Raw genomic sequence first — 57,671 nt, 5'->3', positions numbered from 1 at the left:
GTTTTTTCAGTTTTTTCTTCTGTTGTTCGCGTTCTCGTTTTAACTCTTCACGAGTGCGTCTTTTCTCAGTCAAAATAATCTCCTCGCTTTAACAATCTATTATTCTTCGTTTGTAATCAGTTTTTGTATTGCGGTTAAGTAATCGATTCGCGGATTATATCCTGGACGAATCTCGATAGTTTTTGTTTCGAATATTGATAATGGTATAGATTTCCTGCCACCCTTTTCCATATCTCGCCAAGCATCATCGAGTATAGTAAATGGAACAACGAAATATCGATCTAAAGAAGAAAATTTTACGATCGTAAAGGCAATTCCTTTTTGATTTGTCACATCCCTCATGTGCAGGATTTGATGTTGATGGACATTTTTTAAAGGAAACGACGTTTTACTCTCGGTCTCCTTCGCTTCAAAATCTATATAATATCCGTTCCAAACACCGTTATAGTCTGTCGTAGATGGCGTTCGAAAGTAAGCCTCTCGAATAACTGCTGCACTTCGTGACGGGTACTCTACTTTGACGATTTGAACCGGAACAGGTTTCTTATGAATGATTGCGATTTGTTGATTTAAATAGTAAGTATTCGTTTCATTAATCTCATCTTCAAGAGTTTTTCCGCGATTACTAAAAGAAAGCTCCTTTTTTTTAGCAGGTTTTTTCGTTTTCGAAAGGGGTTCGCTCGGCTGATATAGTTTGCCATTAGGGTAATGTATCACGAAAAGCACTCCTTTTTGAAAGATCATTTCTACCAACAAGTTTAACATAAATTTATGAATGTTCCGCTAAAGTATCTCTTCTTTTAGCATAGACTATCGAACGTAACTATAATCAATATATGACTAGACTTTTTCTATTATATGAAATAGTTTATGGAGAAATATGCAACAAATTATTTTTGATGAAGTTTATAAGAAACTTCATTATCGAAAAATATGTTGTTTTAGCAACCTATGTCTAGTTTTGACAAGTGGAAAGGGTTTTGAATACATGTAATGAATTCTATTTGTCAAAGGAGGAATGACAATGAATAGAATTCAAATACTCATTTCGCAAATTGACTGCATCGATCAAATGATGACAGCAAAGATTGAAAATGAACGGGCGCACATTCATAACCAATTTTTCTCTCTACTAGGGAGCACTTATCAAAAAGTAAGCTTAGCAGAAAAGCATTATCATGTAAAGAATGCTTGTTCCCCTATTACTAGAGAATTAGCTTAGTTTTTGGTACACTTAAGAAACAATATAAGAATCTTAAGAGGGTACTAAAAATGGAATTAATCGAACAATCGAAACAGTTAATACAAGAGTGTGATGCGTCAATTAACCGTTTTTATAAACAGCGTGAACTTGACGCAACACCCCAATTTTTTGAAGAAGTAAAGCCTTATGCGGATAACATACAATCTTTATTAATAGAGTGGCAGCAAAACGCATTAAATTGGATTAAAGAAAACAGACCGAAATATATGCATGAATCGCAAATTCAAAACGTTGTCGATGCGATGAATCAATTTGTCGTACAATCTTTTTATAAAGAAACGAGTAAAAAACGATTTATTCAGTCTGTACAATCCGTCCATTACACGTTATCTTTCTTTTTACGTTATTTAGAGGGGAAGAGTGAAAAGGATGTTTAGTAAAAGACGTACGATTGATGATTTATTAGTCGAATGGCAATATGACGAAGCGTTAAAACAAAATATTGTCCATTGGCAAACAATTGAAGCAACTCCGGCACGTTATTCCCAATTTCCGAACGAACTACATCCATCAATAACGAAAGCATTAACTAAAAGGGGAATAGAGCAATTATATACCCATCAGCGGGAAGCCTTTGATTATGCGATAAACGGGAAATCCTTTACCGCTGTTACACCGACCGCCTCCGGAAAATCACTATGTTACCATTTACCAGTATTGCAAAAAATTTTAGAAGATCAATCGAGTAGGGCCATTTATTTGTTTCCTACGAAGGCATTAGCACAAGACCAAAAAGCCGATTTAAATGATTTAATCGAAGATATGGAAGAAGAAATATTGAGTTATACGTACGATGGAGATACTGCACCTGCGATTCGACAAAAAATTAGAAAAGCTGGTCATATCGTCATGACGAACCCCGATATGTTACATTCGGGTATATTACCTCACCATACGAAGTGGGTCTCTCTATTTGAAAATTTAAAGTATATTGTCATTGATGAGTTACATACATATAAAGGGGTATTTGGAAGTCATGTAGCCCATGTCATTCGACGTTTAAAACGAATTTGCGCTTTTTATGGTAGTAATCCGATTTTTATTTGTACATCAGCTACTATTAAAAATCCAAAACAACTTGCTGAAAAGTTAACGAATACAAGCCATGAGCTAATCGCTAAATCTGGTGCACCGGTTGGTAAAAAAACATTTTTATTTTATAATCCACCAATTGTACATCCGACTTTTGGGGTTAGAAGAAGCAGTGTGTTAGAAGTTCGCGATTTGGCAACTCGTTTATTTGAAGCGGGAATTCAAACAATTGTCTTTGCTAAATCTCGCGTTCGAGTCGAGATGCTCGTTACTTATTTAAAAAGTTTAACGAAAAATAAAATTCAAGATGAGTCCATTCGTGGCTATCGAGGTGGATATTTACCAACGGAACGTCGAGCAATTGAAAAGGGATTAAGGGATGGAACCATTCAAATTGTAGTGAGTACGAATGCTTTAGAATTAGGGGTAGATATCGGCCAATTACAAGCATGTATTATGACAGGTTATCCTGGTAACATCGCTAGTGCGTGGCAACAGGCTGGACGGGCAGGGCGTAGACAAGACTCAGCTTTAATTATTTATGTGGCAAATTCGACTGCTCTAGATCAATATGTTGTAAACAATCCTACTTATCTATTAGGTAGTTCTCCCGAAGAGGCATTAATTAATCCAGATAATATTCTCATATTAATGGATCATTTAAAATGTGCCGCTTTTGAATTACCATTTTCTGTAACAGATAATTATGGTGAGTTTGAAGTACAAGAATTACTCGAGTTTTTACAAGATGAAGGTGTATTAGTGAAAACTAGTTCAAACTGGTATTGGATGAGTGAACGTTTCCCAGCCCATGAAATTAGTTTGCGTTCTGCTTCACAAGAGAATGTTGTCATTATTGATCAAACGGTGCCGGCAGGAACAAAGGTTATCGGCGAAATGGATACTTACAGCGCCATGACCCTTCTACATGAAGAAGCCATTTATCTTCATCAAGGAACCCAGTTCCAAGTAGAAATGCTCGATTGGGAAGAGAAAAAAGCCTATGTCCGTGAAGTAGATGTGGATTACTTTACTGATGCCAATTTAGCCGTGGAGTTAAAAGTTTTAAATGAAGATAAAACAAGTCAATATAAAACGGCTTCGGTTAGTTATGGAGATATTAGTTTACTCGCCATTCCGACAATATTTAAGAAAATTCGTTTCCAAACCCACGAAAATATTGGCTCAGGTAAAATTCATATTCCACCCTTGGAGATGCATACAAATGCTACGTGGCTGTCCTTTAACTTACCTGAAAACTGGTCAGAGGAAATGTTAACGGATGCTTTAACGGGCGCCAGTTATGCAATTGGATCATTTATCCCTCTATATATTCAGTGTGACCGAAATGATTTAACAGTTGTACCCCAAGTGAAATCCGTTCACAATGATAAGCCAACACTATTTATTTATGATAGTTATCCAGGAGGCATTGGTCTCAGTGAAAGGGTATATGATATTTTAGTACCAATTATTGAGCAAACGATAAACCATGTGAAAAGTTGTCCTTGTCAAAACGGGTGTCCTTCTTGTATTGGCGCACAAGATAGTTTCAATGAAAGTAAACAAAAAGTCATTAAAATACTAACAATTTTATTAAATGAAATAGGATGAGCCCCATGTCATACGAAAATAAAATGATGCAGTTAAAGCAAATGCTTGGGAAAAAGAAAGAGCAACCTAAAGAGAAACCTACTTTTCAAAAACCGGAGAAACCATCGTATATTAATGAATGGCAAAATGCTGGTCTAACGTTAGTAGAAAATGATTTTGGTGTTCTATTTAAAAGGGAAGTTACGTATCCCCTTACGTTTCAACACGGTTTTTATCAATTAGGATTATTTTACGATGCCCTTGAAAAATGGCAGCAAGCTAATGTTGAACACCCCTACGCCATCAAAATAGATGAACCCATCATTTTTTTTGATACCGAAACGACTGGTTTAAAAGGTGTAGGGACAAATATTTTTCTATTAGGGATATTAAGCGCTGATGAGGATCAATTTGTCCTTACCCAATATGTATTAGCAGACCCTGCAAATGAAGCAGCGTTTTTGTTTGAATCTAAATTTTGGCAGCAACCGAAAACCGTGGTTTCTTATAATGGGAAAAGTTTTGATTGGCCCCAATTGGAAACAAGATGGACATTGAATCAAAACGTATTACCCAAATTACGAAATCCTCGACAAATTGATTTACTACACAGTTCAAAGCGAATATGGAAAAATAATTTGGAAAGAATGAAATTAACAAAAGTCGAGGAGGAAAAACTCGGTTTTAGGCGAAATGGTGATATTCCAGGGTTTTTAGCTCCGATTATTTATACAGATGCTGTGAAGAGTGGAAATGCTTCTGCTTTAATGAAAGTACTTTATCACAATGAATGGGATTTGTTGTCCTTAGTGACACTTTATATTCATTCAACAAACTTGTTACTTGATAGGAAGTGGGAAGAATCTGCAACAACCTATACAAATATAGGGAAATGGTATGGGGATTTAAAACAACCGCTTCAAAGTGAACAAGTATTAACGACCGTTACGACGAATTATGAGACAGAAGAGGCTGGTCTTGCCCACTATTACTTAGCTTTCCAGCAAAAACGAAATGGAATGGTTGAAGAGGCAATTGCTTCTTTTCAAAATGCCCTTTCATTTGTGAATAATAAAGAAAAGCTTAAGGTATTAGAGCAACTCGCCATCTTATGTGAACATCGATTAAAAGAATATGAACGGGCATTACATTATACAAATGAAGGATTGCAACTTATTGAGAGCCAAACTTTTTTAAAGAAAGATCAACAACAGAAGTATGTCATCAATTGGACAAATAGATTGCAAAGGATTGAAAAGAAACTAAAAAAATGAATATCCGATTGTTTAAAATGTCTTAAGGCAGTGTCACATACTCGATGTACAAGCTATTATTTTTCAGGATGCGCGATAATTTCCTGAATATTTTAAAAATAATTTCCCGGGTAAGCGCATAATTTGACATTTTTATCTTAAGTATACGATTTAAAAATTACTTGTAATTTTGTTAAAACAGTTTCTTTAAATCCCTTTTATTATTTTCATATGATATAATTGAAATATGACCGTATCGGATGGAAGGGCGATGTGAATGGAAATTAAACTAAATTCAAAAATAATATTAGAAAAAGAATTTAAAAAGGTGATGAAAGGTTATAGTATTGACCAAGTAGATCAATTTTTAGATCAAATTATGGAAGATTACGACGTATTTGAAAAAGTTGTAGAAGAATTAGAAGAATTGCGTGCCGAAAATAAACGTTTAAAAGAAGAACTTGAGAACAGTGCAGCTCGCCGTCCACAAGTTCAACAACCAGTAGGCAATACGAATTTTGATATTTTAAAACGACTTTCGAATTTAGAAAAGCATGTGTTTGGAAGTAAGTTGTACGAATAATTTTACCAAACATCTTGCTTTTGTGATAATTTTTTAGTATAATACTTTTATCATAGTCAAATTCGAGTAATCGCTGCAATTTTAGATTGTAGAGGAAAGTCCATGCTCACACGGTTCTGAGATGGCCGTAGTGTTCGTGCTTACTGAAAAAATAAGGTAAGGCAAGCTTTAGCTTGACGGCGGAAGGAAAACCTAAGTCTTTATGATATGGTTGACACTTCCTGAAAGTGCCACAGTGACGTAGCTTTATTGGAAACAATAAAGGTGGAACGAGGTAAACCCCACGAGTGAGAAACCCAAATTATGGTAGGGGCACTCTCCTGAAGGAAATGAACAGATGGAGGGACGAAAGACATTCTTTCGTAGATAGATGATTACTACCCGATTCGTACGAGGCTTCGGCTGCTTGAGTACCCGGGAACAAAACATGGCTTATGAATTTCTATGATATTGATAATTTAAACTAAATGTTAAAATGAAATTCACTGTAATACTTGTTCAAAATCATTTGGTAATGGATGATTTGAACAAGTATTCATTATGTAATTTAGAGATTTTACTCATATAAGAGGCTCTCCATCCTATTGGAGAGCTTTTCTTTTAGTGTATGGGAGAGTTAAAATTAGGGTAATATGCTAATGGTATCGTTTAAATACATAAAATGGTATTCCCTAATTTTAATGAACTGTTAAAAGAACGAATTCCCTAGTATAGGAATAACGTTGTATTCTTAAGATGGGGTTGTAATATAAATAAAGTTGAATTAGTTTATTCACAACTGTAATTTGTACACCAAGGAGATATTGTATAATGACAAAATTTCAATTAGTAGCGACAGCAGCAATGGGACTTGAATCAATTGTTGCCCAAGAAGTTCAAGATTTAGGGTATGAAACCCGCGTGGACAATGGGAAGGTTTATTTTGAAGGTGATGAAACAGCAATTGCGCGATGCAATCTTTGGTTACGTGTAGCTGACCGTGTAAAAATCGTTGTAGCAGAATTTCCGGCCCACACATTCGATCAATTATTTGAGAATACAAAAGCGATTGAATGGGAGAAATTTTTACCTGTCGATGCGGCATTCCCTGTATCGGGTAAATCGGTTAAATCCAAATTATTTAGCGTTCCAGATTGCCAATCCATCGTGAAAAAAGCAATTGTGGAACGAATGAAGTTTCATTATAAACGATTGGGCTTTTTAGATGAGTCAGGGGCAACATTTAAAATTGAAATTTCGATTTTGAAAGATGTAGCCACTTTAACGATTGATACATCTGGAGCTGGTCTACATAAACGGGGTTATAGACAAACCCAAGGGGAGGCGCCATTAAAAGAAACATTAGCTGCTGCCCTTGTGAAAATTTCAAGATGGAGTCCAAGTAGACCTTTTGTTGATTTGTTTTGTGGTTCGGGTACAATTCCTTTGGAAGCAGCGATGATAGGACAAAACATTGCACCGGGTTATAATCGTGAGTTTATTTCAGAACAATGGAATTGGATGAAGGAAAAAATATGGGAAGACGCGCGAAATGAAGCGGATGATTTAGCAAAATATGACCAACCTCTTGAAATTATAGGGTCTGATATCGATCATCGAATGGTAACAATTGCTCAAAGTAATGCGTTAGAAGCTGGTTTCGGTGATTTAATTGTATTTAAACAAATGCAAGCGACAGATTTTACGACGAAATCAATGGATGGTGTGATCATTTCAAACCCTCCTTATGGAGAACGTATTGGAGAGAAGGAAGAAATCGAAAATGTCATTCGTACAATAGGACAATTAATGAATAACTATCCGACGTGGTCCGTATATATGCTTTCTTCAATGGAAAATTTTGAAGAGCTTTATGGTAAAAAGGCAACAAAGAAACGTAAATTATTCAATGGATTTATTCGTACAGATTTATATCAATATTGGGGTCAAAAATCAAAACGTGATAATAATTAAAGTAAATTAAATTGGAAATTTAACGGAAGGAGGAATACTCCTTCCGTTTCAATGTCTATTATAATAGACATGAGTATGAAGGAGATTAAAGAATGAGACAGTCTTTACCGTTTGAATTATCGAAAGATCGTTCCTTTTTCGACTCCCTTGGTGATTGGATGGGAGATGTATTATATGATGAGTTACCAGAAAAAGGATTCGAATGCCGTGATGAGCAAATTTTTATGGCATACCAAATTGAACAGGCACTAAAAGAAAAAAATGTACTATTCGCAGAAGCGGGTGTTGGTACAGGTAAAACGATTGCTTATCTGTTACCAGCAATTTCTTATGCTAGATATACAGGTCGTCCAGCATTAATAGCTTGCGCGGATGAGACGTTAATTGACCAGCTCGTTAAAGAGGGTGGGGATATTTATAAACTAACAGAACACCTTGGTTTAACGATAGACGTTCGTTTAGCAAAATCTCGTAATCAATATTTATGTTTAAAAAGATTTGAAGAAACTGAAAAAGTAGTGACAGAGGAATGGATTGATGACATTGCTATGTCTATACCGGACGGTGTTTATGCTCAAGGTTCCATGTTAACAGTTAGTCCTTTTGGGGCGAGAAGCGATTATCCATCTGTCAGTGATGAAGATTGGCAAAAGGTCAATTATAATGCAATCATGCAATGTTCAGTTTGTGATATGAGAAACCGGTGCGGTCAAACTTTACACCGTGCCCATTATCGTGAGTCAAGTGATTTAATTATTTGTTCACAAGATTTCTTAATGGAGCATTTAGCGACGAAAGAGTCACGGGAACGGGAAGGACAATTACCGTTGTTGCCGGAAGTATCTATGATTGTATTAGACGAAGGACATTTATTAGAATATGCTGCCCAAAATGCGATGACGGTTAAAGTACAAAGTTATACGATTGTGAATTTATTGGAACGTCTTATGGTAGATGGCGTTCGTGAAAAGACTTTATATGCAATGGAAAAACTGCAAGATGATCATGAATTATTTTTTGATCAATTACGTGATGATGTTGTTCCATCAGAGGAGGATCGAAAATCGATTCGTAAATCGGAACGATTACTTCAAATCGGTAAACAATTAATCATGGATGTTGAGAAATTGTTAGAAGAGTTTGTGTTCGAATCTGAATTATATATGATTCCAGAATACGAATTAAATATGGCTGAAGAATTCTTGGAGCAGTATGAAGCGGCAATTCGTATTTTCATTGCCCAAGGAGATGCGGTAGATTGGTTAGAGGAAACGGATGGGGAAGAAACATTGGTCATCATGCCTCGATTAATAACGGATGTCCTTGAAGAGAAATTGTTCTCAAAAAAAATTCCGATTGTTTTCTCTTCAGCTACTTTATCTGTAAATAAAGATTTCTCTTATATCGCTTACAGTCTAGGGATTAAAAAATATCAATCCTTTAGTGTTCCATCACCATTTGACTATGAAGAGGTAATGAAAGTTTATTTACATGACCTAAAGCAAGGGGAAAAGGTATCGAAAGTAGAAAAATTATTACAAGATGGCCAAAAGACATTAATTTTATTTAAATCCAAACAATCTATGTTAACCTTTAAGTCTAAATTATCCATGATGTCAAAATTAACGATTGCCTTTGAAGGGGATCGGGAATTATCGGCAATTATTCGTGATTTCCAAGAGGGTACAGTGAAAACGTTATGTTCTTATCACTTATGGGAAGGCTTAGATTTGCCAGAAGAAGCTTTAACCCGCGTTATTATATATGATTTACCTTTCCCACCGCACGATCCATTGTTTGATGCAAAACGTGCTTTTGCCGAAAATCCTTTTGAAGAGGTGGAATTGCCATTTATGCAATTAAGACTTCAACAAGGGATTGGAAGACTGATTCGTACATCGAATGATTATGGTGATATTCATCTATTATTAAACGAAGAGGAAAGTAAATATCGTTCAGAATTCATGAACATTTTACCTGTAACGCCTATATAATCGAAAAAAGCAAAAGTTCCTTTTTGGGACTTTTGCTTTTTTGATTTACACGGTTTAATTTTCTATTATGTTTGGGCATCGTTTTTTTAATTCAGTAAGAAAACGTTCCTTCTCAAGAGGAGAAATTTTAACACTCCCTAAAATTCCTTTTTTATAAAAAATTTCAAGTCCATCCTTTGATGCCAGCACTCGATAACCTGTAAAGATTTCGGTTGTCTCAGTTATTTTTGTAATGTCATCATACGGAATTCGAGTTTTAAAAAGACCGCCTTTTACAAGTAAAGTATTTGTGTCAAATATGTATTTAATTGAAAAGGACGTCCATAAAATAAAGGCGATGCTGAAGATACATAAAGTGAGTACAATGAGCACATCAATAATCGTTTTTTCACTATCGAAAATGAGAGGAATTAAAAAAACAGCCATTATTATGAATAACGTGATGGATATAAAAACAATAAAGAATTTGTCTATTTTTGAACGAAATTCCATCTAATATCACCCACCTTATTCATTTGTACGTTTATAAAAATGGAAAGTTTCATTATGACGTACTTTTTTTGAGAATATTCTTGTGTAAAAATATTAATCAATATGGGTAAAGTTCTGATGTATTTTTCCATCCATTCAATCATATGACTTATTACGAATGTTTTTATAGTGTACCGTGTGGGTGAGAAGATAAAAAAGGATGACTTCTAATAAATTATTTCTTATAAATCATCCTTTTTGATGTTTTAAATAGATCGGAAATCGAATAAAACTCCATTTACTCTTCATCAATGGTAAATAGAATCGTAAGGGATCCGACACTATCTAACGTTGCAGGTAGTTTAAATGCTTTTTCAAAACCACATAGCTTTGTTGTACCGACCATGACCGTTGGTGGCGTAATATCGATGTTTAACGATTGTTGGCCAACATGGGTACAAAGATTTCCTGCAAACATATTTCCAAATTCTCCAGTAAAAGACTCTAGCATTTCTCCTTCAATCGGAATCCCAAACATTTTCGTACCAATAGCGCTGATAGTGGATGAACTGCTATTAATCACAACTCGTCCTTTTATGTCTCCAATCAGACCAATTAAAACGCCCATTTCTTCTTGAATGTATGGTTCATTTAGTACAGAAGGGGAATGTATATTCATTTCCATCGGAAGAATCGTTTTTAATGAATAAATGGATCCATTTAAAATGGTTTGTATATGTTTTGAATTATTCAATTAAGTCCACCCTTTTTTTCTACTTTTCCCTATCTTACCATTGTTCTAGTATAATAGTATATGAAATTTATTATAATTTTCATTACTTTTGAGTCGGAAGTAATATGAACTTGACGTTTTTACAAAATTTTTATTATAATTAATGAAAATGATTCTCATTATTGGAGGTGTGAAAGAGTGATTTATTTATTTGTTGGAATAACAATCGTTATTTATGTCGGAGTTGGTACTTATGTACTAAAGAGAACCATTAAATCTTAAAGCAAACTCCTTCTCCTGATTACCCCAATATCATCGTCATTTCTAACCTCCTATTTTGTATGTGAAAAAAATTCCCTTTCTGTTCAATTCTATAGCGAATTTTGTCTTTTTTATTATGATAGTATATAATTGTGACAAAAATGAGACAAAGGGGCAATTATTTGCATGAGTTCTTTTGATGAAAAAATTGAGAAGTTATTACAGCAATCCGCTGTACAATACATAATTTATAAAAATAATGAAGATACGGAACGGATGGAAAAACTTCATCTATTCGCCCGTAAACTGTTACAAAAAGAATATGTCATTGGATTCGCAGGTCACTTTTCAGCAGGAAAGTCGAGTATGATCAATGCGTTGTCAGGTGAAGACATATTAGCAGCTAGTCCTATTCCTACGAGTGCAAATATCGTTAAAGTGCATAAATCGGAAGAGGATTATGCCATTGTTTATATGCATCATGAAAAACCAGTGAAATTTGAAGCAGGTTATGACTTTAAAACGGTTAAAGAGTTAAGTAAAAACGGTGAGCTTGTATCTCAAATTGAAATAGGTCATCGAGATTCCACTTTACCTTTAGGGGTCACTGTAATGGATACCCCAGGAGTTGACTCTACCGATGATGCTCATGCTATGTCGACAGAGTCAGCACTTCATATTGCTGATGTCGTATTCTATACAATGGATTATAATCATGTTCAATCCGAGCTGAATTTCCAATTTACAAAGCAATTAATGAAATACAATCCAAATGTATACTTAATTGTTAACCAAATTGATAAACATAAAGATAATGAGCTTTCATTTGAAGATTTTAAACAGTCTGTTCATCAATCTTTTGCGGCATGGGGCGTTGTACCTAAAGGGGTCTTTTTCACTTCATTACGGGAATTTGAACATCCTCATAACGATTTTGAAACGGTGAAAAAAATTGTGATGGATTCAATGAAGGATTGGAAAGAGCAGTTAGTTGATACTGCGGAAAATACTTTATTAAAATTACAAAATGAACATATCCATTATTTAGAGGAAGAAAAACAACAGTTATTAGCTGATTCTGAAAATGTTTTAAGTGATGAAGAATGGGAAAACCATCAGGATATATTAGAACAATATGAAAAGTTAAAGCTTCAAACAGAACTATTCTCCATTGAAAACTGGAATGAATCCTTTAAAGAGAAAAGTAAAGAGTTACTTTCAAATGCGGCTATCATCCCAGCTGATTTCCGTGAGAAATTACGTTTATATCTTGAAAGTACCCAACAAGGATTTAAAGTCGGCGGTCTTTTTTCTGCGAAGAAGAAAACAGAAGAAGAAAGAAATCGCCGTGTTCAAGATGTATTTGAACAATATAAAGTCATTTTACAATCACAAATTATTGGCCATTTAAAAAGTTTAATGAAACAATCTTTAAAAGATGTTGGTGTTCTAACAGATGAACGGGCTAGTAAAATCGATTCCATGGCATTTGATGTACCATTTTCGTTAATTGAAGAGCAGGTGAAAAAGGATTCGTTAGTAACTGGTGATGCCGTTCTTAACTTTGCCAACCGAGTAGCGGAAGCAACGAAAAGATATTTCATTGAAGCAACGGAAATTTGGAGAGACCAACAAGGGGACGTATTGGCAGATGCCTCTAAACAACTTTCTGCGCCAGTAAAGGCAAAGTTAAAAGTATTGGAAGAAAAAGTAGAAGCAATTCAATCGATTTTGAAAGTAGATAAACAAAAACAGTTTGCTGAAAAAGAAATTAAAACTGCAACGAAAAATACACGTAATGGTGCTTCCAACCAATACAAAGCATGGCAGGAGAGTTATGAGCAATCATTGAAAGATATTCGACCATTCGATCCTTCAATGCTTGTTGTAAAAGAGTCTGATAAGGAAGAAGAAACTGCGCCAATACAACAAACAGCCCATTATAATGAAAAAAGTGGTGAAGTGATTCAAGCTGCTATTCGAACAGCCAATGCTGTGAAAAAAGTTGATGGCTTTGAAGAAGTTGCTCAATTTTTAATGAAGAAGGTTGAACGTTTAGAGAAAAAAGATTTTACCATCGCATTATTTGGTGCATTTAGCGCGGGGAAATCGAGTTTCTCCAATGCATTAATGGGTGCTAAAGTGTTACCTGTATCACCGAATCCAACGACAGCTGCCATTAATAAAATTCGCCCAGTAACGAATGAACATCCTCATGAAACAGCAGATGTTCAATTGAAAACGGCAGAACAGTTACTAGAAGATATTCGGAGTTCTTATGAAGCAATCGGTTTGACGGTCCATTCTTTACAAGAAGCATTTGAACGTGCAGAAGAAGGGATTGCAGTACAATTATCCGATGAACGTCTCAATGTACACAAATCCTTTATTCGTGCTTTTGCCCATGGTTTCAAAACGTATGAATCTCAGTTAGGACAAACTTTACGAGTAAACCGTGAAGAGTTTGAACGTTTTGTTGCAGAAGAGAGTCGTTCTTGCTTTGTTGATAATATTGATTTTTACTATGATAGTCCTTTAACTCGGATGGGCGTTACTCTGGTTGATACCCCAGGGGCAGACTCTATTAATGCTCGCCATACGGGAGTTGCATTTGACTATATTCGAAATGCAGATGCAATTTTGTTTATTACGTATTACAATCATGCCTTTGCAAAAGCTGACCGAGAATTTTTAATTCAATTAGGACGAGTTAAGGATGCTTTTGAATTAGATAAAATGTTCTTTATCGTCAACGCTATTGATCTTGCATCTACTAAGGAAGAAGAAGAGGATGTTAAAAATTATGTAAAAACGGAACTTCAACGGTTTGGTATTCGATTCCCAAAATTATTTGGTGTTTCAAGCTTACTTGCTCTTAAAGAAAAAGTGGAAGGTGCCGAATTCCATTCGGGTATGGAACCGTTTGAAGAGTCGTTCCATCATTTTTTAAATGAAGAACTGGCCTCTATTGCAGTACAAGCATTACACGAGGAAGTTGAAAAAACACAGCAACGACTATTTGACTTAATAGCTCAAACAGAAGAGAATTTAAAACGAAAAGATGATCGGTTAAAGGAATTAAAAGAGCTGGAACAACATATAGAAAAAACGTATCGTAGTGCATCTACGAGCATGTTAAAAAGCGATATGAAGCAAGAGTTGGATGAACTTCTTTATTACGTTATGCAAAGGGTTTACTACCGATATCCGGATTTCTTTAGAGAATCATATAATCCTTCAGCTTTTTCGTCTAAACCAGCACAAGCTGCGTTAGAGCAAGCGTTAAAGGAGACAATCCATGCATTAAGATTTGATTTTGCCCAAGAGCTTCGGGTTACAAACTTCCGTTTAGCTCAATTTATTCAAAAACGTATTCAGGAGCGATTTAAAGATGAAGTAAGATCTTTAAAAGAATTAAACTCGAGTTTCTCCTTTATTTCTTTTGAAACTGAAGAACCAAGTTTATTAGATTTTAAAGGGCCATTTGAAGATGAGAAAAAATATGCATCGGTAAAATCGTACTTTAAAAATGCAAAATCGTTCTTTGAGAAAAATGAAAAGGAACAATTAAAAGTAGCTTTAGAAGAATTAACGAAACCTGATGCACAAAATTACTTAGATTATGAAAAGGAACAAATTTTGCAATGGGCTACTTCGTTAATTGATTCAAAATCTAAGGAATTAAACGATCATTTATTGAAACAAGCGTTAAATCAAATTGAAACAGAACGTTTATTACTAGAAGAAGAAAGCCGTTTAGCGTCTTGGAAATCGATTTATGCGGAATTGCAAAAGATGGAGGTAAAGTAGATGGGGAATGTGTTTATTGATGCTTCAAAAGTCACAAAGGGACGATTCATCGATACGCGTTTTAATTTGCAAGATAAGCTTTGGGGACAAAAGGTATTTGAAGAGGGTCATGTTAAGGACGCGCTTTTCTGGGATTTGGAACGGGATTTATCGGATATGTCAAAAACAGAAGGGCGCCATCCGATGCCTTCGAAGGAAAAACTACAAAATTTATTCGAAACATCTGGATTAAATTATGAAGATACAATTTATATTTATGACCAAGGTGGTGCTCCTTTTGCTGCTCGAGCATGGTGGATGTTAAAATATGCGAATTTTCCCAATGTCTTTATTGTCAATGGGGGCTATGATGCGTTAATCGAAGCAGGTTGGCAGCTATCCTCTGTAGCCTCTGTTTTTCCATCGTCACAGCTTTCAATTACCTGGAACGATTCCATCTATGCATCAAGACAAGATGTGAAAAGGATTGTAGATGGTGTTGATAAAGCGATTCTATTAGATGCCCGGGCAAAGGTGCGTTATTTGGGCGAAATGGAGACGATTGATAAGGTAGCAGGTCATATTCCGACTGCGAAAAATTTTGATTGGGAACAATTAAAAGAAGGAGCATTCCTTCGTGGGAACGAAAGCTTACAACAACAAGTACAAAAGGATAAGCAAATTGTTGTTTATTGTGGTTCGGGTGTGACGGCATCTCCTTTATATGCCGTGTTAGCTGATTTAGGTTATGAAGATTTAAAATTATATGTCGGTAGTTATAGTGATTGGATTACACAATATGAGATAGAAACTGGAGAAAATAAATAAACTTGGAATTGTTGTGTGCGGCAAGTGGAATTGAAACATTTGCCGGAGAATTATGTCGCTTTGCAAAGGAGAAAAGACATTTTGAAAGTCATTTTGGAATTGATTCGAATTTTAGCGGTATGTTTAATTCTTGGTAGTATTATGAGTGCTATTATGAATATTGTTTATCGACTATTTTCTGTAGATATTACGAATACAAATGGAGCTTTTTTAGTAGGAATAGCGATTTTCATATTACTTTTCGTATTGTATAGAAATAAACTTCAGTTTTCAGGTTGGTTTTATGATGGGAGAGGGAAAACGAAACTTTCCAAAAAGGTAAGTGGATCACTTATTTCCTTTTCGATTCTCCTTTTCGTCTTGGCACCTTTTATCCATTAAGAAATTCTGTTAAGAAGAATCATATCGACTTGTAAGTGAATAGAGAGAAATTTATTATCCACAGCACTCTTATTTTTAAAGAGTGCTGTTTTTTATTTCATACGAAACAAATAACATTGATAATTTTGAATCAAAAACAGAGAAATATTCATCCTAAATGAACAGTAAAGATAAATGGCTAAATGAAATTTGTGACAAAAATGTGAACGAACAGATTTCCTTTGTGAAATTTTGAGCAGAAGACATTGTGAAAGTTTTCATATTACGATTGATAAAGTAATACGTGTTTTATTTCACACAATTGGATTCAATGAAATCGTATTTTCTAAAAAGTAAGGGGTTTCAAATATTATATTAATAAAACAAAAATATTGGAAAAATTGATGGAAATTACAGTTGTGAAAAAATGAGCAAATGCAATTATCATTGCAATAATAACGTTTTTTCAATTTAATATACGAATTATCGCTACTTTTTGTTGACTCTGTTTTGTTAAAGCGATATTATTCAAAACTATATAAACCAATTTGGAATTTGGAAAGGGTGGGTATAATGGATTTAATGAAAAAATCAATTGAAATGCACAGTCAATATAAAGGGAAAATGGAGATTCGATCAAAAGTACCATTAAAGGATACGTACGATTTAAGTTTAGCTTATTCGCCAGGAGTTGCAGCACCATGTTTAGAAATTCAACAAGATCCATCCACTGTTTATGACTACACTATGAAGGGGAATCTTGTGGCGGTGGTAACGGATGGTTCAGCAGTGCTCGGACTAGGAGATATTGGACCAGAGGCATCATTACCGGTTATGGAAGGTAAAGCATTGTTACTAAAAAGATTTAGTAATGTCGATGCGGTGCCAATTTGTTTAAATACAAAGGATGTTGATGAAATTGTTCAAACGGTAAAACTCATTTCCCCAACCTTTGGAGCGATTAATTTAGAAGATATTTCGGCGCCACGTTGTTTTGAAATTGAAGAACGATTACGAAATGAGTGTAATATTCCGGTTTTTCACGATGATCAACATGGAACAGCAATCGTGGTAGGTGCTGGATTATTGAACGCGATGAAATTAGTCGGTAAAAAAATAGAACAGATGAAAATTGTCATTAATGGGGCAGGAGCAGCTGGTATTGCCATATTACGTATTTTACTACATTTAGGATTTAACAATGTCGTTATTTGTGATACAAAGGGCATTATTTATAGTGGTCGACCAACTGGAATGAATCCAATGAAAGAAAAAATCGCCCATTTAACGAATCCTGAAAATTTACAAGGCAGTCTTCTTGATGCATTAATTGGGGCAGATGTATTTATTGGCGTTTCAGTAGCTAATTTATTGACAAAAGAGCATATTCAATTAATGAATGCTGATTCCATCGTATTTGCCTTGGCAAATCCAAATCCAGAAATCACCTATGAAAATGCAAAGGCTTGGGGAGTTCGTGTAATTGGAACAGGACGTTCAGATTATCCAAATCAAGTAAATAATATGTTAGCTTTTCCAGGGATATTTAGAGGTGCCTTAGACGTAAGAGCAACTGCCATTAATGAAGAAATGAAGTTAGCCGCAGTCGAAGCGATTGCTTCGTTAGTTTCTGATGAAGAGTTAAGTGAGGACTTTATTATTCCAAAATCGATGGATGAACGAGTAGCTCAAGTCGTGGCACAAGCGGTGGGGAAAACAGCTATTCAAACAGGGGTATCTACTTTATACAAACAGTCATTAAATAGCGAAATAGTAATTTAAAAAAAAGACTACAGGATCTATTTTTTCAAATAGACCCGTGTAGTCTTTTTTCATTATGCTTTTGTTTCCTCAACTAATTCGTTTGTTAATTGTTCAAGTTGGTCAATTAAAGAGCCGATATATGCAATCGTATCTTTTAAAGGTTGATCAGTTGTAATATCGACACCAGCCATTTTAGCAAGTTCTACAGGAGTTTTTGTTCCACCAGTTTTTAATACTTTAATCCAATCTTGTACTGCCGTTTCGCCTTCTTGAAGAATTCGTTGTGAAACTTGAGTAGCAATTGTTAGACCAGCTGAGTAAGTGTATGGGTATAAGCCCATATAATAGTGAGGCTGACGCATCCATGTAAGCTCTGCACCCTCCGTAATTTCAACGGAGTCACCCCAGAATTCTTCTAGTACATTTCGTTTAATTTGATTTAAAATCGATGCGTTCACACTACCACCTTCATCGATAATCTCATACACTTTACGTTGGTAAGCAGCTTCAAGTAAATGGGTAACGAAATTATGATAATAAGTACGAGCGACAATTGTTGAAATAACCCAACGTTTAAATCGAGGATCATTTGAATTCGCAAGTAAATGATTAGCCATCAACATTTCATTCATTGTAGAAGGTGCTTCAATAAAGTATAAAGAAGGTCGTGAATTGAATATGTTTTGTTCGCTATGAGCTAAATAGAAATGACCAGCATGACCTAATTCGTGGGCTAAAACAAATACTTCGTTCATACGGCTCGTCCATGAGATTAAAATGTATGGATGATAACCATATGGGCTAGAACAGAAAGCACCTGTTGATTTACCTTGATTTTGGGCAAAATCAATCCAACGCTCATCGAAGGAGCGGTTTAACATGTTTTGATAATCTTCACCCATCACTGCTAATCCGTCGAGCATGTATTGGCGCGATTCCTCGATTGAAATTTTTGGTTCATATGTTGGGTCTAAGGAAATCTTTAAATCCGCAAAAGTCATTTTCTCTAATCCATGTACTTTTTGTAACAGCTTCGCATAGCGGCGCATATGTGGAGCTAATTCTGTTGTAATTAGATCAATTTGACGGTTATATAGTTCGCGATCAACCTTTTGATCAAATAACAGTGCATCAAAAACAGAATTGAAACCACGTAAATCAGCATCTGTTTTTTCAATTTTTAAATGATTGTCATAAGTTTTAGCTGTTGTATGTTGATAATCACGAAGCTTACTAGAGAAAGCTTCGAATGCAGCTCGGCGAATCGCTGTATCACTTTCCAATTCCCAATCACCTTCAAAGGAATTGTAGCTAAGTGGATAACTTTCACCATTTACTTCAAAATTGTCAAACTTCATATCTACTAATTTTGTCGTATTATACAATTCGTAAGGTCCGTTAAAGGTAGAACCGAAAGCAGCTAAAGCTTTTTCTGCCTCTGGGTGTAATTGATAAGGTTTTTGACGTAATACGTCGTCAATGTAATGTTTAAATTGAGGTGCTAACTTTTTAGCCTCTGTTAGAACGTCTTCATTCAATTGTAGAAGTTCACTTGTAATGAATGAAAGTTGGGCGCTAATTTTTGAATAATGTTGCCCTACCTTAGCTGAACGCATTTGTGCTTCATCATTTGTTTGATCTTCACTTAGTGAGAGGCTTGAGTAGGTAGAAATTGGCACCATTTTTTCGTATAGGTTTTGATAAGCTGTTAGAACGGATACAACTTGCTTTGCATTATCGATTTTCCCTTTAAATTCTTCTTCCATTTGATTGGATATTTCAAGAACGGTTTTTATTGCTTCTTCAAAAGCTTGTTCTGTTTCAAAAAGAGGGGATAAATCCCAAGTTTCTTCTAATTTTACTTCGCTTCTTTTTAACATTCCTATTCCTCCCTTATTCCGGTAGTCGAAATAAATTGTACCATAAACTTTTCATTATGAATATCTATTGAGTGAAAATTCGAACATTTAATTTGTTAAATTCGATAGAATATAATGGAATCATTCAATGTAAAATGATTTTATAAAAGGAGGGGAACGGATATTTTACAATTGTTAATTGATGCAGATGCATGTCCAGTTATTGATTTAGCCTTATCTGTCGCATCACAGTACGATATAAAACCAATATTATTTTGTGATACATCTCATCGGATTGAAAGGGACCAAGCGGTAACGGTTATGGTACCAAAAGGACCCGATTCGGTAGATTTTAAACTTGTTAATGCCATAAAGAAATATGATATTGTCATTACCCAAGATTATGGTCTTGCAGCAATGTGTATAGCAAAAGGGGCCTTTGTTGTGGATCAAAACGGTAGAGAAATGACGTCAGAGAATATCGATCAGTTGTTAGCTATCCGATATGAAAACGCAAAAGTAAGACGGGCTGGAGGGAGAACAAAGGGGCCAAAAAAACGTACAGAACAAAATAATGTGAACTTTGAAAATTCATTTCAACGCATTTGTAAACAAGCTATATTAGCAAAAGGAAATGGAGGGATATGATGGAAAAGGAGCGGGTGAATCAATTATATCAACAATATCCACTATTAAAGGAAATGGCTTCGCTGAAGTGTGTTTTATGGCTCAATCAGTATGAAAAGGAACATGAATTAGTTGAAGCTTTCACCTTTGACAAAGTATTAGAAGCGGAACAAAGATTGAAACGTTTTTCGTCCTATTTAAAAGTTGCCTTTCCTGAAACTGAAAATTGTGACGGTATCATTGAATCGGAAATAAAAGATATTTCAAGTTTAAGGCACTGGATGCAGCATATAGGGGATGTTAACATTCAAGGTAAATTATTGTTAAAATGTGACCACGCCTTGCCTATATCTGGTTCGATTAAGGCGAGAGGGGGAATTTACGAAGTATTAAAATTTGCAGAACATCTTGCTTTAGAACATCAATTGATCCGTTTAGAAGATAATTATTCTATTTTTCATTCAGAATCTTTTAGAAAGTTTTTTAATCAATATAAAATTGCGGTCGGTTCAACCGGAAATTTAGGGTTAAGCATTGGGATGATAGGAGCAAAGCTTGGCTTTCAAGTAACCGTACACATGTCTGCTGATGCAAAGGAATGGAAAAAACAATTACTACGGCATAAAGGTGTAGAGGTCATTGAATATGCCTCTGATTATAGTAAAGCGGTGGAAGAGGGAAGAAAACAAGCAGAGTTAGATCCGAAGTGTCATTTTATCGATGATGAAAACTCACAAGATTTATTTTCCGGTTATGCAGTTGCAGCTTTGAGATTACAAAAGCAATTGAAAGATGCGAATATAATAATTGACGCCAACCATCCGTTATTTGTTTATTTACCTTGTGGTGTAGGTGGAGGTCCTGGTGGAGTTGCTTATGGATTAAAGCAACTGTATGGGGAACATGTACATATTTTCTTTGGTGAACCTCTTCAATCCCCTTGTATGTTAATCGGTATGATGACGGGTTTGCATGATAACATTTCTGTTGTTGACATAGGGTTAAATAATAAAACAGAAGCAGATGGATTGGCTGTTGGCAGGGCTTCAAAGTTTGTCGGGAAAATAATGGAGCCGATTATTAGTGGCTGTTATACGGTGGATGATACCTTTTTATTTGAAAGTTTACGGGCGCTAAATGGAATTGAACAAATTTTTGCAGAGCCATCTGCCCATGCAGGAGTTTACGGACCCATTAGTTTATTTAAACGAGGGCAACAATATTTAAATAGATATCAATTATTAAATAAAATGGAACAAGCAACCCATCTAATTTGGTCTACCGGTGGCAATATGGTGCCGATGGATCAACGGCAGCAATATTTACAAAAAATATAGAAAAAAATGCCCGAAACGATTTCGTCTAGGGCATTTTTATTTATTCAGCTTGTACTTCTTTTACAGTACTTTCAACTTCTTCTCTTGTCATTTTTTCCTTGCCATTTTTCATAGCCTTTAACGTTTTGTGGGCTAACGCAAGGGGTAGACGACAGAACAACAGAATAGACCGTTTATGAATGTCTTTCATATATAGATCGGCTTTTTCCAAGTTTTCTTCAGCATAAGCAAATAGATCGTTACGTGTCCACCCTTCCGGAACGAAGCTTACACCACGTTCTGTCATATCTTCTTGTTGATTACGTAAAATATTTACTAATTGTAAGCCGCGCCCGTAGCCAATCGCTAAATCTCGATCGGTTTTTATACCTGCGTTCCATTCCCAAAGTTCTGAAAGCATGACTCCGACTAGTCCAGCTACATAATATGTATATTCATCTAAGTCTTCTTTCGTACGAACTTGGAAGTTAGATTTTGACCATTTACCCATACCTTCTGCCATTTCTCTCGTTGCATTTTTAACGATTTGTTCTGCCCCTGTTGGAATTAAACGAATCCAATCGGCAAGACGTAAAGTAACCTCAGGCAGAAATTCCTTCACAGGATGAAGAATTTCTAAATATTTCTCCTCATTAAAAGTTTCCTCTTTTAACAGGGTACTAACATCTGTTAACATGGCGTATTTTAATTCGTTTGTTACTTCTGCATGTTCATTATCTTCAATTTCATCAATCGCACGCATCATTAAATAAGCAGTTGCAACAGCCGTTTTTAACTCTTTTTGTAAAAATGTAATGGGAATATAAAAAGTACGACTCGTTTCTTTTAATACTCGCATTGCATCTCTTAGGAGTTCTTTGTCATTCATTCACATGTTCCTCCGTTCATAACATCCATCTATACTATGTTACATTAATTTTCTTCAATTGAGAAATAGAAACTCTAAAATTTTACAAGAAATTAATTTTGTATAATAATGTTTCTCCTATTAAAAGTGATTATATTCTACTTTTATAGGTGATATAATGTCTTTGTGACATTGTTATGTCAATATTATAAAATTTCGTTACAATAAAAAATGATAAATAACAAGAGAGAAGCAACATTTTTTTGTAATAGATGGTGAAAGTTTAAATATATCAATATAGTAAGAATTTGATCTTGTTTAATATTTTTATATATAAACAATTGTGTTTCTCGAACAGTTAAAAGGTGGAATGATGGTGCGTAAAAATACTTACATTTTTGTCGATGTAGAGGCTACATTAATCCGTGGCCAACAACACATTATTGAAATCGGTGCAATTAAATGGTTGCCAGATGGAACGATTGAACGTTTTTCGCAGCTAATTCAACCGTATAAATTTAAAAAATTAAATGCCCATATTCAAAAGTTAACAGGTATTACAACTGGACAATTGTTAAATGCTCCCCCCTTTAAGTTAGTGATGCCTAAATTTATGAAATGGTGTGGAAAGAATTCCATATTCGTTACCTTTGGTGAATTCGATCGAAAAGTTTTAGAAGAGGAACTTATACGAAATCATATGGATGTTCGTTTTTTATATCCAATAATTGATTTTCAACAAAAATATATGATTGAAAATCAGCTAAAAGAGCAACCAAGTCTTATGAAATTATTAGAGCAATATGACATTACTACAGATATAAACCACCGTGCTCTTGCTGATGCGATTAGCTTGTTTCATATTTTCAAAGAAGCCAATGGTGAAGAGTTAATTGAGAAACAAAGAACGGATCAATTTGGATTAATTTTAAGTGAATTCCGGCAACAGGAAGAAACATATGACTTATATCTTTCTTATATTTCAGGGCGAGTATGGCCAACTTTTGTGGATGTACAATCGATAAAAACAATTCATAAACAACTATTTTTTGAGATAAAAGAAGAACATAAAGAGTTGGAAGACGGGGATATCGAAACAATACATCGCACGATGATTCAACCTAATCAGGAAGTCGAATCATTTATTAAAATGATGATTAATGATATACAAGATAAAGTTTTAATCACTCGAAGTGGTTTAAAACAACTAGCGAAAATTAATCGTTTACACCATGCAGTATTTCCTAAAACAGAGGTCATGACATTACAACATTTACTTCAAAATGACGAGGCAGTTAACGAGTTTACCATTCATCATTCTTCTGTTACGACTTATGAAAATAAACTTCAACAGTTGATGACGAAGTATGAAAAGGAAATTATAGCAGAATTTGAGAAGAGAAATTTATTTGTAAAGGAAAAAGTGGACATTTAAATAGATGGTAAAAGATTTTTTCTTAAATTCCAATTTTGTAAAATCATTGAATTGAAATAAGATAAAATCATTGCACAATAGTAATAAGACAGTTAAAGTTTATAAAGGGAGAAAATAAAGGAGAACTTTTATGCAAAATGTAATTGGTATTGATGCAGGGGGAACTTTAACAAAATTAGCTTATATTAATGAGCAAAATGAAATGGCCTTTGAAATATTTCCGTCCAATGATTTTTCAAAAGTAAAAACTTGGCTTGAAAAGCATCCTCATATAGAAGAAATTGGGTTAACGGGTGGCCGAACAAAACAATTATTGAATGTGTTAAAAACAATGAAATCCATTCAATATTTAGTGGAGTTTGAAGCAACATTTAAAGGAGTTAAGTATTTATTAAATAAAAGTGGCTACGATATTGAAAATGCCATCATTTCAAATATTGGTACAGGGACTTCTATTCACTATATGGAAGGTTATAGCCATATCCGAGTAGGAGGTACGGGAATCGGCGGTGGTACATTAACGGGACTTTCAACGATAATGACCGGTGTTTCTGATTTCAATGAAATTACTTCAAATGCAGCTTTAGGTAGCCGAGAAAATATAGATTTATTTGTAAAAGATATTTTCCAAGGAATGGAACCCCCCATCGAAGGACATTTAACTGCAAGTAATTTTGGGAATGTAAGTATTTTAAAAGATACAAAATATGAAATAAAAGATCTATTAGCGACTATACAAGGTCTAGTTGGAGAGGTAATTACGACTTTAAGTATTCAATTTGCCGAAGAGAAAAAGGCGAATGAAATTATTTACATCGGATCAACTTTAACAAATAATGAACATTTAAAAGAAGTCATCTCCAATTATACAATATTGAAAAAACATAAACCTGTCTTCTTAGACGATTGCGGTTTTACAGGTGCTATTGGAGCTTTACTAAACAAGGTGGAACAATCACAAATTACACAATGATAAATGAAAGGCTTTTAAGCAATTTTTACTTGCTTGAAAGCCTTTTAACCTGTGCATTTTAGCTTGACTTGCATAGCATATACAAAAAACAGTTTTTTATGAAGTGTTTATTGATGGCGGGAAATTGAACATAATAAAATGACCAATTATTTTGCCTTTAATATCGCCTCACGAGCTAAAGCATCCGCTGCTTTATTTTCGTTATCGGGAATCCATTTGATAAAAAATAAATCAAATTGTTCCGACAAGAGAAGGGATTTTTCTAAAAAAGGTTTATATTGTTCGTTTTTCACATATTGTTTTTCAATAGAGGAAACAACAATTTTTGAATCAGATCGAACGGAAATAAAGGAAGAGCCTAATTTAATTGCCTCTTCCAATCCTCGATGTAAGGCGATAAATTCTGCAATGTGATTATTTGTTTCACCGATATATTCGCTTATTTTAATGTGATGACCTTCACCTTTAATAAAGATGCCAATGCCACTTGGTCCTGGATTTCCAGCACTAGCACCGTCGATATAAACTTCTAACAAACTATCCCTACTTTTTCATCATTATTTTGAACATATTATAACTTACTTATGGGGAAATGATAAATTTTTTTCGTAAGTTTAAAGCAGCATCTACTTTGACAAAAGAAAAATGTTAGTAGTAAAATAGGAAAACGTTGTGTAAAGGGGGAGTATTGTGAATAAAAATACAGTTATTAAAGATATTGACGAATTAACCGATACTTATTGCAACGACTGTCCAATTAAGCGGGATTTACGCAATAAGAGAGGGAAATCGGGTGCACACCGTTTTTGCATTGAACAATGTTCGGTAGGAGAACAATTACAATTTTTAGGAAATGAATTAATGAAAATTTATGAAAAGAAGTAAATAGGAAAACAAATAAAAATTACAACTTACTTTTCGTTCATATACATTATATAAATAAGGTCGTCTCCCAGGGGGGGCGATTTTTTATTTTAGGAACAATCAAAAAAGTCCTATAGGTAGTAATTTTACCTATAGGACTTGGCCAGTTCTATTAAATTAAAACGGTGTTGTATTCAAGAAGTTCTTGATAATATTTATTTAATGAGGAGGAAGATACTCCGAAGGATTCAGCAATTTCTTTGATTGTAAATGTAGCACCATTAAATAGATCCTTTTCTTGTCCGAAACGAATGGCACCAGCCGCAATCGCTGAAGCTTTTCTAGCTTTTGGTTTTTTAACTACTAAATAATCCTCTAATTGTTCTAATAATTGATTCGCTTCGATTTGACGTTCCTCTAAAAATTGTTTTGCTTGTTCTACGACTTCGATTTCAAATGATGAATATTCTTCTCCACTATACCCTGAAGCGACTAGACTAGTCCAAAATTGCAAATGATGATTTTGTAAAAATTGCTCAACAGTTTGTTTAGAATCTTCATAGGTCTTTGCAAAGTTTTCAAAGGCTTGTTTATAATTTGTTGGGAAGAAAATTAATGTAGACACAGCTAAGTAATGATTTTCTTTTTTAGATCCATCAGGTAATAAAAAGGCAAAAACTTGCATTCCTTCTGGTATGACACGGTTTGATTCCCGACGAATATAAATCGCTTCTTTTGTAATGGAACCTACCGCCTTAAAATATCGTTCCTCAACAGCTTCGACTTCTCCGATAAACATTTGTGGCTTATGCCATTGGTTTAACAATTCTACAATTGCTGGGCGAATCGTTTTCTTAACAGTTCGTTTGATATAACTTGTCCAAATATCTAATCGTTTATGGAAGAAGAAGTCGTCAAGGGCGACCGCTTCGATTAACTCACGTTGTAAATGGGTTTCTAATTGGGGTGACCATTCTTCAACAATATTTAAGTAATCCTTTACATCTTTTCTTTCGGGATATATGTTATAAAAAGTTTGAAGAACTTGTTCTATTTCTTCTAAAAATACTTGCTCGGTCGTAACTTGTTCGTTACCTTCACAGCACTTTTTGTATTTTTTTCCACTACCACATGGACATGGGTCGTTACGTCCTACCATACGAACACTTCCTTTTCTTTAAATCTAGTTGAATCGTTTACATGGATTTAGTAATTTTATTACTATGCATTCATAATAATATCGAAAATTACTATCTGTTGAAAAATGAAAGTTTATTTTAAACTATTTGAAATATCGGACTTATTATTATTTATATGTTTTATTTGGGAAAAATAGAATTAAAAAACGATTTAATAGAAAAATACTAGTTTTTCCTATGAGAAATCATTCAAAACCGAAATATATCATCTAGCCAAGGATTCATATATAATGGCAATATAGTAAATGATAAAAAGAAATTAACTACAATAAAATTAGGTGATACGGTTGAAAACGTTACAAGGTAAGAAAGTATTAATTACAAGTGGTGGTACATTAGAAAAGTGGGATCGGGTGCGAGGCCATACAAACTTATCAAAAGGAACGATGGGTTGTTTCCTTGCAGAGGAAGCTTTTGCTGCAGGAGCAGAAGTGATTTATATGCACGGCTATTTTGCGAACCTTCCGCAAAATGTTGCAAAAATGCGAACAGTGGTATTTGAAGGAATTGAAGATTTAGCTGATAAATTGAAATCGATTGTACAAAAAGAAATGGTCGATTTTGTTATTATGGCTGCTGCTGGTTCAGATTGGGTCATTGATAAAGTTTATGATCAATCAGGTCATTTGATCGAGGAGAAAGGGAAAATGCCTTCGGAAGAACCACCGATTATTCATTTTAAAAAAGCACCAAAAGTGTTAGGGGAAATTAAAGGTTGGTCACCAGAAACAACATTAATTGGTTTTAAGTTAGAGGCAACGGATAATGTTGATTATTTAATTGAGCGTGCAAAGTTAAGAATGGATTCTTCCAATGCAGAATATATGGTTGCCAACAGTTCTAATTCCCTTTACGGAACAGAAGAACCTCATTTTATTGTTTCAAAAAGCGGGGAAGTATTAAAGATAGAAGGTAAAGAAAAAACGGCTAAAAAGCTAATAGAAATATTAACAAGTAAATAGTTTTTTAAGACTAGAGTGTTCTAGTCTTTTCTATCAATAAATTTCAGAAATTTCTGTTTATACAATTTCTTGAAAGGGCTGATTTAATGTCATTCCAAAGTGTTAAAGAACATTTAGAAAAGTTTCATCGTGCACAAGATATTTTAGTTTTTGACAAAATTAGTGCTACGGTAGAGCAAGCTGCTATTGTATTAGATGTTATTCCAGCTAAAATTGCCAAAACGTTATCTTTTAAAGATAAAGATGGAAATGGATTTTTAGTCGTTACGGCAGGGGATGCAAAGATCGATAATCAAAAATTTCGGGCCGAATTTGACACGAAGGCGAAAATGTTGAATGCTGATGAAGTAGAAGAACAAACAGGACATCCGGTTGGAGGTGTATGCCCTTTTGGATTAGCGAAGGATTTGAATGTGTATTTGGATAAGTCCTTGAAACGTTTTACAACGGTTTTTCCTGCATGCGGTAATAATCATTCCGCAATCGAATTAACATGTAACGAATTGGAGGATTATTCGGGCGCTAAAGCTTGGGTAGATGTAAGTAAAGAATGGGATGAAAGTTTAACTGAATCTAACATGGTTGAAGAAAAGGGAAGTTATTAATATCCGTTTATTTAAAATAGCCAAAAGAAAGGGGCTAATCATGTATTTATTCGATCATATTGTACATTTTGTAGAAAAGCCTGAAAACCTTCTAAATCGCACTAAGGAAATGGGGCTTTATACAGTTGATGGTGGTAAACATGAAATGTGGGGTACTTATAACACGCTTTGTTACTTTGGGTTGTCATATATCGAATTCATTGGGATTTTTCATAATGAATTGTTTGAAAGAGCAGCAAAGAAACCATACACATTACATGAATCTTATGAAAAGCATAATCGCAGAAATGGATTTACACGAATGGCTTTGCGAACAAATTCGATTGAAGAAGATGCTCATCGTTTACGCCAATTAGGTTTAGTTGTTTATGGACCAGAAACCTTTTCCCGAACTCGTCCCGATGGCTCTATATTAACTTGGAAATTATTACATATTGGTGAAGAGGAAACGAAGTTGGATTGGCCGTTTTTAATTCAGTGGGAAGAAAGGGACGAAATTCGTTTTGATGAATTGGTAAAAAGGGGTACAATTGGAAGCCACCCTTTAGGCAACCTTCGAATTTCAGAAGTAGTATATCAGGTAGATGACTTACATGTGGCTCAAAAATGGGCGGACGTTTTCGGATTTACGGTCGAAAAGAATCATTCAACTATTACATTAAAAACTGCCAATTGTAACTTTACCTTTTATAAGAACCTACAGGAAGAAGAGGAACAAAATAAAATAGTCCAAGTTGTTATATCCGGTGCTAATAAAGAAAAACAGGAAGAAATAGAAGGTGGATTGTACCAATTTACGGTGGGAGAATAATTTAATTGAATATACCATCTATATGGAAGCATTTTTCCTATAGTCACATAAAAGATTACTAGAAAGAAAGTGACAATAATTTTGAATGGGACTTATTTTTTGTAAATCTATGAATGAAAGGCGATTACTCTAGAATGGTTGTTAACGTTTTTCATTCTATTTTTCATATCATTGTTTCCAATATTTTAATAATTTTTCGTATAAAGGGGAGTAGCACTCATGAGCTGTTCCGGTTGTCAATTAGCAAATAAAAAAGAAAACGTTCATGTCGTATTTGAAGACAATGATATCTGTTGTATTTTAGACCATCAACCTTTTAATGAAGGGCATGTATTATTATTACCAAAAAAACATACTCGGTTCTTTGATGAACTTGACGATAATACAACAAACTCGTTAATGAAAGCATCGAAAATAATTTCAAAAGCTATAAAGAAATTGTTTCAACCTGATGGAATTACTATTTGCCAAAATGGTGGAATCTTTGATGAATTAACCCATTTTCATATGCATATTGTTCCGAGGTATGAAGGGCAAAATTTTGCAGATTTTTATATAGAGGATGGGGCAACCTACACCGAGGAAGATAATAAACTGGAACAGACAAAAAGAAAGATGATTAAAATGATAAAGGTATTGGAATAAAATCCAATACCTTTTTAAATCCCTCTTTTCCAAAACATGTATTGATCATAAGTTAAAAGTTGAAATGATAAATTTTACTAGGCCGACCTTTTGCTTTTGTTACCTTATTTGTAACAGAAGTTGCATAATTCGTTTCTTCTAGTCTTTTTAATAATCGATTAGCCGTACGAATTGAAACGGATAGATGGATGCTCAAATCTTCAGCTGTAATTGCTTCTCGTTTTAGCTTATAAACTAAACCATATATTTTTTGTAAATGAAGTAAGGATATATTTGTGTCTTCCGCAATTTTTTCCAATTTATCGTTATCGAGGTCGTTCATCGCAACGGTAGCATTGCCATCCAATGGCCCAATAAGTTGATTTTCTTTTGTTAAAATATATGCCTCTGTAAGCGAACCGGTACAATAGGTAGCGGCTTTTTCCGCTTGTATTCGTGCTTCTTGTAACGTTTTGCCGATTCCCCAACCGATTTTCACTTTAAAGGATAACTGATTTCTTAAAAACTCAACGAGAGAACACATTTCCTGATTGTTCGTAATGAATAAAAAGTCTTTATAGTTCGTAATTAATTCGTAATGGATTGCACTTCGATATGTGATTAGAGAGATTCCTAATTTTCGATTAAAATCTAATATCGCTTTATAGAGGGCAATTTGTCGGTATTCAATTTCAGTTGGATCATTTTGAGACATTGAAAATTCTAAAAAACCAGCCACGACTTGACTGTTCATTAAATCAGCTACTTCAATCTCTTTCAACAATTCTAAAATGGTTGATTTCATACTTTCTAAAGTTGGAGTGACAAGAATGAGATTAATATTTTGGTCTTCAAAAAAAGAATGTAAATTTGTTAACCGAGTTAAGGAAAAACGTACCTTCTGCTCCTCCCAAAGTTTCGAATGGGCTTCATATACGACATCGTATGCATTTGGATGTCCAAAGACTTCGACCGTATCTCCTAGTAAGTATGGAAAATCTTCTGGTGATAAAATTTCCTTTAATCTTAAATAATTATTCTCTTTATATAAAAAATCAATAATGCAATGCTTAAATGAAAAGTCAGGGTACTTATATTGGATTTCTGCGATTTTAAAATAAAAGTCCCGTTCGGAAATATCAAAATAGGCACATGGTACTTTAGAAAAATGTTCAGGATGATTTCTTTGGATATGTAAGTAAGGAATCTGGCCACTGAAAATAATTCCGTCAAAGGTTTTCACTTTTTCTAAAAAGGCTTCTTCTAATTCGGTTAGATTCTCATAAAAGAAGATTTGCAGATTAATATTATCAATTTGAATCGTTTCACATTTTTTTAACCATCTGTATGAATATTTAGTCGAAAAGGCGCATACGTTATACATTTAATATCCTCCATTGTCACTATTGTGGTAATTTTCAAAATATTTTAACCTAATTTAAAGACATTGTAAAAAATAGTCCGAAAATAGAAAAGGGGGAAATAAAGAAATATGAAAAACAATCCGGAAATGGAAATTGCTAAAAATGGAGCTTTCAACAAGTTTTTAAATACTGTTGAAAAAATCGGTAATAAATTACCTCATCCATTTATGCTGTTCTTCTATCTTACACTTATTCTCATTGCAATTTCATTTATTTTAGGCGTAATGAATGCCTCTGTTATTCATCCTAATACGGGTGAAACCGTAACCGTTAACAATTTGCTCTCAAAAGAAGGCATTCGCTATATTTTAGATAATACGTTAACAAACTTTACTGGTTTTGCACCGTTAGGATTAGTATTAACAATGATGCTCGGTATTGGTTTATCAGAACGAGTAGGACTATTTTCTGCATTAATGACAAAGGCAATTACTAAAACACCTAAACGAATCGTAACATTTATGGTCGTTTTCATTGGTATTTTAGGGAATATAGCTTCGGATGCTGCCTTTGTAGTCATTCCTCCTTTAGCTGCTTTAGTCTTTTTATCTTTAGGAAGACATCCTTTAGCCGGTTTAGCAGCTGGACTAGCTGGTGCTGGTATTGGTTTTACAGCAAATATATTAGTTGCCGGTACTGACGCATTACTTTCGGGTATTACAACAGAAATCGCTAAGTCCATTGATAGTACGATGGTCGTTTCACCATTAGATAACTGGTTCTTTATGAGTGCATCCACATTTTTATTAGCATTTTTAGGTGCTCTCGTTACAGATAAATTTGTAGAACCACGTTTAGGAAAATATGATGGAGAAAAGAAAGCAGATTTACACGATTTAACGCCATTAGAGAACAAAGCTCTACGCAATACAGGAATCGCTGCTTTACTATTTATCGGTTTAATTTTAGTTTTAATGTTTATTCCTAATTCACCGTTATTAAATGATGATGGTACATTATTACGTTCACCATTTTTATCAGGCATTGTACCAATCCTTTTTGCCTTTTTCTTAATAACGGGTATTACATACGGTGTATCGGTTCGAAAAATTGAAAAAATTGCTGATGTTCCGAATATTATGGCGGAAGCGATTCGCGATCTTTCTAGTTATATCGTATTAATTTTTATGATTGGCCAATTTATCGGATATTTTAACTGGACGAATATCGCCACATGGATGGCTGTCCACTTAGCAAATCTTTTAACTTCTATTAATTTAACAAATGTCTTTGCAATTGTGTTATTCACATTGCTTGTTGCAGTTCTAAGTTTATTTATTATAAGTGGGTCTGCCCTTTGGTCACTTGTTGCACCAATTTTCGTACCAACTTTTATGTTATTAGGGTACCATCCTGCCTTTGTTCAATTAGCTTACCGTATAGGTGAATCTTCTACAAATATGGTAACGCCACTAAATCAATATTTTGCGATTATACTAGGCTTCATGCTTATTTATAACAAAAGAGCAGGAATCGGTACTTTAATGTCATTGATGATTCCATACACAATTGTTTTCTTAATTGCATGGATCATTTTAATGTTAGTGTTTGTCATGTTTAATATTCCAATTGGTCCGGGTGTTCACTACTTATTAAAATAGGAGATGACGTTCAATGAATTTTCTTACGATAGATAAAAATTATTTACAAGTTTTAAAAGAATGGAGAAGGGATTTTCACAAATTTCCTGAACCAGGATGGTTAGAGTTTCGTACTTCTGCTATTATCGCCGATAAACTTGAAGCTTGGGGATATGATGTTTATGTAGGGAAAGAGATTGTGAACGGTATTTCATTAGGTGTACCTGATCAATCGTTAGCAAAAGCTTTTTACCAAAAAGCATTGGATAGTAGCGTTCCAACAAAATGGTTAGAAAAAATGGAAGCTGGGAAAACGGGTGTCATTGCAACCTTCGACACAGGAATTGAGGGTCCAACCATTGCTTACCGTGTAGATATCGATGCACTACCTATTCTTGAGTCTTGTGATGCAGATCATGTGCCAGAAAAGTTACATTTCCGTTCTCAAAATGAAGGGTTTATGCATGCTTGTGGTCATGATAGTCATGCAACAATCGGGTTAGGTTTGGCGGAACAATTAATGAAAAGAAAAGAAATGCTCCGTGGAAAGTTTATTCTTATTTTCCAACCTGCTGAAGAAGGGGTAAGGGGAGGAAGTGCGATCGTTTCTTCTCCTTTATTAGAAAAAATCGATTATTTATTTGCCCTTCATATTGGAACGGGTGTACCAAAAGGGACATTTGTTGCAGGAGTAGAAGGTTTTTTAGCCACATCAAAATTTGATGTAACGATTAAAGGTGTTGCTGCTCATTCAGGTGTCAATGCTGAAAGGGGAAAAAACGCTTTGTTAGCTAGTGCCCAAGCAACACTCGCTTTACATAGTTTGCCTCCCCATAGTGAAGGTGTAGCGCGTATGAACGTAGGAACGTTACAGGCGGGAAGTGGACGAAATATTATACCATCACTTGCAAAAATGGAATTTGAAATTCGTGGAGAAACGACGGCCATTCATGATTTTTATGAAAAACGAGTTCAAGAGATTTTCAATGGGATTCGTGCAATGTATGACGTTGAAATTCATTTAGAAAAAGTAGGATATGCATTAAATATTCCATCGGATCAAAGATTGGCCAAAATATTAAAGGAAACGGCAACATTCCAACCTTCAGTTAAGGAAATTGTTGAGTATAAGGAATTTAATTCCGGTTCTGAGGATGCTACGTTTTTTATGAAACATGTACAAGAACAAGGTGGATTAGCATGTTATTCCATTATAGGGACAAATTTAGCTGCTGATCATCATCACGAAAAATTTGATATTGAAGAAGATGATATGTTATCCGCCCTTGAAATTTGGTTAAACGTGCCATTCAAAATTTATGAGGAGATGAAGAGGAATGGCTAATTTGGAGGATATTGAAAATTTATATCATCGATATGAACAGGATTTAATCAAACTTTCTGATCGTATTTGGGAAATACCTGAAACTCGGTTTAAAGAAAAAGAGTCAGTAAAAGTTTTAACAACTTATTTGGAACAAATTGGTTTTCAAATTGAAATGGGTGTAGGTGGTATCGATACTGCCTTTGTGGCTAAATACGGTACAGAAGGTCCTGTTATTGGTATTTTGGGAGAATATGATGCTCTTCCAGGGTTAAGTCAAAAAGCAGCTAGTCCAGTTAGAGAGCCACTTATTGACGGTGGTAACGGGCACGGTTGCGGTCATAATCTACTAGGGACTGCTGGTATTGGAGCAGTTGTTGTATTAAAAGATCTAATTGATAAAGGAGAAGTTGTTGGTAGAATTCACTATTTCGGATGTCCAGCAGAAGAGGGTGGTTCGGGTAAAACCTTTATGGTTCGTGAAGGAGTATTTAATCATGTAGATGTTGCATTAACTTGGCACCCGAACTCCTTTACGAGTGTATTTAATTTCTCCTCCCTTGCAAACTATCAAGTATATTTTGAGTTTGAAGGAATTGCTTCCCATGCGGCCAATTCGCCACACTTAGGCAGAAGTGCGTTAGATGCAGTTGAATTGATGAATGTGGGTGTGAATTATTTAAGGGAACATATTTCAAAGGATGCAAAAGTCCATTATGCCATTACAAACTCTGGTGGAATGTCCCCAAACGTCGTCCAAGCAGAGGCGGAAGTATTGTATTTAATCCGTGCGAATACGATTCAAGAAGTAGATGATATTTATAAGCGAATTGTAAAAATTGCAGAGGGCGCTGCATTAATGACGGAAACGAAAGTAAAAATAAAATTTGATAAAGCATGTTCGAATTATATTCCAAACGATACAATTAACCGAATTATTTACAAAAAGTTACAATTGGTAGGGTTACCAACTTATAATAAAGATGAATTACAATATGCAACGAAAATGGCCGAAACAATCAGCCTTGCTGAATTTTCCAGTGCCCTGGAAGAAATCAAAACGATGTCTGAAAAAAGCCTTGCTGTTAATGGAAAGGGGAGGGAATCCGTATTTTACCCTGAAGTTGTTCCTTATCAACAGTCGAAGGCTACTATGGCAGGCTCTACTGATGTGGCGGATGTGAGTTGGGTTGTACCAACTGCCCAATTCTTTGCTACTTGTTTTGTGCTAGGTACACCACTTCATAGCTGGCAGCTTGTTTCACAAGGAAAAACGGGTCTTGCTCACAAAGGGATGATTTATGCAAGTAAAGTACTTGCATTAACGGCTTTAGAGCTTTTACAAAATCCAAGTTTAATTGAGCAAGCAAAAAAAGAATTACGAGACGAAGTGAAAGATACTTATATTAACCCGATTCCAAAGGAAGTTGTTCCAAATATGTACGGTTAATAAGGAATAATTCTTTAAAAATTTCAAAAGAGTAGGTTCAGTTTAAATGACTGAATCTGCTCTTTTATGAAACAAAATAAAAAACCAGTCAACATTTTGACTGGTATCTATCTCTCTATAATTTAACAACATTTGAAGCTTGGGGGCCTCTGTTGCCTTCTACGATATCAAATGATACCGCTTGCCCTTCTTCCAATGTACGAAATCCTTCTTCTTTAATGCCAGTGAAGTGAACGAAAACGTCTTCACCATCGTTACACTCAATAAAACCGTAACCCTTTTCGTTATTGAACCATTTTACTTTTCCTTGGTGCATAGAGGCGTTCTCCTCCTATTCCATAGTAATGGCATCCTTTATTATAAGCTTGTTACGAATTAAAATATACATTATTATAAAAATAGTGTCAACATTTTGACATTTAAGTAAATAAATGAAAAGGAAAAAAATGGCTGTAAATTTCAAGTGATTATTTAATCTATTTTAATATTGAAGTACTACGATTAGTAAAAGAAGTTCATTCTTTTTTTATTAGTACTTTCCAAAAAAGTTTTTATACTATTAGGATATTCAATCATTTCTTTTTTTAAGCGTAATTGTGAAAATTCCATTTCAATATATTATAAATAACACTTATTGTAAGTGATGAGTAAAGGAGGAAAGTATTGGAAGAGCTAGTTATTTTGTTTTTATTTGCTATAACATTACATAATTTAGAAGAAGCATTATGGTTACCAGCTTGGTCTCAACAAGTTTCAAAATTTCATAAACCTGTTGGGAAAGATGAATTCCATTTTGCGGTCATTATCATTACTTCTTTAGCGTATCTTATCACTTTTCTTTTTTTACTATACCCAAATTTAAACTTAATTAAATACATGTTAATCGGCTTTCTCGGTTCAATGGTGGTAAACGCCATTTTCCCCCATTTGCTTGCAACAATCTTATTGAGACGATATGCACCTGGTGTTGTAACGGGAATATTATTAAACATACCAATTAATAGTATGATCATCGTTCGATTTATTCAAGAAAACGAAATAACACTCACTGGGTTATTTATATCAACCATCATCGTTGGTATAGTATTGTTAAGTCTAATACCAATTTTATTTAAAGTAGGAAAACGATTACTCAACAAAATTGATGAATAACATCTCTATTAGGACATGACATAACGGCTTCCTACAAACAGTGGTTCATCACTAAAACGAATAATAAAGTAATGGGGAAAATTTTAAAAACTGATACAAATTAATAAAGGTGATATTTATGAAAATTAGACAATTAAATGCAGGAGAAAAGGCGCCAATGGAATTATTCCTGTTGGCAGATCCTTCTGAAGAGATAGTTAAAGATTATATGAAGCGTGGAGATTGTTTTGTAGCAGAGAGCGGGGAAAAGATAATTGGTGTTTATGTTTTGCTTCCAACAAGACCTAAAACAGTTGAATTAGTGAATGTCGCCGTTGCAGAAGATCAACAGGGCAAAGGAATTGGAAAACAGTTAGTATTGGATGCAATTCAAGTGGCCAGGTCGAAAGGCTATCAAATGATTGAACTTGGTACAGGAAATTCGAGCATTGGACAGTTGGCACTCTATCAAAAATGTGGTTTTCGAATAGTTGGAATTGATATTGACTTTTTTGTCAAACATTATCATGAAGAAATTTATGAAAATGGAATTCAATGTAAAGATATGATCCGGTTATCAAGAGAGCTATAGCTCCATAATGGTAAAAAGTGAAGAGAACAAATGATTTGTGTTTTCTTCACTTTCTTAAATTTAAGATAGTATTTGCCATATACGATTGTTTTCAAAATCATTCGCTAAATTGTGTGCTCTTTCTGTAACTAGTAAAGGAAAATCCATTACTTCAAGTAACTTAATGGCATTTTTAGTTGAAGAAGGACCAGGATGGATTTTATAGTCAAAGAAGATTCCATTTTCTTTAACGATTTCACGAAAATGATAGTTATCGTATATAGAATGGGCAATGTTTGTTAATTCGATATCATGGGAAGCTATCAAATTCATCCCATTTTTAGTTGAAAGCCACTCCATTATTGAAGCGGAAGCAGCAATCCGTTCAATCGTATTTGTTCCCCTTAATATTTCATCGATAAAGGACAAGCAAGGAATTTTTGAATCAATCAACTTAGTAATTCTTTTGAGAGATTTTATTTCTGCTTTAAAATAGCTGTCCCCTTCTATTACGTTATCTTGAACTGCCATAGAAGAGATTACAAAACTGGGCTTCATAGACCATTGATTGGCCAAAACCGTATTGATCGTTTGGGCTAAGATGGCATTAATGGCAACAGCCTTCATATATGTAGATTTACCAGATGCGTTGGATCCCGTTATCAAAGTTAATTTATTAAGATGAGAGGAGTTTTTAACAGGATCTTTAATTAAAGGGTGATACATTTCATGAAAAATGATTTCTTCCTCTTCAATAAAAGTAGGTTTACAATAATCATCTAAAGAATGCCGATAATAAGCAACGGCGATACCTGAATCTAGTTCACCAATCGTCTGCCAAAGAGTTTTATATTGGGCTTTATGGCTTTGTAACATTCGAATCATATAGTAATAAGAAATAAAATCTAAAAGGAAAATAATTCGTACATATTCAAATAATCCTTCAAATTCTCCAGTTCCTCTGCCGAGAGAAATGATTTTCTCAAAAAATAAAAATTTTCTAATAGGTTTAATAGATTGAATGATTTTCGTCGCATACGGTTGGAAATTTTTATCGTTTATTTTCGATAATTTTTTTCCTGTTGCAATCATATTCGCTACATAAGAAGTACCATATAAATTACTGTCAAGTTTTAATTTATTCGTATAGTATATGGAAATGTTTAATAGTATCGAGAAAAAAATAGAAATAATCCCTATTTTTAAGTTAAAAATAGCGACGATAATGGAAATAATAGGCAAAAAACTACACCCAATATATAACCAAATATGCCGAATATTTCCAAAACTTTCTCGGAAAAAGGATGAAGAATCTACGTAATTTCGTTTTCCGAGTTTTTTTAATTCGAATAATAAGCGATTACGTAAACGATGGTCTTTACTCATTAATTCATAAAGTGATTCATTTTGTTGATTATCGCTAAGCTGAATTCGATGTAACTGATCGTATAAATATTCTGAACCTACAGAGGTTTGGGTATAGTTGATTTTATGGAAAACATCATCCATTGATAAATCATGCCACGTAATAGAATCTACACCTAGATAGTTTGAATTTTTACTATGCTTCATCCAATAAGTAGCAACAGATTTCATATTGTCCCGTGAAGAAAGTATCTTTTTTTCTTTCCACTCTGCTTCAATAATTTTTTCAATCTTTTTCTTTTGCGTAAAATTTATGTATAAATAGATGCCAAACAATAAAGTTATACTAATTAAAATATACAATGCTTGATCCTCGCTTGTTGGAAAATTTACTCCAATATACCATATTTTTTTAAAATAATTAATAAAATCTTCATTTCCTTGTAACTCCTAGCCAATTTTAAAGTCAAATGGTAAAAGGAGGTTATTTAATATGAAATTTAAATTATTTCTTTGTTTTTTATTAATGATTTCGTTTTTATTCAATTTATCTTTAACGTCAAGTTATGCTTGCTCTTGCGTACAACCGGAGTCAGCCCAAAAAGAACTAAGTGCAAGGGACTTTGTATTTTCAGGTAAGGTAAAAAAGATTATTGATCAAAATGAAAACTCGATAATAAAGTCTTCAGCTGATTTACTAAAAATTCACTTCGAAGTGAATGAGACGTGGAAAGGGATAGATGAAACGGAGGTAATCGTCTTCACAGAACGAGATTCAGCGAGTTGCGGTTTTTCATTTACAACTAACGAAGACTATTTAGTTTACGCCAATAAAGAAGAAGGGAAAAAGAAGGTAAATATTTGTTCAAGAACAAGCCCTTTAGTCAATGCATCAGTAGACATAAATGAACTAGGAGAAGGGGAAAAACCTACAAAAAGTGTGAATATTAATGAAAATTCTAGAGATGGGAAAATGACAACAACTACCATCATTATCGGTTTATCTTTAGGTGCATTAATGATTATTTTTATAACATATTTCATTACAAATAAAAGAAAAAATTCAAAATAATTCAGTTGGGAGTTCATCTATAATGGTGCTCCTCTTTTTCTATGCAATTTAAAATTCATGTAAATTTTTATAAAATATTTTTCTCATTCTAGATAAAAATAATGTTGATTTCATCACGTTTTTAAAGGTTTTTTCAATCTATTAAAATATGACATTTTGTTGAAATTGAAATTTTAGTATAGCTTAAACGCTTTAAATGTGACATACTATAAAAAGTTTTGAATGATATTTTTAGTGGAATGGATTACGATTATATAAAAGATGGAACCGATTACATATGGTTTTTTCTTTTTATGAAATATGTAACCGATACCACATTGTGTTTTACTTTTTCGAAATGGGTGATGAATAATGCCGACGATTAGTGATGTTGCAAGACTTGCCAAAGTATCTGTTGCAACAGTTTCTAGATTTTTAAATGACAGCGGATATGTAGGGAAGAAATCAAGAGAAGCGATTGAGAAAGCTATTAAGGAATTAGACTATATCCCTAGTGAAGTAGCTCGATCACTTTCAACAAAACAATCGGATATTATCGGACTTATTATCCCAGATATTAAAAATCCTTTTTTTCCAGAGTTAGCTAGAGCAGTAGAAGATACTGCCTTTGAATATGGTTATACTGTCATCCTTTGTAATTCCGATGAAAATGAACTGAAAGAAAAACATTATTTTCAAACCTTAACAAATAAATATGTTGCAGGAATTATATTGACTTCCATCTTTGATCAAGGAACCAATTTTAAAAACTTAAAAATTCCAATCGTTGCATTAGATAGACCATTGGAAATAGATATACCTACTGTGACAACGAATAATATAGAAGGTGCAAAACTAGCTACTCAATTTTTAATTGATAAAGGTGCTACTTCATTATTATGCGTTGGTGGTCCAAACGCAATTCGCTCTTCTAAATTACGAATTGAAGGTTTTCGTGAAGTCATCAAAGAACAGACAATCAAATCATATATTATCGAAAGCCCTTATGATTTTGAGACAGCCGAAACCATCATTTTCGATTATTTAAAAAGTAATCCATCTGTTGATGGTATTTTTGCCTGTAGTGATGCTTCAGCTATTGGTGCATTAAAGGCGGTTCATAAATTAAATATGCGCGTACCTGAAGATATTCAAATTGTTGGCTTTGATGGGATACAGATGGGAAAAGTGGTATCTCCAAGCTTAACAACGGTTGCTCAAAATATTTATCAATTAGGGCAAGCAGCTGCAAAGATGTTAATAAATCAAATAGAAGGTAAACCATTGGAGAATACATCCGTATGTATTCATCCGAAGCTTATAGAGCGAGAAACAACCCGAAAGGAACGAACTTAAATGATCACAATAATTGGTAGCATTAATATGGATATTGCTATCCAGACAGACATTTTTCCAAAACAAGGAGAAACAGTCCTAGGAAATTTATTTACAACGATTCCAGGTGGAAAAGGTGCTAATCAAGCAGTGGCAGCCGCTAGACTTGGAAGTAATGTGCAAATGATTGGGGCAGTCGGACAAGATGCTTTTGGTAACGAGCTTTATATGAATTTAAAAAATGAAAATGTTCATGTAGGCGGTATTCAAAAAACGAACAATTCAACGGGGATTGCCAATATATTATTGCATAACAATGATAATCGCATTATTGTCGTTCCAGGTGCCAATTTTGATGTAGATCAAAAGATGATCGATGACAATATGGAGTTAATTCAACAAAGTTCATTAGTCATGTTGCAGTTAGAAATTCCTGTTGAAACGATTGATTACGTATTGAAAGTTTGTGAAGATTTGGCTATTCCTGTTTTATTAAATCCAGCACCAGCAGCCAATTTTAAAAATGAGTGGATTGATAAAGTAACTTACTTAACTCCAAATGAAACTGAATGTGAAGTAATGTTTGGTGAAGATTATGAAACCGTTTTAAAACAATACCCAAATAAAATTATCGTAACTTTAGGTGGAGAAGGGGCAGCTTACTTTGATGGTAACCAAATTATCAAAGTATCTGGCTACAAAACAAAGGCTGTTGATACAACGGGAGCTGGTGACACATTTAACGGTGCCTTTGCCCACGCCATTATAGATGGAAAATCAATTGAAGAAGCTGTTCAATTTGCAAACGTGACGGCATCCCTTTCAGTTGAAAAATTTGGAGCTCAAGGTGGTATGCCTCGAATAGAGGAAGTATTGATGCGTTTGGAGGAAATGAAATGAAGAGACATGGCATTTTAAATAGAGAATTAGCTGGACATTTTGCTAAATTAGGTCATACTGATCGAATTGTAATAGCCGATTGTGGCCTACCGATACCGAAAGATGTGCCGTGTATTGATTTAGCTTATAAATTAGGAGAACCAACTTTCCTAACTATATTAAAAGTAGTTTTAGATGATTTAGTCGTTGAAGCAGCGGTATTGGCTGATGAAATCCAAACGAATAATGAAAAAGTGGCTAAAGAAATAACGGATAGCTTAACAAATATTTCCTATGTAACCCATGAAGAGTTTAAAGAACTGACAAAAGAAACGAAATTGATCATTCGGACAGGAGAAACAACTCCGTATGCCAATGTGATTTTACAATGTGGCGTTATTTTTTAAAGTACACAATTGATAGATTCAAAAAATAAAAGTAGGTGAATTTGCATGATTGAAATGTCTGGCATTACAAAAGCATTTAGTGGAAACGTTGTTTTAAATAATGTGCAATTTGAATTAGCAGATGGTGAAATTCATGCATTGATGGGTGAAAATGGTGCTGGAAAATCTACAATGATGAAGATTTTAAGCGGGATTTATACAAAGGATGCCGGTGAAATCAAAGTAGATGGACAAGTAGTCAATTTTAAATCACCTAAAGATGCAGAGAAACTAGGAATCATTGTTATTCATCAAGAATTAAATATGTTGCCTGATTTAACAGTGACACAAAATTTGTTTCTCGGAAAAGAATTAACTTACGGTAAAACAGGTATTTTGAAAACTCGTCAAATGGAAAAAGAGGCAAGTCAACTACTTTCAAAATTAGGATTGAATGTGAATCCGAAAACTCGAACTGGAGACCTATCGGTTGGGAAACAACAAATTATTGAAATTGCCAAGGCAATTGCAAGTAACGCGAAAGTAATTGTAATGGATGAGCCAACTGCAGCACTAACCGATCGGGAAATTGAAACGTTATTTCAAACGATTCGTGAGTTAAAAGCTAAAGGCATTTCCTTTGTTTATATTTCCCATCGAATGGAAGAAATTTTTGCCATTTGTGACCGTATTACGATTTTACGCGATGGTCAATATGTTGGTGTTCGAAATATTCCCGAGACGAATTTTGATGAAATCGTTGCTATGATGGTTGGCCGTGAACTTGGTGAACGTTTCCCAGAAAGAAAAAGCACTATTGGTAATACAAAATTAGAAGTGCGAAATTTGACTGTTAATGGTTTATTCCACAATCTTTCCTTTAAATTACGAAAAGGTGAAGTACTGGGTGTTGCTGGTCTTATGGGAGCTGGTCGCACAGAAGTGGCTCAAACACTATTTGGTTATCGAAAGGCTAGTAGTGGTGAGATTTTAATCGATGGGAAAAAAGTGGTGATTAAATCTCCTATCGATGCGATGAAGTATGGCATCGGCTTTGTGACGGAAGATCGTAAAACACAAGGGCTAGTTTTAGATTTTACTATAAAAGAGAACATTACATTAACGAACTTAGATAAATGTGCTTCGTCTGGAATTGTCAATCAAACAAAAGAAAATTCGATGGTCGCAAAATATATCGAAGAGTTAAAAATTCGAACTTCTGGTCCTGAACAAAGGGTAAAGTCATTGAGCGGTGGAAATCAACAGAAGGTCGTATTAGCAAAATGGTTAGGTACAGAACCAGATATTTTAATTTTAGATGAGCCGACTCGTGGAGTAGATATCGGTGCAAGAAAAGAAATCTACCAAATTATTAATCAATTGGCAGAAGCAGGTGTAGCTATTTTGATGATTTCTTCTGAATTACCAGAGGTCATCGGTATGGCGGATCGTGTGATTGTCATGCAAGAAGGAAAGTTAACAGGTGAAGTCATGAAAGAACAAATGACTCAAGAGATCATTATGCAGTACGCAACAGGAGGAGAAAAAGGTGTCCAATTATAAATCAAAAGAAATGTTATCGAAACTTGGACCACTATTCGGGTTAATTTTATTAATTATCGTCGTTTCGATTTTAAATCCAAGTTTCTTATCAATTGCAAATATTTTCAATGTTTTACGTCAAGTTTCTATTAGTGCAATAATCGCATTTGGGATGACATTCGTAATTTTGACAGGTGGAATTGATTTATCCGTAGGATCCACATTAGCTTTAACCGGCGCAATTGCTGCAAGTCTTCTTGCAAGTGGTACGGATCCATTTTTAACAATGGGAATTGCTTTAATTATCGGTTTAATTTTAGGAGCAATTAACGGTGTGATTATTACAAAAGGTAAAGTGGCACCATTTATTGCTACTCTTGCCACGATGACAATTTACCGTGGATTAACTTTAGTGTATACAGATGGTCGACCTATTTCAGGATTAGGGGATCATTATTCATTCCAATTATTCGGTAAAGGTTATTTTTTAGGTTTCCCTGTACCGGTAGTCACAATGGTCATAGCCTTCGTTATTTTGTATTTTATTTTGCAGAAAACAACTTTCGGTCGTCGCGTTTATGCAGTTGGTGGTAATGAAGAGGCTGCAAAATTATCTGGGATAAATACAGATAAAGTGAAAATTGCAGTATATGCGATTACTGGTTTCTTAGCAGCATTAGCTGCTCTAATTCTTACTTCGCGTTTAAATTCAGCTCAACCAACTGCAGGGGAATCCTATGAATTGGATGCTATTGCGGCTGTTGTATTAGGTGGTACAAGCTTAAACGGTGGTAAAGGTTGGATTTTCGGAACATTAATTGGTGCCTTAATTATCGGTGTATTAAATAATGGGATGAACTTAATTGGCGTCTCTTCCTTCTGGCAACAAGTTGTTAAAGGGATCGTTATTTTAATTGCTGTATTAATGGATCGTAAAAAAACTGTTTAGGAGTTCAGAAACATGAAAAAGTTTAAATTATTATTTGCAACGTTGATGTTACTCGTTCTAACTGCCTGTTCCATGGAATCACCATTTTTAGAAAATGCGGAAGAAAGTACGGCGAATGAACACTTTAAAATTGGTTTCTCGATTTCTACGCTAAATAACCCATTCTTTGTTACGTTAAGTGAAGGAGCAGAAGCAAACGCGAAAGAACAAGGAGCAGACATTTCAATTGTCGATGCCCAAGATGATGCATCGAAACAAGCGTCTGACGTGGAAGATTTAATTCAACAAGGAGTTGATTTAATTTTAATAAATCCGGTTGACTCTTCTGCAGTAGGTTCTGCTGTTGAATCTGCCAATGCTGCTGGAATTCCAGTCATTACAGTTGACCGTTCAGCAGAAAGCGGAGAAGTTGTATCGCACATCGCTTCTGACAATGTAGCTGGTGGTGTATTAGCAGGAGAATATTTGCTTGAATTAGCTGGTGAAGGGGCAAAAGTAGCGATGTTAGAAGGTACTGCTGGTTCATCGGCAGCCCGTGATCGTGGGGAAGGTTTCCTTCAAGCAGTGGAAGGGAAAGTCGATATCGTAAAAAGCTTAACGGCTAATTTTGACCGTGGAGAAGGCTTAACGGTAATGGAAAACATGCTTCAAGCAAATCCAGAAATTGAAGCAGTGTTCGCTCAAAACGATGAAATGGCATTAGGTGCATTGGAAGCAATCGAAGCTGCCGGAAAAAATATTGTTGTTATTGGATTCGATGCAACAGATGATGCCCTTGCAAAAATTAAAGAAGGAAAACTTGCAGCGTCCGTAGCTCAAAAACCTGAAGAAATCGGAAAAGCGGCTATAGAAACAGCAGTAGCATATTTAAATGGTGAAAAAGTAGAAGAGTTTGTTCCGGTCGAATTAGAACTAGTAAAATAATAAAACTGCAGTACCATTGTTTTTTGCAATGGGTGCTGCAGTTTTTTCATTCTTTCAATTACGAAATTGAATTTTCCCCTTACCATTTTTATCCTTTGTTGTAAATAGTTGATCCAATGACATCAATTTGCTCCCGGAGAATAGTAAATAAAGTGCCATTGCAATTAATGCAATATTAAATTCATATCCATCAAAGAAACCTTGTTTAAATTTTACTGTGACGATTGCTCCGACCATTATCCCAATCATAAGGGTTGAAACAAAACGAACTGAAAAACCGATAATTAAAAAGAAACCACCAATTAATTCAATGCCAGCTACACTAAAACCAACAATTTCTGCATAAGGAATTTGATATCCTTCAAATCTAGTAATCGTTTCTCCAATCCCTTCTTGAAACTTCGTCAATCCATGTGAAAGAAAAATGCCGCCTAGCACAATTCTTAGGAACAATCCTCCAACCTCATTTTTATACATATTTATTCCCCTCTCGTAATCTTCTTTGTATTATCTTATTGTGGCTAGTCCCAATATAATACTGTTTAAGGGAAATAGTTTTTCATTTAGTTTAAATCATTTCTATATAATAGTAGCTTTATCCATTATAATAATGAGAAAGAGGAGTTGATTTAGATGTTAAACGAGTTAAAAGTTGCAGTTCAAGAGATATATAATCAATTTGATGCTAGCCATGATTTCCAGCATATCGAGCGTGTTTTACAAAATGCAGAGGCAATCCTTGCTACTGAGCCAGACGCTGATGGAGAGATTGTCCGAATTGCCGTCTTATTACATGACGTGAGTGATAAAAAATATAGCGATAGTAAAGAAAATGAAGAGAAACTTTTAAACGCTTTAAATCTATCCGAAGAAAAGAAATTACATATTCAGGACATTATTGAAAGTGTTTCATTCAATGGTGGAAATGAAGTGGAAGCGAAGACAATTGAGGCAAAAATCGTGAGAGATGCGGATCGATTAGATGCTATTGGTGCAGTTGGCATTGCACGCACCTTTGCATATGGTGGAGCAAAGGGACGGAAATTATATGACGATGCAGAAGAAGCTAGAGTGGAAATGACAGAGAAAGAATATCATTCTAAAAATACGTCTTCTGTAACTCATTTCTATGAAAAACTATTGCTTTTAAAAGACTTAATGACAACGGACAAAGGAAAGCAAATGGCACAAGATCGTCATGTCTTTATGGAAGAATTTTTAGAACAGTTGAAGAAAGAACGGGAAGGAAAAGCTTAAACAAACTGCTTCTTCATGAAAGTGGTTTTAGATTATAAAATTATGAAGGAGTAATGGATTCAATGAGTGCTATGAATGCATTGGAGCAATATATTAACGCAACTAATACCCATGATTTTAAACATGTTAAACAATTGCTACACCCAAAAGCGATTTATTGGTTCTCGGATAAAACTTGTACAACATTAGATGAAATTCAACATTATTTTGAAAAGGCATGGGATACGATTAAAGAAGAAAAATATTCCGCTTCTAATATACAGTGGTTAGTAGTTGAAGAAAATACGGCAACGTGCATCTATCATTATCACTACGAAGGATATTTTAATGGGAAATTTATAAAGGGAAGTGGACGAGCGACGAATGTGTTCGTCAAAAATCATGAACAAAATTGGAAATTAGTACATGAACATTTAAGTAGTAATGAGTAGTAGTAAAACATTTCCCTAATTCTATTTGTACTTGAAACGATACATTATTAAAAATGCTGATGGTGTTTTTCCATCAGCATTTTTATTTTTTCCCTTTACAAATGCTATATATTGATCGATGGATATTTCCTTGTACGATATAATCGATTATTTTTCATTTAAAATTGATTAAAAAAGAGATTATAAAACTATTTTCCTGAACATAGACTATGAAGTATCCAGAAACAACTTTAAATAGTTCAGTTATATTAAAGGATGGACAAGTTGTTTTTAAGTATATGATGGCTGTATTTGTACGACAAATTTAAGTAAGACGTTATAAAGTAGCAGTCGCTTTGAAACGTGTTATTAAGATTAATAAATTACGACATTAGAGAACTAGGTTTTCATTTGGAGGATAAAAACAAAGTGGATTAGGTTGTAAATTTTAGTTAAAAACATTTGAGTGGGGCAGGGGAGAACCTTGTGGAATGCTAATTCTTAATAGATAAAAAATAGAGCCTCTAAATAATTTAGAAGGCTCATAATGATAATTGGTTTAAACTCGTCCGAAACCTACTAAGTATGGTTTCCACCAAGCTGCGTTGATTGATTCGATTTTTACACCACGATTTTGAGCATTTAACATTTGCCCATTTCCTAAGTAAATACCAACGTGGGCAATACCTGAACCGTAACTAAAGAATACTAAATCTCCTGCAGTAGCTTCACTTTCTTTAATAGGAGTTGTTGCTAAATATTGTGCTCCAGAAGATCGTGGTAAACTAATACCTGCTTGTTTGTATGACCAATAAATAAGACCTGAGCAATCAAATCCTGTAGAAGGACTGCTTCCGCCATATACATAAGACATACCGATGTATTTTTTTGCTTCAGCGATAGCTCCTGAGAGACCAGATGCAACTGGTTTAGAAGATTCTGAAGTCTTTTGTTTCGCTTGCGTTTTTTCTTTTGCTTTAGTCTCTGTCGTACCGTTAGTTTCTTGACTTTCAGTATTTGAAGAGCCTTGTGTATTTTGACTTTGTGCATTTGCTACAAAAGAAGTATTTTGTAATTGACGTAATGCAAGCGCTTCTTGTTCTGCTTGACGTTGTTCAGCTTCTAGACGTTCTTTTTCTTTTTGATCAGCGATCTCTAATTTTAAACGTAAAGATTCAGCTTTGTTTTCAGCAATAATTGTATCTAATTCAGCTTCTTGTTCTTGTAATTGTTGGAACTGAACGCGTTGTTCTTCTTCCACTTTTACAAGTTCTTCTTTTTGAGAAGCTAATTTTTTATTATCTGCCTCATGTTGAGCAATTAATTCTTGGTCAGCATCTACAATCGTTTTAACAGAAGAAACGCGGTCAACTATATCTGCAATACTATCAGAACTAAAAATCACTTCAATATAAGTATCTAAAACAGAATCTTGGTTTTGATAAGCTACTAAACGGTCAGAAATAATTGTTGAACGTTTATCAATACGTTTTTGTGTTTCTTCGATTGATGCATTAATTTCTGCAATCTTTTTAGTAGTAGCATTAAATTCTTCCGATTTAACCGCTAAAGATTTTTGTAAAGATGCAATTTGATCATTTAATTGTTGTATTTTTTGATCAACACTCGCTTTTTCAGCTTCTAATTGTTGTACTGTTTCAGCATGAGCGTTGATTGATGTCATTGTGAAAGTAGATCCGAATGTTATTAAAGCACTTAAAGTAAGCACTCCACCCATTTTTGAGTGAATTTTCATTACTTCCAGCTCCTTTATCCATATTTAATTTTTATAAGATGTACCGTAATTTTCTAATTTAATATAGTTATAACTTTAACAATTCGAGCTCTGTCACTCAAGGGCATTTATATTTCATTTATTTTTCTTTTGTGTAACTTAAATATTACATTTGTTACATGTTATTAAGAAATATTATAATTTTTCAGTTTTATTTATACATATATAGGTAGTCCTCTCATAGTTCAACGTGTATACATTGAGGAATCCTAAGCAATGCAATTCAATAGAAAATCCATTATAATGAAAGAATAACTATGTATTCTAGAAGGTTGTCTTCGTAATTAGTTTTATAAAATGGAATTTTACAATAATCATTTGTAAAAAACAGAAGAGAAGGAATAAGATGAGTCATTTAATTGTATCGAATTTAACAAAAACCGTAGGCGATAAGACGCTATTTAAAAATATCGAATTTACCATTTATGAGGGGGAACGTGCCGGATTAATTGGAATCAATGGTACAGGAAAGTCTACTCTTTTATCCATTCTTGCAGGAGAACAAGAGGCAGATGGAATCGAACTGGATCATCCAAATAAGTATCGGATAGCCTATTTACCCCAGGAACCACTATTTAAAGATGGAGAAACAGTATTACAAGCAGTATTCTCTGGCGATTCCCCTATTTTACAATTAAATAGAGAATATGAAGAAACAGTCACTTTATTATCGGCAAATCCGCAATCGGAAGAACTTCAAAATAAGTTATTCCGATTACAACAGCAAATGGATAGTGAGAAAGCTTGGGACGTGAATGCTCTAGCAAAACAAGCATTAACGAAACTTGGTATTGATATGTATGACCAGCAAGTTACTAAACTATCTGGCGGTCAACAAAAACGTGTTGCGTTAGCAAAGGTCCTAATCGAACCGGCCGATTTATATTTACTAGATGAGCCGACGAACCATTTAGATGTTCAATCGACCGAATGGTTACAAGAAATGGTGTTACGCCTTAAAGGGGCAGTCATTTTCATTACCCATGACCGTTACTTTTTAGATGAAATGTCTACCCATATTTATGAATTGGCCAATCAAACATTGTATCGCCATACAGGAAATTATGCAGATTATTTAGAAGCTCGCGCCATTCGCGAAGAAATGCATGCAGCAAGTCAAGATAAATTACGAAACCGATATCGTTCCGAATTAAAATGGATTCGCCGGGGTGCAAAGGCACGAACAACAAAACAAAAAGCGAGAATTCAACGTTTTGATGAGTTAGATTCAAAAATTGAACGGGGATCAAATGAGGCTAATTTAGAACTGTCCCTAGCTACAACACGCCTTGGTAAAAAAGTAATCGAAGGTGAAAAACTTACGAAGGCATTCGGAGAGAAAGTTATTTTAAATAATTTTGATTTTTTATTACAATCAGGTGACCGAATTGGGATTATTGGTGCGAACGGTTATGGGAAATCTACTTTGCTTAATATTCTTGCAGGTGAACTCGAACCTGATAGTGGAGAAGTAATTGTTGGTTCCACTGTCAAAAGAGTTCATTTCAAGCAAGTACTGCCTAGTATGAATGAAAATCAACGTATGATTGAATATATCCGAGAAGCATCCAATGATATCACGGATGCAGAGGGTGTAAGATATTCTGCTGCACAAATGCTTGAAAGATTTTTATTTCCACTACATACCCATGGAACACCGATCGGAAAATTATCGGGTGGAGAACGCAAAAGACTTCATTTACTACGATTACTTATGGAACAACCAAATGTATTACTTCTTGATGAACCGACAAATGATTTAGATATTGAAACACTAGGGGTGTTAGAGGATTTTATTGAACATTTCCCTGGTGTTGTCATTACAATATCCCATGACCGTTTCTTCCTTGATCGAATTGCTAAAAAACTTTGGATCCTTGATGGCCAAGGAAACGTTGAAGTGAATCTTGACATTTATAGTGATTATTTGGAAAAACAATTAATGGCACAAAAAGTAGAAGCAAAAGTGTCAAAAGAAGTTAAAGAGGAGAAGCCTAAACAAGTAAAAGCAAAAAGTGAAAAGAAAAAACTTTCCTTTAAAGAGCAAAAGGAATGGGAAACCATTTCAGATGACATTGCGAAAGTAGAGGAACAAATTCTTCAGACTGAAGAGGGTATTTCCAATGCTGGAGCTGATTATACAAAGTTACAGCAATTAACGGAAGCACTTGACGAATTAAATAATGAGTATGAACGATTAATTGAGCGGTGGACGTACTTAGACGACATAGTAAATGGATAGGAGAGATCATATATGAAAATTGTAACAATTGAACCAACACCAAGCCCGAATTCAATGAAAGTGATTGTAGATGAAGAATTACCCTTTGGCAAAAGTTATAATTACACAAAAGAAAACGTGAATGATGCCCCTGAGGCAATTCGTTCTATTTTAGCGATTGACGGTGTTAAGGGTGTTTACCATGTAGCTGACTTCTTAGCCGTTGAGCGTAATGCAAAATTCAATTGGGAAGCTATTTTATCCGGTGTCCGTGTAGCATTAGGTGAAAAAAGTGAAGCAACAGAACAAGAAGTACAAGTCGCTGACCATTTTGGTGAAGTGTTTGTCCATGTTCAAATGTTTAGAGGATTACCTCTTCAAATTAAAGTATTTGATTCTTCTTCAGAACATCGCATTTCTACTGGAAATCGTTTTGTACAAGCGTTCCAGTCAATTGAAGTGGATAAATTTGATGATAACTATATTTTAGAAAGAAAATGGGTAGATTTTGGAGTACGTTACGGTGATAAGGAAGAAATTGCTAATCAAATATTAGAAGAAATTCATGCCACGTATCCAGAAGAACGCATTGCCCAAATTATTGATGCTGCAAGTAAGAAAAATACCGTTACGTTAGAACGAGAAAAAGTCACTTTGGAACAATATTTAAAAGCAGAAGATTGGCAAAAACGTTATCAATTATTAGACCAAATGCCAGATCCTGAAATAGAAGATTTACCCCTTCTTGAAAAGGCGTTAGAAGATGATCAAATGTCGATTCGCCGTCTAGCAACGGTTTATTTAGGAATGATAGAAGATGTGGCCGTTGTACCCTATTTAAGTCGTGCTTTAAAAGATAAAAGTTCTTCTGTTCGTCGTACCGCAGGAGATTGTATGAGTGACTTAGGCTTTCCTGAGTTCGAACCATTTATGATTGAAGCGTTAAAAGATCGAAATAAGCTAGTTCGTTGGCGCGCGGCTATGTTCTTATTTGAAACAGGTACAGAACAATGTTTACCAGCGTTGCATGAAGCTGAAAATGATCCGGAATTCGAAGTAAAACTTCAAGTGAAAATGGCCATTGCTCGAATAGAGCAAGGGGAAGAAGCAAAAGGTTCTGTTTGGAAGCAAATGACGGAAAGAAATGTTGTTGAATAACTATTGTAAAGTAACTTTGAAAAGTTAAATATAGTAATTATTTTAGGCATGAGTCGGGTATTGTACCGGATTCATGCTTTTTCATTCGCTTTTTAGAGATTTTCTAGTTGTATAAATTTGACAAAAAAGCACCTTCAATCGTTAGATTTTGTGTCCAACAATTAGAGGTGCATCAAGCGGTTAATTTTCATTTAAATATTTTCAGAAGTAGTTAAAAATAGTGACTTTAAGACATTGGTACTTGTTTTTCTTCGGAAGTATTGTCATTTGATGTATTGGTCGGTTTTAACATGATGTATAAAATGCTACCGAAAATTAAAATAATCCCAAATGTTTGGAATAACGAAGGGACAAAAGATAAAACGAGTACATCAAGTAAAATAGCCACAACTGGATCGACAAAGGTTAAGACGGATACGACCATAGTTGGTAGATTTCGTATACTATCAAAAAATAAAAAATAAACAAAACCAGTATGGATAATTCCAGTTCCGAGAATGTAAAGCCAATTTGAAGTTGTGAGCTCATTAAAGACTGTGAAATCACAGAGGGGAAGAAGCATAACAATTCCAACAGCTGTTTGAATGAAGGTCATTGAATAAGCAGATAAATGATGGATTGTTTTACTTGTAAGCATCGTAAGTGCATAACAAATAGCAGATAACAATGCCCAAACAAAACCTGAATTCATCAATGATTGAACGGATTGGAAATTATCGATTCCGACAATTAAAATACTACCAATAAAGCAGACAGCAGTTGCTAGTATAGCTTTTACTGTCATTTTTTCCTTTAAAAATAATGTTCCTAAAATTAGGACGATGATTGGCGCTAAATTATAAATCGAAATGGCAATAGAGATAGACATTTCGTTAAATGCTTTAAATAAAAATACCCAGTTTAAAACAAGGAATACCCCACAAAGGCACGTTTGGAGTACTTCTCTTTTATTCCATTGTTCCTTTTTGTGACCACCTGTAATGTACCACATGAGACTTAAAAAAAGTGTGGCACAAATGCAACGGACGAAAACGAGCTCTACTGCTGGAATTCCTGTATTAATAGTAAAAAATCCAATAGAGCCAAAGATGGCCATTGCGATTGTTAATTTAATTGCTGCACTAATATTCATTTTAATCCCTACTTTCACCCTCAATAATTAACCACTATAGCAAAATACCATAAAAAGACAATATAAAAAAACAATATTTTTGATAATTCAATTAAATTATTAAGGAAGTTTCATAAAAAAATAGGAGAAAGTAATGATGCAGAGAAGAAGAAACAAATGGAGGTTAAAATAATATCGAAATAATTACAAGAAAAGTTGTTGTTGAATGGAAATGAGGATTAAGTTTCATGGTGAGAACTTAATCCTTTTTATCGTCACCTATGTAAATGATTTACGATGCCGTATCGTGGATAAATTCATCACGGTCCTGTTCCGATTGTTGTTCACCATCAACGAGGAGGACACCTATTTGATAATCTTTTTGATTATCTTCTACTACATATTGCAAATTGACATCGGATATTTTGCCGTCAACCTCACATGATCCTTTAAATTCTACAACATGTTGATTTCGTTGCGTTTTAAAATAAACCCATTTTTCTTTTTCACAATAATTCGAAAAAGCTTGATTAAATGTTTGGTTATTCATACCGTCAATTGTTGCTTCTTTAATATAGGTAATATACTCATTATCTGTAATTTCTTCTTTAGGACCGTAAAAATACCAAAAAATTGCGATAATGATAATTGGTACAATCCATAAAATGGTACGTTTCGATACATTTTGCAAAAAACTATTCCCCCTTCCATGTAAAAATATTATAGCAATCTATATATGTTATTTCTATAAAATGTTGAAATCTTCTCCTTCGGGTACTGATTAAGTTAGTAAAATCATTTCTCGATTAAAATTAAATAAGTCTCGAATTTTATTTCTAATCAATCTTTTGAAAAACAAAGTAAAGGGACAACAGTTCTTTATGTTTGCTTTCCATTAAACGCTAGCCAACGTTTAAATTGGTAACGATGAGAGAGGTGTTCAAATTAAAGGACATAATATTTGGAAAATTTCACACAATAATTTTTTAAAAGAAATACTTCATTTTTTAAATACTGTTGCAAAGATCATTCATAATAAAAATCATTACGATTTCCTAGCTTTTATTGAAATGAGTGGTTTTATAAATCGTGATTTCGTGTATCTACAAATGTTGTATAAAAATTGTCATTGAATTTTTTGTTCTTGCTATTGAATGGCTAGTAGAAAAATGTTATATTGGAATAGTTTGTCTGACTTTTGACTTATTATTTTTATCATCATTTGCTGTTTTTTAAATTTTATATTGCACCATATTAAGCAAAGGTATGAAATTGTAGTCTTGGATTCGATGACGCCAAAAATCAATATATTAATGGAGGGACGTATGAGATACTTAATATCTTTTTGCGGATTGTTACTTGTTTTTGCTTTAGCTTTTTTAGTTAGTAAAAACAAAAAAGAGATAAAATATAAGAACATATTGATTATGCTAATTATTCAAATTATATTGGCAGCTTTATTATTAAATACAAAATTTGGTTATGTATTAATTAAAGGGATAACAAAAATATTTGATCATTTATTAGCTTCGGCAAATGCTGGTATATCATTTGTTTTTGGAGGTATAGCGAATGAAGGGGAGTCTCCCTTCTTTCTAGGTGTGTTACTACCGATTGTCTTTGTATCTGTGTTGATTGGTATTTTACAACATTTTAAAATTCTTCCTTTTATTATGAAATGGATAGGATTCTTATTAAGTAAAGTTAATGGCATGGGTAAATTGGAGTCATATAATGCTGTTGCTTCTGCAATGGTTGGTCAATCTGAAGTATTCATTACAGTAAAGAAACAATTACATTCCATTGCACCACAGCGTATGTATACACTATGCGCTTCAGCAATGTCGACCGTTTCGATGTCAGTTGTTGGAGCCTATATGACGATGATTGATCCAAAGTATGTAGTAACGGCAATCGTGTTGAACCTGTTTGGTGGATTTATCATTGTTTCAATTATTAATCCGTATAATGTTGAAGAAAACGAAGACATCTTAAAGATTGAAGATGATCATAAGCAAACTTTCTTTCAAATGCTTGGAGAATATATTATGGATGGATTTAAAGTAGCCATCATTGTTGGAGCAATGCTAATCGGTTTCGTAGCATTAATGGATTTTATCAATATTATATTTGAAATGATTATTGGGATATCGTTCCAAGAAATATTAGGTTACATCTTTGCACCAATAGCTTTTCTTATGGGCATACCATGGGAAGATGCAATCTCTGCAGGTGGAATAATGGCAACCAAATTAGTGACGAATGAATTCGTTGCAATGATCAGCCTTGGAGAAATAGCTAAGTCCATGAGTGAACATACATTAGGCATTATTTCTGTTTTTCTTGTATCCTTTGCAAACTTTTCATCAATCGGTATTATTACAGGGGCAGTAAAAGGATTGAATGAAAAGCAGGGGAATGTTGTGGCCCGATTCGGTTTAAAATTGTTATATGGAGCTACACTTGTTAGTATCTTAACGGCTATTATTGTTGGTTTAGTTATTTAATTTAATAAAATAATTGAATCCGTTTGAACTGCACCTTAATAGGTGCAGTTTTTTTATAATGAACTAACGACACGATTTCCCAATGATCTAATTAAGTGCTTTAGCAAACATCGGAGAGCGTTGTGGAATAGGAGGTATTTAATTGACTATTTAATTGTGATTAAAATTACAATTTGATTGGTTCCTATTTTAAAGAATTACAAATACCTTCTATGTCATTTATACTTAGTAATAGGAAGGGGGTATTCTGTCAATGACAAAAGCATTATTAATCGCAGAAAAGCCGTCTCTTATGCGTGATATACAAAAAGTATATAAAAAGATGCAGCTACCTTTCGAAATCGACTTTGCATCTTTTGTCGGTCATGTGGTGGAATTAAAGGAACCCCATGAATACAAGGCGGAATGGAAAAAATGGGATATAAATGTTTTACCAATGATTCCTGAACGTTATGAATTTCGAGTGAAAAAATCTGCTTATAAAGTATATAAAGAGATTGAACAATTATTAAAAACGAATCATTATGACTTTATTATTAATGCATGTGATGCCGGTATGGAAGGGGAGAACATTTTCTATTCCTTCTATAAAAGAGTAGGTTGTAAACTTCCGGTAAAACGGTTTTGGACATCCCAAACGACAGATAGTGCTATCCAGCAAGCGTTGTTCAATTTAATTGATGAACAAGATGTACTGATACGAAATTTGCGAAATGCTGCTATGTATCGCTCTATATTTGACTGGTTAATTGGATTAAACTTAACGAGGGCCGCTACGGTAAAAGGGGGTAGGGTCATTAAAATTGGACGGGTGATGACGCCGACTCTAGCGATTGTCGTTAAAAGGGAACTAGAAATTCAACAATTTCAACCGGAACCTTACTTTCAAATCGAAATCGATTTAGGCGATTTTAAAGCCCTTTGGTTTAATCCGAAAAACAATGAAAATAAACTAAAAACGAAGGAAGAGGCCGAACAAATTCTATCGAACATTGGGTCATCGGTAATGGTTCGAGACATGAAAACGGAACGGAAAACGATAGCTGCTCCGGCGCTCCATTCATTATTAGAATTACAAAAGGAAGCGAATAAGTTTTTCGGTTTTACTTCATCAGAAACGTTAAAAATTGCCCAAGGGTTATATGAAAAGAAACTCATTACATATCCACGTACGGAGTCGAAACACTTACCAACAGCTTTTGCTCAAAATATTCATTCAAACTTACAATCTTTAAGTTCATTGGAAGAATATAAAACGATTGTTCAGCACATTGTACAAA

Annotated in this window: 53 protein-coding genes and 1 other RNA gene (2 of these 54 cut by a window edge); 39 read left to right on the top strand and 15 right to left on the bottom strand. The window is 34.3% G+C overall.

The window, feature by feature from the left end; all coding sequences use genetic code 11:
- A protein-coding gene (locus H9636_RS00840; RefSeq protein WP_191705760.1) for a PBP1A family penicillin-binding protein crosses the window boundary here: on the bottom strand, nt 1–73 show its 5' end (the start). It extends 2,588 nt beyond the left edge of the window; only the first 73 of its 2,661 coding nucleotides appear in the window; the start codon lies at nt 71–73; its stop codon lies beyond the left edge, outside the window.
- Nucleotides 74–99: 26 nt separating this feature from the next.
- Nucleotides 100–744, bottom strand: coding sequence for a Holliday junction resolvase RecU (gene recU, locus H9636_RS00835; RefSeq protein ID WP_191705759.1), 645 nt, complete (start codon nt 742–744; stop codon nt 100–102).
- Between the two features lie 280 nt (nt 745–1,024).
- Between recU and H9636_RS00830 the strand changes: the two genes are divergently transcribed.
- The 8 genes from H9636_RS00830 (at nt 1,025) to H9636_RS00795 (ending at nt 9,672) form a co-directional block, all read left to right on the top strand.
- The gene (locus H9636_RS00830; protein ID WP_191705758.1) at nt 1,025–1,222 is read left to right on the top strand and encodes an endonuclease; all 198 of its coding nucleotides are present in this window, start codon (nt 1,025–1,027) and stop codon (nt 1,220–1,222) included.
- Between the two features lie 50 nt (nt 1,223–1,272).
- Complete coding sequence (locus H9636_RS00825) at nt 1,273–1,641, top strand: YppE family protein (protein ID WP_191705757.1); 369 nt, start codon at nt 1,273–1,275, stop codon at nt 1,639–1,641.
- A complete protein-coding gene (locus H9636_RS00820; RefSeq protein WP_191705756.1) occupies nt 1,634–3,910 on the top strand; it encodes a DEAD/DEAH box helicase in 2,277 nt (758 codons plus the stop codon). The genes H9636_RS00825 and H9636_RS00820 overlap by 8 nt, the downstream gene beginning before the upstream one ends.
- A 5-nt stretch (nt 3,911–3,915) precedes the next feature.
- The gene (locus H9636_RS00815) at nt 3,916–5,163 is read left to right on the top strand and encodes a ribonuclease H-like domain-containing protein (RefSeq protein ID WP_191705755.1); all 1,248 of its coding nucleotides are present in this window, start codon (nt 3,916–3,918) and stop codon (nt 5,161–5,163) included.
- 256 nt (nt 5,164–5,419) lie between these two features.
- Nucleotides 5,420–5,725: a cell division regulator GpsB gene (gene gpsB, locus H9636_RS00810; protein WP_191705754.1), complete on the top strand. Its 306-nt coding sequence runs from the start codon at nt 5,420–5,422 to the stop codon at nt 5,723–5,725.
- 58 nt (nt 5,726–5,783) lie between these two features.
- An RNA gene (gene rnpB, locus H9636_RS00805) (RNase P RNA component class B) lies at nt 5,784–6,164 on the top strand.
- A gap of 371 nt (nt 6,165–6,535) precedes the next feature.
- Nucleotides 6,536–7,678 carry a THUMP domain-containing class I SAM-dependent RNA methyltransferase gene (locus H9636_RS00800; RefSeq protein WP_191705753.1) on the top strand — a complete coding sequence of 381 codons (1,143 nt, stop codon included), beginning with the start codon at nt 6,536–6,538 and terminating at the stop codon, nt 7,676–7,678.
- Nucleotides 7,679–7,770: 92 nt separating this feature from the next.
- On the top strand, nt 7,771–9,672 hold the full coding sequence (locus H9636_RS00795) for an ATP-dependent DNA helicase (protein ID WP_191705752.1): 1,902 nt from the start codon (nt 7,771–7,773) through the stop codon (nt 9,670–9,672).
- Between the two features lie 54 nt (nt 9,673–9,726).
- On the opposite strand, the gene H9636_RS00790 is transcribed toward H9636_RS00795, so the two are convergent.
- Nucleotides 9,727–10,164 carry a PH domain-containing protein gene (locus tag H9636_RS00790; protein WP_191705751.1) on the bottom strand — a complete coding sequence of 146 codons (438 nt, stop codon included), beginning with the start codon at nt 10,162–10,164 and terminating at the stop codon, nt 9,727–9,729.
- Nucleotides 10,165–10,441: 277 nt separating this feature from the next.
- On the bottom strand, nt 10,442–10,897 hold the full coding sequence (locus H9636_RS00785; RefSeq protein ID WP_191705750.1) for a chemotaxis protein CheX: 456 nt from the start codon (nt 10,895–10,897) through the stop codon (nt 10,442–10,444).
- A gap of 426 nt (nt 10,898–11,323) precedes the next feature.
- Here H9636_RS00785 and H9636_RS00780 point away from each other — a divergent pair, with 426 nt between their 5' ends.
- From H9636_RS00780 to H9636_RS00765, 4 genes are all read left to right on the top strand, one after another.
- A complete protein-coding gene (locus tag H9636_RS00780; protein ID WP_191705749.1) occupies nt 11,324–14,947 on the top strand; it encodes a dynamin family protein in 3,624 nt (1,207 codons plus the stop codon).
- Nucleotides 14,948–15,754 carry a sulfurtransferase gene (locus tag H9636_RS00775; protein WP_191705748.1) on the top strand — a complete coding sequence of 269 codons (807 nt, stop codon included), beginning with the start codon at nt 14,948–14,950 and terminating at the stop codon, nt 15,752–15,754.
- Between the two features lie 81 nt (nt 15,755–15,835).
- On the top strand, nt 15,836–16,135 hold the full coding sequence (locus tag H9636_RS00770) for a hypothetical protein (RefSeq protein WP_225230001.1): 300 nt from the start codon (nt 15,836–15,838) through the stop codon (nt 16,133–16,135).
- A gap of 552 nt (nt 16,136–16,687) precedes the next feature.
- Nucleotides 16,688–17,896: an NAD(P)-dependent malic enzyme gene (locus tag H9636_RS00765; protein ID WP_191705747.1), complete on the top strand. Its 1,209-nt coding sequence runs from the start codon at nt 16,688–16,690 to the stop codon at nt 17,894–17,896.
- A 53-nt stretch (nt 17,897–17,949) separates the two neighbouring features.
- On the opposite strand, the gene pepF is transcribed toward H9636_RS00765, so the two are convergent.
- Nucleotides 17,950–19,758, bottom strand: coding sequence for an oligoendopeptidase F (pepF, locus tag H9636_RS00760; RefSeq protein WP_191705746.1), 1,809 nt, complete (start codon nt 19,756–19,758; stop codon nt 17,950–17,952).
- A 162-nt stretch (nt 19,759–19,920) separates the two neighbouring features.
- On the opposite strand from pepF, the gene H9636_RS00755 reads away from it, so the two are divergent.
- Together H9636_RS00755 and H9636_RS00750 are read left to right on the top strand one after the other, a co-directional pair.
- Nucleotides 19,921–20,385, top strand: coding sequence for a YaiI/YqxD family protein (locus H9636_RS00755; RefSeq protein WP_191705921.1), 465 nt, complete (start codon nt 19,921–19,923; stop codon nt 20,383–20,385).
- The gene (locus tag H9636_RS00750; protein ID WP_191705745.1) at nt 20,385–21,701 is read left to right on the top strand and encodes a D-serine ammonia-lyase; all 1,317 of its coding nucleotides are present in this window, start codon (nt 20,385–20,387) and stop codon (nt 21,699–21,701) included. The genes H9636_RS00755 and H9636_RS00750 overlap by 1 nt, the downstream gene beginning before the upstream one ends.
- A gap of 40 nt (nt 21,702–21,741) precedes the next feature.
- On the opposite strand, the gene H9636_RS00745 is transcribed toward H9636_RS00750, so the two are convergent.
- Nucleotides 21,742–22,569: a squalene/phytoene synthase family protein gene (locus H9636_RS00745; RefSeq protein ID WP_191705744.1), complete on the bottom strand. Its 828-nt coding sequence runs from the start codon at nt 22,567–22,569 to the stop codon at nt 21,742–21,744.
- A 355-nt stretch (nt 22,570–22,924) separates the two neighbouring features.
- Here H9636_RS00745 and H9636_RS00740 point away from each other — a divergent pair, with 355 nt between their 5' ends.
- Nucleotides 22,925–23,983 (top strand): exonuclease domain-containing protein, encoded by a 1,059-nt coding sequence (locus tag H9636_RS00740; RefSeq protein WP_191705743.1) that lies wholly within the window; start codon nt 22,925–22,927, stop codon nt 23,981–23,983.
- 130 nt (nt 23,984–24,113) lie between these two features.
- Entirely contained in the window at nt 24,114–24,956 is an 843-nt protein-coding gene (gene coaW / locus H9636_RS00735) for a type II pantothenate kinase (protein ID WP_191705742.1), read from the top strand.
- A gap of 146 nt (nt 24,957–25,102) precedes the next feature.
- Here coaW and H9636_RS00730 read toward each other — a convergent pair whose 3' ends face one another.
- On the bottom strand, nt 25,103–25,492 hold the full coding sequence (locus H9636_RS00730) for a ribonuclease HI family protein (protein WP_191705741.1): 390 nt from the start codon (nt 25,490–25,492) through the stop codon (nt 25,103–25,105).
- A 154-nt stretch (nt 25,493–25,646) separates the two neighbouring features.
- On the opposite strand from H9636_RS00730, the gene H9636_RS00725 reads away from it, so the two are divergent.
- Entirely contained in the window at nt 25,647–25,841 is a 195-nt protein-coding gene (locus tag H9636_RS00725; RefSeq protein ID WP_122970957.1) for a zinc-finger domain-containing protein, read from the top strand.
- A 151-nt stretch (nt 25,842–25,992) separates the two neighbouring features.
- Here the strand turns inward: H9636_RS00725 and H9636_RS00720 are convergent, their stop codons facing one another.
- Nucleotides 25,993–26,979 (bottom strand): YecA family protein, encoded by a 987-nt coding sequence (locus tag H9636_RS00720; protein ID WP_191705740.1) that lies wholly within the window; start codon nt 26,977–26,979, stop codon nt 25,993–25,995.
- 327 nt (nt 26,980–27,306) lie between these two features.
- On the opposite strand from H9636_RS00720, the gene H9636_RS00715 reads away from it, so the two are divergent.
- The 4 genes from H9636_RS00715 to H9636_RS00700 all read left to right on the top strand — a co-directional run bounded on the left by H9636_RS00715 (nt 27,307) and on the right by H9636_RS00700 (nt 30,042).
- A complete protein-coding gene (locus tag H9636_RS00715) occupies nt 27,307–27,981 on the top strand; it encodes a phosphopantothenoylcysteine decarboxylase domain-containing protein (protein WP_191705739.1) in 675 nt (224 codons plus the stop codon).
- An 86-nt stretch (nt 27,982–28,067) separates the two neighbouring features.
- On the top strand, nt 28,068–28,586 hold the full coding sequence (locus H9636_RS00710) for a YbaK/EbsC family protein (RefSeq protein WP_191705738.1): 519 nt from the start codon (nt 28,068–28,070) through the stop codon (nt 28,584–28,586).
- A gap of 40 nt (nt 28,587–28,626) precedes the next feature.
- Entirely contained in the window at nt 28,627–29,397 is a 771-nt protein-coding gene (locus H9636_RS00705) for a VOC family protein (RefSeq protein ID WP_191705737.1), read from the top strand.
- 219 nt (nt 29,398–29,616) lie between these two features.
- The gene (locus H9636_RS00700; protein WP_191705736.1) at nt 29,617–30,042 is read left to right on the top strand and encodes an HIT family protein; all 426 of its coding nucleotides are present in this window, start codon (nt 29,617–29,619) and stop codon (nt 30,040–30,042) included.
- 52 nt (nt 30,043–30,094) lie between these two features.
- Here H9636_RS00700 and H9636_RS00695 read toward each other — a convergent pair whose 3' ends face one another.
- Nucleotides 30,095–31,405 carry a helix-turn-helix domain-containing protein gene (locus tag H9636_RS00695; RefSeq protein WP_191705735.1) on the bottom strand — a complete coding sequence of 437 codons (1,311 nt, stop codon included), beginning with the start codon at nt 31,403–31,405 and terminating at the stop codon, nt 30,095–30,097.
- Nucleotides 31,406–31,513: 108 nt separating this feature from the next.
- Here H9636_RS00695 and H9636_RS00690 point away from each other — a divergent pair, with 108 nt between their 5' ends.
- Genes H9636_RS00690 through H9636_RS00680 form a run of 3 tightly spaced genes read left to right on the top strand, consistent with a single transcriptional unit; the run spans nt 31,514 to nt 35,799 of the window.
- Complete coding sequence (locus H9636_RS00690; protein WP_191705734.1) at nt 31,514–33,046, top strand: AbgT family transporter; 1,533 nt, start codon at nt 31,514–31,516, stop codon at nt 33,044–33,046.
- Nucleotides 33,047–33,059: 13 nt separating this feature from the next.
- Nucleotides 33,060–34,370: an amidohydrolase gene (locus H9636_RS00685; RefSeq protein WP_191705733.1), complete on the top strand. Its 1,311-nt coding sequence runs from the start codon at nt 33,060–33,062 to the stop codon at nt 34,368–34,370.
- Complete coding sequence (locus H9636_RS00680; protein ID WP_191705732.1) at nt 34,363–35,799, top strand: M20 family metallopeptidase; 1,437 nt, start codon at nt 34,363–34,365, stop codon at nt 35,797–35,799. Before H9636_RS00685 ends, H9636_RS00680 begins: the two co-directional genes overlap by 8 nt.
- 115 nt (nt 35,800–35,914) lie before the next feature.
- Here H9636_RS00680 and H9636_RS00675 read toward each other — a convergent pair whose 3' ends face one another.
- The gene (locus H9636_RS00675) at nt 35,915–36,115 is read right to left on the bottom strand and encodes a cold-shock protein (protein ID WP_122970966.1); all 201 of its coding nucleotides are present in this window, start codon (nt 36,113–36,115) and stop codon (nt 35,915–35,917) included.
- Between the two features lie 347 nt (nt 36,116–36,462).
- Between H9636_RS00675 and H9636_RS00670 the strand changes: the two genes are divergently transcribed.
- Both H9636_RS00670 and H9636_RS00665 read left to right on the top strand, forming a co-directional pair.
- Nucleotides 36,463–36,951 carry an HXXEE domain-containing protein gene (locus H9636_RS00670; RefSeq protein ID WP_191705731.1) on the top strand — a complete coding sequence of 163 codons (489 nt, stop codon included), beginning with the start codon at nt 36,463–36,465 and terminating at the stop codon, nt 36,949–36,951.
- Nucleotides 36,952–37,069: 118 nt separating this feature from the next.
- Nucleotides 37,070–37,522 carry a GNAT family N-acetyltransferase gene (locus H9636_RS00665; protein ID WP_191705730.1) on the top strand — a complete coding sequence of 151 codons (453 nt, stop codon included), beginning with the start codon at nt 37,070–37,072 and terminating at the stop codon, nt 37,520–37,522.
- Between the two features lie 60 nt (nt 37,523–37,582).
- On the opposite strand, the gene H9636_RS00660 is transcribed toward H9636_RS00665, so the two are convergent.
- Nucleotides 37,583–39,229: a MutS-related protein gene (locus H9636_RS00660; RefSeq protein WP_191705729.1), complete on the bottom strand. Its 1,647-nt coding sequence runs from the start codon at nt 39,227–39,229 to the stop codon at nt 37,583–37,585.
- Between the two features lie 130 nt (nt 39,230–39,359).
- Between H9636_RS00660 and H9636_RS00655 the strand changes: the two genes are divergently transcribed.
- From H9636_RS00655 to rbsB, 7 genes are all read left to right on the top strand, one after another.
- Nucleotides 39,360–39,938: a hypothetical protein gene (locus tag H9636_RS00655; RefSeq protein WP_191705728.1), complete on the top strand. Its 579-nt coding sequence runs from the start codon at nt 39,360–39,362 to the stop codon at nt 39,936–39,938.
- 351 nt (nt 39,939–40,289) lie between these two features.
- Entirely contained in the window at nt 40,290–41,273 is a 984-nt protein-coding gene (locus H9636_RS00650) for a LacI family DNA-binding transcriptional regulator (RefSeq protein ID WP_191705727.1), read from the top strand.
- Nucleotides 41,274–42,152, top strand: coding sequence for a ribokinase (gene rbsK, locus H9636_RS00645; protein WP_191705726.1), 879 nt, complete (start codon nt 41,274–41,276; stop codon nt 42,150–42,152). It begins immediately after the preceding gene.
- Complete coding sequence (gene rbsD / locus H9636_RS00640) at nt 42,149–42,538, top strand: D-ribose pyranase (RefSeq protein WP_191705725.1); 390 nt, start codon at nt 42,149–42,151, stop codon at nt 42,536–42,538. Before rbsK ends, rbsD begins: the two co-directional genes overlap by 4 nt.
- A gap of 45 nt (nt 42,539–42,583) precedes the next feature.
- Entirely contained in the window at nt 42,584–44,080 is a 1,497-nt protein-coding gene (locus H9636_RS00635; RefSeq protein WP_191705724.1) for a sugar ABC transporter ATP-binding protein, read from the top strand.
- Nucleotides 44,081–44,090: 10 nt separating this feature from the next.
- Complete coding sequence (gene rbsC, locus H9636_RS00630; RefSeq protein WP_191705920.1) at nt 44,091–45,008, top strand: ribose ABC transporter permease; 918 nt, start codon at nt 44,091–44,093, stop codon at nt 45,006–45,008.
- Nucleotides 45,009–45,020: 12 nt separating this feature from the next.
- Nucleotides 45,021–45,932: a ribose ABC transporter substrate-binding protein RbsB gene (gene rbsB / locus H9636_RS00625; protein WP_191705723.1), complete on the top strand. Its 912-nt coding sequence runs from the start codon at nt 45,021–45,023 to the stop codon at nt 45,930–45,932.
- A gap of 54 nt (nt 45,933–45,986) precedes the next feature.
- On the opposite strand, the gene H9636_RS00620 is transcribed toward rbsB, so the two are convergent.
- Nucleotides 45,987–46,409: a DoxX family protein gene (locus H9636_RS00620; RefSeq protein ID WP_191705722.1), complete on the bottom strand. Its 423-nt coding sequence runs from the start codon at nt 46,407–46,409 to the stop codon at nt 45,987–45,989.
- Nucleotides 46,410–46,565: 156 nt separating this feature from the next.
- Here H9636_RS00620 and H9636_RS00615 point away from each other — a divergent pair, with 156 nt between their 5' ends.
- Both H9636_RS00615 and H9636_RS00610 read left to right on the top strand, forming a co-directional pair.
- A complete protein-coding gene (locus H9636_RS00615) occupies nt 46,566–47,189 on the top strand; it encodes an HD domain-containing protein (RefSeq protein WP_191705721.1) in 624 nt (207 codons plus the stop codon).
- Nucleotides 47,190–47,251: 62 nt separating this feature from the next.
- Nucleotides 47,252–47,620 (top strand): YybH family protein, encoded by a 369-nt coding sequence (locus H9636_RS00610; protein WP_191705720.1) that lies wholly within the window; start codon nt 47,252–47,254, stop codon nt 47,618–47,620.
- A gap of 538 nt (nt 47,621–48,158) precedes the next feature.
- On the opposite strand, the gene H9636_RS00605 is transcribed toward H9636_RS00610, so the two are convergent.
- Nucleotides 48,159–49,355 carry a C40 family peptidase gene (locus H9636_RS00605; protein ID WP_191705719.1) on the bottom strand — a complete coding sequence of 399 codons (1,197 nt, stop codon included), beginning with the start codon at nt 49,353–49,355 and terminating at the stop codon, nt 48,159–48,161.
- Between the two features lie 385 nt (nt 49,356–49,740).
- On the opposite strand from H9636_RS00605, the gene H9636_RS00600 reads away from it, so the two are divergent.
- Together H9636_RS00600 and H9636_RS00595 are read left to right on the top strand one after the other, a co-directional pair.
- The gene (locus H9636_RS00600) at nt 49,741–51,636 is read left to right on the top strand and encodes an ABC-F family ATP-binding cassette domain-containing protein (protein ID WP_191705718.1); all 1,896 of its coding nucleotides are present in this window, start codon (nt 49,741–49,743) and stop codon (nt 51,634–51,636) included.
- 12 nt (nt 51,637–51,648) lie between these two features.
- A complete protein-coding gene (locus H9636_RS00595) occupies nt 51,649–52,773 on the top strand; it encodes a conserved virulence factor C family protein (RefSeq protein WP_191705717.1) in 1,125 nt (374 codons plus the stop codon).
- Nucleotides 52,774–52,999: 226 nt separating this feature from the next.
- Here H9636_RS00595 and H9636_RS00590 read toward each other — a convergent pair whose 3' ends face one another.
- Both H9636_RS00590 and H9636_RS00585 read right to left on the bottom strand, forming a co-directional pair.
- On the bottom strand, nt 53,000–53,905 hold the full coding sequence (locus H9636_RS00590; RefSeq protein WP_191705716.1) for a DMT family transporter: 906 nt from the start codon (nt 53,903–53,905) through the stop codon (nt 53,000–53,002).
- 271 nt (nt 53,906–54,176) lie between these two features.
- Entirely contained in the window at nt 54,177–54,575 is a 399-nt protein-coding gene (locus tag H9636_RS00585) for a glucosamine 6-phosphate synthetase (RefSeq protein WP_191705715.1), read from the bottom strand.
- Between the two features lie 634 nt (nt 54,576–55,209).
- On the opposite strand from H9636_RS00585, the gene H9636_RS00580 reads away from it, so the two are divergent.
- Both H9636_RS00580 and H9636_RS00575 read left to right on the top strand, forming a co-directional pair.
- Nucleotides 55,210–56,391 carry a NupC/NupG family nucleoside CNT transporter gene (locus H9636_RS00580; RefSeq protein WP_318240977.1) on the top strand — a complete coding sequence of 394 codons (1,182 nt, stop codon included), beginning with the start codon at nt 55,210–55,212 and terminating at the stop codon, nt 56,389–56,391.
- A 253-nt stretch (nt 56,392–56,644) separates the two neighbouring features.
- On the top strand, nt 56,645–57,671 hold the beginning of the coding sequence (locus H9636_RS00575; RefSeq protein ID WP_191705714.1) for a type IA DNA topoisomerase. The gene runs 1,052 nt beyond the window's last position; only the first 1,027 of its 2,079 coding nucleotides appear in the window; the start codon lies at nt 56,645–56,647; its stop codon lies off the right edge, out of view.

Origin of the sequence: Ureibacillus galli (assembly GCF_014836845.1) — a bacterium.
In the GTDB taxonomy this organism is placed as follows: domain Bacteria; phylum Bacillota; class Bacilli; order Bacillales_A; family Planococcaceae; genus Ureibacillus; species Ureibacillus galli.
The sequence above is the reverse complement of the archived record's forward strand: the minus strand, read 5'-3'. Positions and strand labels throughout refer to the sequence as shown.

Coding starts and splice junctions, on each gene's coding strand:
- H9636_RS00690 (WP_191705734.1), top strand. CDS start 31,514: ATGAAAAACAATCCGGAAATGGAAATTGCTAAAAATGGAGCTTTCAAC.
- rbsK (WP_191705726.1), top strand. CDS start 41,274: ATGATCACAATAATTGGTAGCATTAATATGGATATTGCTATCCAGACA.
- H9636_RS00655 (WP_191705728.1), top strand. CDS start 39,360: ATGAAATTTAAATTATTTCTTTGTTTTTTATTAATGATTTCGTTTTTA.
- H9636_RS00780 (WP_191705749.1), top strand. CDS start 11,324: ATGAGTTCTTTTGATGAAAAAATTGAGAAGTTATTACAGCAATCCGCT.
- H9636_RS00590 (WP_191705716.1), bottom strand. CDS start 53,905: ATGAATATTAGTGCAGCAATTAAATTAACAATCGCAATGGCCATCTTT.
- H9636_RS00620 (WP_191705722.1), bottom strand. CDS start 46,409: ATGTATAAAAATGAGGTTGGAGGATTGTTCCTAAGAATTGTGCTAGGC.
- H9636_RS00650 (WP_191705727.1), top strand. CDS start 40,290: ATGCCGACGATTAGTGATGTTGCAAGACTTGCCAAAGTATCTGTTGCA.
- H9636_RS00675 (WP_122970966.1), bottom strand. CDS start 36,115: ATGCACCAAGGAAAAGTAAAATGGTTCAATAACGAAAAGGGTTACGGT.
- H9636_RS00750 (WP_191705745.1), top strand. CDS start 20,385: ATGGAAAAGGAGCGGGTGAATCAATTATATCAACAATATCCACTATTA.
- H9636_RS00820 (WP_191705756.1), top strand. CDS start 1,634: ATGTTTAGTAAAAGACGTACGATTGATGATTTATTAGTCGAATGGCAA.
- H9636_RS00790 (WP_191705751.1), bottom strand. CDS start 10,164: ATGGAATTTCGTTCAAAAATAGACAAATTCTTTATTGTTTTTATATCC.
- H9636_RS00775 (WP_191705748.1), top strand. CDS start 14,948: ATGGGGAATGTGTTTATTGATGCTTCAAAAGTCACAAAGGGACGATTC.
- H9636_RS00745 (WP_191705744.1), bottom strand. CDS start 22,569: ATGAATGACAAAGAACTCCTAAGAGATGCAATGCGAGTATTAAAAGAA.
- pepF (WP_191705746.1), bottom strand. CDS start 19,758: ATGTTAAAAAGAAGCGAAGTAAAATTAGAAGAAACTTGGGATTTATCC.
- H9636_RS00610 (WP_191705720.1), top strand. CDS start 47,252: ATGAGTGCTATGAATGCATTGGAGCAATATATTAACGCAACTAATACC.
- H9636_RS00795 (WP_191705752.1), top strand. CDS start 7,771: ATGAGACAGTCTTTACCGTTTGAATTATCGAAAGATCGTTCCTTTTTC.
- H9636_RS00825 (WP_191705757.1), top strand. CDS start 1,273: ATGGAATTAATCGAACAATCGAAACAGTTAATACAAGAGTGTGATGCG.
- rbsC (WP_191705920.1), top strand. CDS start 44,091: ATGTTATCGAAACTTGGACCACTATTCGGGTTAATTTTATTAATTATC.
- H9636_RS00680 (WP_191705732.1), top strand. CDS start 34,363: ATGGCTAATTTGGAGGATATTGAAAATTTATATCATCGATATGAACAG.
- coaW (WP_191705742.1), top strand. CDS start 24,114: ATGCAAAATGTAATTGGTATTGATGCAGGGGGAACTTTAACAAAATTA.
- H9636_RS00720 (WP_191705740.1), bottom strand. CDS start 26,979: ATGGTAGGACGTAACGACCCATGTCCATGTGGTAGTGGAAAAAAATAC.
- H9636_RS00685 (WP_191705733.1), top strand. CDS start 33,060: ATGAATTTTCTTACGATAGATAAAAATTATTTACAAGTTTTAAAAGAA.
- rbsD (WP_191705725.1), top strand. CDS start 42,149: ATGAAGAGACATGGCATTTTAAATAGAGAATTAGCTGGACATTTTGCT.
- H9636_RS00580 (WP_318240977.1), top strand. CDS start 55,210: ATGAGATACTTAATATCTTTTTGCGGATTGTTACTTGTTTTTGCTTTA.
- recU (WP_191705759.1), bottom strand. CDS start 744: ATGATCTTTCAAAAAGGAGTGCTTTTCGTGATACATTACCCTAATGGC.
- H9636_RS00800 (WP_191705753.1), top strand. CDS start 6,536: ATGACAAAATTTCAATTAGTAGCGACAGCAGCAATGGGACTTGAATCA.
- H9636_RS00695 (WP_191705735.1), bottom strand. CDS start 31,405: ATGTATAACGTATGCGCCTTTTCGACTAAATATTCATACAGATGGTTA.
- H9636_RS00615 (WP_191705721.1), top strand. CDS start 46,566: ATGTTAAACGAGTTAAAAGTTGCAGTTCAAGAGATATATAATCAATTT.
- rbsB (WP_191705723.1), top strand. CDS start 45,021: ATGAAAAAGTTTAAATTATTATTTGCAACGTTGATGTTACTCGTTCTA.
- H9636_RS00600 (WP_191705718.1), top strand. CDS start 49,741: ATGAGTCATTTAATTGTATCGAATTTAACAAAAACCGTAGGCGATAAG.
- H9636_RS00815 (WP_191705755.1), top strand. CDS start 3,916: ATGTCATACGAAAATAAAATGATGCAGTTAAAGCAAATGCTTGGGAAA.
- H9636_RS00605 (WP_191705719.1), bottom strand. CDS start 49,355: ATGAAAATTCACTCAAAAATGGGTGGAGTGCTTACTTTAAGTGCTTTA.
- H9636_RS00700 (WP_191705736.1), top strand. CDS start 29,617: ATGAGCTGTTCCGGTTGTCAATTAGCAAATAAAAAAGAAAACGTTCAT.
- H9636_RS00765 (WP_191705747.1), top strand. CDS start 16,688: ATGGATTTAATGAAAAAATCAATTGAAATGCACAGTCAATATAAAGGG.
- gpsB (WP_191705754.1), top strand. CDS start 5,420: ATGGAAATTAAACTAAATTCAAAAATAATATTAGAAAAAGAATTTAAA.
- H9636_RS00665 (WP_191705730.1), top strand. CDS start 37,070: ATGAAAATTAGACAATTAAATGCAGGAGAAAAGGCGCCAATGGAATTA.
- H9636_RS00705 (WP_191705737.1), top strand. CDS start 28,627: ATGTATTTATTCGATCATATTGTACATTTTGTAGAAAAGCCTGAAAAC.
- H9636_RS00710 (WP_191705738.1), top strand. CDS start 28,068: ATGTCATTCCAAAGTGTTAAAGAACATTTAGAAAAGTTTCATCGTGCA.
- H9636_RS00830 (WP_191705758.1), top strand. CDS start 1,025: ATGAATAGAATTCAAATACTCATTTCGCAAATTGACTGCATCGATCAA.
- H9636_RS00595 (WP_191705717.1), top strand. CDS start 51,649: ATGAAAATTGTAACAATTGAACCAACACCAAGCCCGAATTCAATGAAA.
- H9636_RS00635 (WP_191705724.1), top strand. CDS start 42,584: ATGATTGAAATGTCTGGCATTACAAAAGCATTTAGTGGAAACGTTGTT.